This window comes from Candidatus Laterigemmans baculatus, assembly GCF_010367455.1.
Taxonomy (GTDB): domain Bacteria; phylum Planctomycetota; class Planctomycetia; order Pirellulales; family Pirellulaceae; genus Laterigemmans; species Laterigemmans baculatus.
In genome coordinates, this window is sequence record NZ_WRPR01000086.1 from 1 (window position 1) to 40859 (window position 40859).

Annotated in this window: 34 protein-coding genes and 1 pseudogene; 21 read left to right on the top strand and 14 right to left on the bottom strand. The window is 62.6% G+C overall.

Annotated elements, in window-relative coordinates; translation table 11 throughout:
- Positions 1-276: 276 nt before the first annotated feature.
- Positions 277-693: pseudogene (locus GNK13_RS16475) on the bottom strand (peroxidase family protein); the annotation flags it as partial.
- A 316-nt stretch (positions 694-1009) separates the two neighbouring features.
- Between GNK13_RS16475 and GNK13_RS16480 the strand changes: the two are divergent.
- Together GNK13_RS16480 and GNK13_RS16485 are read left to right on the top strand one after the other, a co-directional pair.
- Positions 1010-1336 (top strand): hypothetical protein, encoded by a 327-nt coding sequence (locus GNK13_RS16480; protein ID WP_164103657.1) that lies wholly within the window; start codon positions 1010-1012, stop codon positions 1334-1336.
- A gap of 87 nt (positions 1337-1423) precedes the next feature.
- Entirely contained in the window at positions 1424-1606 is a 183-nt protein-coding gene (locus GNK13_RS16485; protein WP_164103658.1) for a 3-alpha domain-containing protein, read from the top strand.
- 56 nt (positions 1607-1662) lie between these two features.
- On the opposite strand, the gene GNK13_RS16490 is transcribed toward GNK13_RS16485, so the two are convergent.
- Positions 1663-4401 carry a cation-transporting P-type ATPase gene (locus GNK13_RS16490; protein ID WP_164103659.1) on the bottom strand — a complete coding sequence of 913 codons (2739 nt, stop codon included), beginning with the start codon at positions 4399-4401 and terminating at the stop codon, positions 1663-1665.
- Positions 4402-4730: 329 nt separating this feature from the next.
- Between GNK13_RS16490 and GNK13_RS16495 the strand changes: the two genes are divergently transcribed.
- The 8 genes from GNK13_RS16495 (at position 4731) to GNK13_RS16530 (ending at position 13632) form a co-directional block, all read left to right on the top strand.
- On the top strand, positions 4731-5036 hold the full coding sequence (locus GNK13_RS16495) for a hypothetical protein (RefSeq protein WP_164103660.1): 306 nt from the start codon (positions 4731-4733) through the stop codon (positions 5034-5036).
- Between the two features lie 214 nt (positions 5037-5250).
- Positions 5251-6432, top strand: a complete 1182-nt coding sequence (locus tag GNK13_RS16500) for a two-component system sensor histidine kinase NtrB (protein ID WP_164103661.1) — start codon at positions 5251-5253, stop codon at positions 6430-6432.
- Positions 6429-7877, top strand: a complete 1449-nt coding sequence (locus GNK13_RS16505) for a sigma-54-dependent transcriptional regulator (RefSeq protein ID WP_164103662.1) — start codon at positions 6429-6431, stop codon at positions 7875-7877. Before GNK13_RS16500 ends, GNK13_RS16505 begins: the two co-directional genes overlap by 4 nt.
- Before the next feature lie 207 nt (positions 7878-8084).
- Positions 8085-9992, top strand: coding sequence for an AI-2E family transporter (locus tag GNK13_RS16510; protein WP_164103663.1), 1908 nt, complete (start codon positions 8085-8087; stop codon positions 9990-9992).
- Between the two features lie 50 nt (positions 9993-10042).
- A complete protein-coding gene (locus GNK13_RS16515; RefSeq protein ID WP_164103664.1) occupies positions 10043-11194 on the top strand; it encodes a sialidase family protein in 1152 nt (383 codons plus the stop codon).
- Positions 11191-11595: a hypothetical protein gene (locus tag GNK13_RS16520; RefSeq protein ID WP_164103665.1), complete on the top strand. Its 405-nt coding sequence runs from the start codon at positions 11191-11193 to the stop codon at positions 11593-11595. Before GNK13_RS16515 ends, GNK13_RS16520 begins: the two co-directional genes overlap by 4 nt.
- A 528-nt stretch (positions 11596-12123) precedes the next feature.
- Complete coding sequence (locus GNK13_RS16525) at positions 12124-13128, top strand: DUF1559 domain-containing protein (protein WP_164103686.1); 1005 nt, start codon at positions 12124-12126, stop codon at positions 13126-13128.
- Positions 13129-13149: 21 nt separating this feature from the next.
- The gene (locus GNK13_RS16530) at positions 13150-13632 is read left to right on the top strand and encodes an LURP-one-related/scramblase family protein (RefSeq protein WP_164103666.1); all 483 of its coding nucleotides are present in this window, start codon (positions 13150-13152) and stop codon (positions 13630-13632) included.
- Between the two features lie 17 nt (positions 13633-13649).
- Here the strand turns inward: GNK13_RS16530 and GNK13_RS16535 are convergent, their stop codons facing one another.
- A complete protein-coding gene (locus GNK13_RS16535) occupies positions 13650-16778 on the bottom strand; it encodes a trypsin-like peptidase domain-containing protein (protein WP_164103667.1) in 3129 nt (1042 codons plus the stop codon).
- A gap of 521 nt (positions 16779-17299) precedes the next feature.
- Between GNK13_RS16535 and GNK13_RS16540 the strand changes: the two genes are divergently transcribed.
- A complete protein-coding gene (locus tag GNK13_RS16540; RefSeq protein ID WP_164103668.1) occupies positions 17300-17545 on the top strand; it encodes a hypothetical protein in 246 nt (81 codons plus the stop codon).
- A 253-nt stretch (positions 17546-17798) separates the two neighbouring features.
- Here the strand turns inward: GNK13_RS16540 and GNK13_RS16545 are convergent, their stop codons facing one another.
- Positions 17799-19100: a lactonase family protein gene (locus GNK13_RS16545; RefSeq protein ID WP_164103669.1), complete on the bottom strand. Its 1302-nt coding sequence runs from the start codon at positions 19098-19100 to the stop codon at positions 17799-17801.
- 175 nt (positions 19101-19275) lie between these two features.
- On the opposite strand from GNK13_RS16545, the gene GNK13_RS16550 reads away from it, so the two are divergent.
- The 6 genes from GNK13_RS16550 to GNK13_RS16575 all read left to right on the top strand — a co-directional run bounded on the left by GNK13_RS16550 (position 19276) and on the right by GNK13_RS16575 (position 25378).
- A complete protein-coding gene (locus GNK13_RS16550; RefSeq protein ID WP_164103670.1) occupies positions 19276-20382 on the top strand; it encodes a hypothetical protein in 1107 nt (368 codons plus the stop codon).
- Positions 20379-21689, top strand: a complete 1311-nt coding sequence (locus GNK13_RS16555) for an FG-GAP repeat domain-containing protein (protein ID WP_203545374.1) — start codon at positions 20379-20381, stop codon at positions 21687-21689. The genes GNK13_RS16550 and GNK13_RS16555 overlap by 4 nt, the downstream gene beginning before the upstream one ends.
- Positions 21686-23077: a tetratricopeptide repeat protein gene (locus GNK13_RS16560; protein ID WP_164103672.1), complete on the top strand. Its 1392-nt coding sequence runs from the start codon at positions 21686-21688 to the stop codon at positions 23075-23077. The genes GNK13_RS16555 and GNK13_RS16560 overlap by 4 nt, the downstream gene beginning before the upstream one ends.
- Before the next feature lie 141 nt (positions 23078-23218).
- Positions 23219-24007: a hypothetical protein gene (locus GNK13_RS16565; RefSeq protein ID WP_235935271.1), complete on the top strand. Its 789-nt coding sequence runs from the start codon at positions 23219-23221 to the stop codon at positions 24005-24007.
- On the top strand, positions 24004-24387 hold the full coding sequence (locus tag GNK13_RS16570; RefSeq protein WP_203545375.1) for a fluoride efflux transporter FluC: 384 nt from the start codon (positions 24004-24006) through the stop codon (positions 24385-24387). The genes GNK13_RS16565 and GNK13_RS16570 overlap by 4 nt, the downstream gene beginning before the upstream one ends.
- 10 nt (positions 24388-24397) lie before the next feature.
- Entirely contained in the window at positions 24398-25378 is a 981-nt protein-coding gene (locus tag GNK13_RS16575) for an ion transporter (protein WP_235935272.1), read from the top strand.
- 12 nt (positions 25379-25390) lie between these two features.
- On the opposite strand, the gene GNK13_RS16580 is transcribed toward GNK13_RS16575, so the two are convergent.
- The 10 genes from GNK13_RS16580 to GNK13_RS16625 form a co-directional block, all read right to left on the bottom strand.
- A complete protein-coding gene (locus tag GNK13_RS16580) occupies positions 25391-25579 on the bottom strand; it encodes a hypothetical protein (RefSeq protein ID WP_164103673.1) in 189 nt (62 codons plus the stop codon).
- 41 nt (positions 25580-25620) lie between these two features.
- On the bottom strand, positions 25621-26148 hold the full coding sequence (locus GNK13_RS16585; protein WP_164103674.1) for a response regulator: 528 nt from the start codon (positions 26146-26148) through the stop codon (positions 25621-25623).
- Between the two features lie 924 nt (positions 26149-27072).
- Positions 27073-28371 carry an amino acid deaminase gene (locus GNK13_RS16590; RefSeq protein ID WP_164103675.1) on the bottom strand — a complete coding sequence of 433 codons (1299 nt, stop codon included), beginning with the start codon at positions 28369-28371 and terminating at the stop codon, positions 27073-27075.
- The gene (locus tag GNK13_RS16595) at positions 28368-29219 is read right to left on the bottom strand and encodes an amidohydrolase family protein (RefSeq protein ID WP_235935274.1); all 852 of its coding nucleotides are present in this window, start codon (positions 29217-29219) and stop codon (positions 28368-28370) included. Before GNK13_RS16595 ends, GNK13_RS16590 begins: the two co-directional genes overlap by 4 nt.
- Positions 29219-30163, bottom strand: coding sequence for a dihydrodipicolinate synthase family protein (locus tag GNK13_RS16600; RefSeq protein WP_164103677.1), 945 nt, complete (start codon positions 30161-30163; stop codon positions 29219-29221). Before GNK13_RS16600 ends, GNK13_RS16595 begins: the two co-directional genes overlap by 1 nt.
- A 10-nt stretch (positions 30164-30173) precedes the next feature.
- The gene (locus tag GNK13_RS16605) at positions 30174-32789 is read right to left on the bottom strand and encodes a sodium:solute symporter family transporter (RefSeq protein ID WP_164103678.1); all 2616 of its coding nucleotides are present in this window, start codon (positions 32787-32789) and stop codon (positions 30174-30176) included.
- A 52-nt stretch (positions 32790-32841) separates the two neighbouring features.
- Positions 32842-33660 carry an SDR family NAD(P)-dependent oxidoreductase gene (locus tag GNK13_RS16610; protein ID WP_164103679.1) on the bottom strand — a complete coding sequence of 273 codons (819 nt, stop codon included), beginning with the start codon at positions 33658-33660 and terminating at the stop codon, positions 32842-32844.
- Between the two features lie 23 nt (positions 33661-33683).
- Positions 33684-34415, bottom strand: a complete 732-nt coding sequence (locus tag GNK13_RS16615; protein WP_164103680.1) for a phytanoyl-CoA dioxygenase family protein — start codon at positions 34413-34415, stop codon at positions 33684-33686.
- 6 nt (positions 34416-34421) lie between these two features.
- On the bottom strand, positions 34422-34856 hold the full coding sequence (locus GNK13_RS16620; protein WP_164103681.1) for a hypothetical protein: 435 nt from the start codon (positions 34854-34856) through the stop codon (positions 34422-34424).
- Positions 34853-35818 carry a DUF1559 domain-containing protein gene (locus GNK13_RS16625; protein ID WP_164103682.1) on the bottom strand — a complete coding sequence of 322 codons (966 nt, stop codon included), beginning with the start codon at positions 35816-35818 and terminating at the stop codon, positions 34853-34855. Before GNK13_RS16625 ends, GNK13_RS16620 begins: the two co-directional genes overlap by 4 nt.
- 266 nt (positions 35819-36084) lie before the next feature.
- On the opposite strand from GNK13_RS16625, the gene GNK13_RS16630 reads away from it, so the two are divergent.
- From GNK13_RS16630 to GNK13_RS16645, 4 genes are read left to right on the top strand one after another with little or no spacing between them, the layout of a single operon-like run.
- Positions 36085-37548, top strand: coding sequence for a hypothetical protein (locus tag GNK13_RS16630; protein WP_235935276.1), 1464 nt, complete (start codon positions 36085-36087; stop codon positions 37546-37548).
- A gap of 56 nt (positions 37549-37604) precedes the next feature.
- Positions 37605-38603: a sialidase family protein gene (locus tag GNK13_RS16635; protein ID WP_164103683.1), complete on the top strand. Its 999-nt coding sequence runs from the start codon at positions 37605-37607 to the stop codon at positions 38601-38603.
- Positions 38604-38607: 4 nt separating this feature from the next.
- Positions 38608-39639, top strand: a complete 1032-nt coding sequence (locus tag GNK13_RS16640; protein ID WP_164103684.1) for a Gfo/Idh/MocA family protein — start codon at positions 38608-38610, stop codon at positions 39637-39639.
- The gene (locus tag GNK13_RS16645) at positions 39636-40769 is read left to right on the top strand and encodes a M24 family metallopeptidase (protein WP_164103685.1); all 1134 of its coding nucleotides are present in this window, start codon (positions 39636-39638) and stop codon (positions 40767-40769) included. Before GNK13_RS16640 ends, GNK13_RS16645 begins: the two co-directional genes overlap by 4 nt.
- Positions 40770-40859 lie beyond the last annotated feature (90 nt).

A 40859-nucleotide genomic window follows, 5' to 3' on the forward strand; every position in this document is an offset into this window, starting at 1 on the left:
GGAGGGGGCCACGGAAGGACACGGAACAGCACGGAAGGGAGGAGAGGACCGCGGATAGCACGGAGAACGCGGATAGCTGTTGAGGGGTTTGCCGGGAGACAACCACGAATGACACGAATGACACGAATGGGTGCGGGGAGGGGGCCACGGAAGGACACGGAACAGCACGGAAGGGAGGGAGAGGACCGCGGATAACACGGAGAACGCGGATGGAAGGGAGTTCGAAAACTGATGATCCGTGCTATCTGCGATATCCGCGGCCCAATGCCCCGGCGCTCATTTTTTAGTGGTCTGAGCTAGATCGAAGCGGTCGAGGTTCATCACTTTGCTCCACGCGCCGACGAAGTCGTTGACGAACTTCTCTTTTGCGTCTCCGCTGGCGTAGACCTCGGCGATGGCGCGGAGCTGCGAATTGGAGCCAAATACCAGATCGGCCCGCGTCGCCGTCCATTTGACTTCACCTGAGTTGCGATCCCGCCCTTCATAGAAGTGCTCGCAGACCGGCGACTTTTGCCACTGGGTGTTCATGTCGAGCAGGTTCACGAAAAAGTCGTTGCTCAACGTTCCCGGCCGCTCGGTCAAGACGCCCAGATCGGCAAGCGGACCGCTGCCAGCATTGGTCCCCAGCACCCGCAGACCGCCGACGAGCACCGTCATCTCTGGAGCCGAAAGCGTTAGCAGTTGCGCGCGGTCCTGCTCGTCCTTCCGCCATCGCCTGCAGCGCTCCAAGTAGAGGGCGAGCGGTCCGACACTTCATCCGGCTGCGGATTGATACCGGCCAGCGACAGCCACGGCACCTCCGGTCAAACGCGGAGATTTTCAGCGGCACACGCCCGGTTTGCCCGGCCGGGCGGCGGCATTTTGTCCGCGGCTGCCGAAACATTGTCCGCCCGTCGAGCGAGAGGCCCTGCTTGCCTGGAACCGTCGTTTGACTCCCTAGGTAAAGGGATTACACTCCCCCTCTCATGTGGCGCAGGTTGTCGCGGGTTCTTGGGAGTGGAGGCAGGCGATGGCAGAGGACCTTCCGATCTGGATTGAACGATACGCTGAATGTCTCGGATGCGACGCCCAGGCCGCATCGGTGGCCGTGGCGATCGAGGATCTGCTGTCCGAGCGAGAGCGGCAGCGAAAGGCGCTTGGTCAGCTTCGCGGCCAGGGAGCGGAGAGGCAGCGGATCGCCAACAGTGATGACCTCTGCCTGCTCGCCGGTTGGCACGAGGGTCGGTGTCCGGGAGCAGCCGCCCGCAAGAAAGGTGAGTGCGTCTGTTTAGCGCATCCACAGCCAGCGGCGAGGCAACCTGCATCGCATCCCGATCACCGCTATTCTTGCTGCTGAGTCGCCTGTGCCATGCGCGAGCCGGTGTTAGCAGCCATCCAGGTGAGCTTGCCAAAGCACTTTGGTCAGGAGGGAGCGGCGGACCCGATGGACCGTCCTTGGACAACCGGCTTTTATAAGGAACCGGTCCGCGGTAAAGCGGACGCAGCGGCCGCACGGGAACTGGCAGCCGTCCCGCTGCTCGCGGAGAGCTGGCAGACGACCCTCACGCGGCGAGCCCACAAGCAAACGGTCGATTCGCGGCCGCGGCTCACGGGCGAGAACGGCTGAGCGGCGAGAACGGCTGAGCGGCGAGAACGGCTGAGAGGCGAGAACGGGAAGTGGCTCTAACGCGGTACTGCCATCTTCGTCTGGCGGCGCGCTGCCCATTTCCGCCGCAGTAATTTCTCAGCCCCCACGGTCGCATAGGTGGCAGCACCGGTGAGCAGGATTCGCCACCACGCATCCCAACCAATCGGTGCGCTGTTGAACAAGTGGTTCATTAGCGGCAGGTAGGTGAAGGCCAGCTGCAAAGCGATCATGGTCGATACGCCGAGGATGATCCAGCGGTTGGTCCATAGCCCCACCTCGAACATCGATGCGTGCAGCGATCGGCAGTTGAAGAGATAAAAGATCTCCACTGTCACAAAGACATTGACCGCGACGGTCCGGGCCGTCGCATCGCTGAAGCCTTGCCGGAGCGCCCAATTGAAAGATCCGAAGGCGCCCAGCAGCATGATCGTTCCAACGATGCAGATCCGCAGGATGAGCGTGCTGTTGAGGATTGAGCTCTGCGGATCGCGCGGGAGGCGATGCATGAGATCCGACTCATGGGGTTCGAAAGCCAGCATCAGTCCCAGGCATACTGCCGTCGTCATGTTGATCCACAGGATTTGGACGGGAAGCAACGGCAGCGTCACGTTGGCAAGAACCGCTGCCACGACTACCAGTCCTTCGCCCATATTGGTGGGGAGGGTCCAGACGATGAACTTTGTCAGATTATCGAATACTCCGCGGCCTTCTTCGACGGCGGCCTTGATTGTGGCGAAGTTATCATCGGTGAGGACCACGTCGGCCGCTTCCTTGGCGACTTCGGTGCCGCCAGCACCCATTGCCACACCCACGTCGGCCTGTTTGAGCGCCGGTGCGTCATTCACGCCATCGCCTGTCATGGCGACGACCTGTCCGTTGGCTTGCAAGGCTCGCACGAGGCGAAGCTTTTGCTCTGGCGTGGCGCGGGCGAATACCGCGACCTGGTCGGCAATGTCGACCAGTTCTTGATCGCTTTTCTTTGCCAGATCGTCGCTGGTCATCACCAGCGACGGTTGTTCGTCGCCGGAGCTGGAGCGAGCGAGACCAAATTTCTCAGCGATCGCGCGGGCCGTGACGGGATGGTCACCGGTGATCATCTTGATGCGGATTCCGGCATCCTGGCAGGCTCGCACTGCGGCAATCGCCTCGGGCCTTGGCGGGTCGATCATGCCCTGCAGACCCAGGAAAGTGAGATTGGCGACGTCACCATGCTCGAGCGCGTTGGTACCGGCCGGCATTTCTCCGCGCGCCAGCGCCAGCACCCGGAGGCCCTGCGCGCCCATCGCGGAGAGCCGGTCGTGGATGGTGGCGGAATCGATCGCCACCTTTTGTCCATTCGCATCGACCGCCGAATCCGACCTGGACAGTACGACCTCGATCGATCCTTTGACGTACATCCGTCGCGAGCCACCGTTCGGGCAAGCATGCAAGGTCGCCATGTATTGATGTTGGGATTCGAACGGAATCGCATCGATCCGTGGCGACTCGGACAGAATTTTCCGTTCGTCGAATCCCGCCTTGCGGGCGGATACCAGCAGGGCGCCTTCGGTCGGGTCACCGCTCACCTCCCAGCGGCCGTCTTTCTGCATCAGGGTTGAATCGTTGCAGAGCAGGCCCGCCAGGAGACACTCCCGCGCCGCGGCATTCTCCATAAGATTCGATCCGGCAGCCGACTTGATCTCACCCTCGGGCTCATAGCCGCTCCCGAGCACCTCGAACATCTGCCCCGCCGCGTAGAGTTCCCGGACCGTCATCTGGTTGACGGTCAGCGTGCCGGTCTTGTCCGAGCAGATGGTCGTCGTGCTGCCGAGAGTTTCGACGACCGGCAGTTTGCGAATGATGGCGTGCCGCCTCGCCATGCGTGAGACACCGATCGCGAGCGCGATGGTCACCGCGGCTGGCAACCCTTCCGGGATTGCGCCGACCGCCAACGCCACGGCAGCGAGAAACATTTCGAACGCCGCGCGGCTCCGGACGACGCCGACGACGAACGTGAGCGCCGCCAGCATCAAGATGACCACCAGCAGGAGACGGCTGAAGGCGGCGATCTTCCGAGTCAGGGGCGTTTCCAGCACGTCCGCGGTGGAGACCAGCGTGCTGATGCGACCGACTTCGGTGTTGCCTCCCGTGGCGGAGACGACGCCGCGGCCTTGCCCATAGGTGACGAGAGTCGACGAGTATGCCAAGTTCCTCCGTTCGGCGAGCGGCGTGTCTTGAGGAAGGGGGGAGGAGTCTTTTTGGACCGGCACGGATTCGCCGGTCAGCGTCGATTCGTCGATCTGCAAGTCGCGGCAACGAATCAGCCGCAAATCGGCTGGAACCTTATCGCCGGACTGCAGCAACACGATGTCGCCAGGTACGAGCTCGATCGAGGGAATCGGCTGAACAATCCCGCCGCGGAGGACCCGCGCTTCGGTGACGGTCAGTCGTGCCAACGCTTCCAGCGCCTTGGCCGCCTTCGTTTCCTGCAGGAACCCGATTACGGCGTTGATCAGGACGACCGCGAAAATCACCCCCGCATCGACCCATTCCTGCAACGCTGCGGTGACACCCGCCGCAGCCAGCAGGATGTAGATCAGCGGTTGGTGGAATTGCAGCAGGAACGTGAGCAGCGGGCCTTGTCCGCGGAGGGTGGGGACCGAGTTGGGACCAAAGCGCTGCCGCCGCGACTCGACCTCCGGAAGTTCCAGTCCCCGCTGCTCGTCGCCGTCGAGCAGGCGGATCGCTTCGGCAGCCGAAAGCTGGTGCAGATGCTGTTCGGGCAGTTGCTCCATCGCGATTCTCGATGTGTTTCACATCGGGTCGAGTCGTGCTATTCCATCCTGTCTATGGTAGGTGACTCTGTCGCCTCGAAGTGTCGCCCGCCGTGGACAGTGGGCTGCGGTGCGGATTGGGGCCGGGGGATGGTGGGGGGCGCGGTCCGCGAAATTCCAGTCCGTTGGCGCTTTAGGAAAGACCCCGAAAACGAAGCGTTTTGCGGCCTTTTGCCGCCGTGGGTGCGAACGAAATCAGCCGAGGGACGCAGAGCCGGCACGCCGCGTGCGAGTTACACGCGGCTCGGCCAATGGATTGGCGAGTCTGAGTTTCTCTCTCGGAGGAAGTTATGAATAAGCGTTTGCGGACGTTCGTAATGGTGGCCGTCGCAGGAGGCGTGATCGGGTCGGCTGCGGTTGCCGAGGCCGGTCGAGGATACCACCCCGCCGGAAGCCGCCAGCATACCACAGAGGGTGTTTGGAAATCCGGTTATCGGTCGACCGGCTCGCAGGGTTTCTGGCATCCGTTCCGCTTCTGGGACGGCCAGCCCGTTTATCGCGGCACTCCGGCTTCCAAGGGAACGCCCTGGGGCTGGCAACGCGGCAGCCGAGCCGAGCTGCACCACGGGGGACCGCGGAGCACTCGCGGCAATTAGTTGCCGCGTGCCGACGCCGAGCGACCGGAGGGCGGATCGCCCGGTGGTGACAAGCGGCCGCAGAGGGCAGACAATGGGGAGGCAGTGGAGTGGCTGAATGAACCGCCGCTCCCCTGCCTGAGTTGGATTGTGCCGACTCCATGCGCGCTGGCCCCATGCGCGCTGGCCGCACGCGCGCCGGCCCCATTTGCTCCGCCCCTCCTCGCTCCGCCCCGTGCCGTACTCTTACCTCCGCGACGACCGCACCAACGGAGTCTTTTTTCGGACGGTCGCCAACTCCACCTATGACTGGGAGTCGTGGCACGATCCGCAGGGGCGGTTGGTATGGGTCAACGACTCGGTTCTTCGGATGACCGGGTACACTGTCGAGCAATGCTTGGCGATGGCGGATTACCCGCTTCCGATCGTCGCGGAATCGGATCGGCCGCGGATCAAGCAAATGCTGGCCGAGGCGATCGCCGGCAGGTCGCATAACGATTTGGAATTTCAGATCGATACGCGGGAGGGTCAGCGGCGGTGGATGGCCGTTTCGTGGCAGCCGATGTACGACGACGCGGGAGAGCACCAAGGGTTCCGGACCAGCGTTCGCGACATCACCGATCGGCAGGGGCTCAAGGAGCAGTTGCGACTCTACACCGAGCACCTCGAGCAGCTGGTCGAGGAACGTTCGGCGCGGATCGCCCAGCTGGAAAAGCACCGCCGGCAGATGGAGAAGCTCGCCGCGCTCGGTGAATTCGCAGCCGGCGTCGCGCATGAGGTCAACAATCCGCTGGCGGGAATTCGCAACGCATTCGCGCTCTTCAAAAGCGGCCTGGACGAGTCGCACGAGCACTACGAGTTGCTCGATCTGGTCGACAAGGAGATTGAGCGGATCAGCTCCATCATCCATCAGATGTACCAGCTTTATCGCCGCTCTCCAATGTCCGCCACGGACATGACGGTTGAGAGAACGATCAGCGATGTGGCGTGTTTACTCGAGCCGATCGCGCGGCGGTATCAAGTCGCTTTGGCGATTTCGCCTTGCGGATCTCATACCTGGGCCAAGCTCCCTGAAGGTGAGATCAAACAGATCCTCTTCAATTTAGTGCGGAATGCGATCCAAGCTTCCTCGCCGAATCAAGTGGTGAAGGTTGTAATGGAGTCGAGCGAGTCGCAGATCATCCTCCAGGTGAGCGACGAAGGAACCGGTATCTCCGATGAGATTCTGCCCCACATCTTCGAACCCTTCTTTAGTACGAAGAGCCACATCAAAGAGGGAATGGGGCTCGGGTTATCATTGACGCGAAACTTGGTGGAATTGCTCGGCGGCGAGATCTCGGTCAAAACCGATCCGGGTTCTGGAACGATTTTTACGGTGTCGCTGCCGCGCGAGTTTCAACCGGCGGCTGCTCCATGACCCACCGCATCTTGATCGCGGACGACGAACCGCTCTGCTTGCGAACGACCGGCGAATTGCTGCGGAAGCAGGGCTACGACTGCGTCTGTGTAACGGATGCGGTCGAGGCGATGGAGTGTTTGCGGCGCGAGGAGTTCGATCTCGTGCTTTCGGACCTCAACATGCCCGGCAATCTGAAGCTGGAGCTGCTTCACGACCACAGCCGGCATCGCAAGCACATCCCGCTGATCGTGATCACCGGAGTTCCGAGTCTGCCCACGGCGATCGAGAGCATTCGACTCGGGATCGCCGACTACCTGCTCAAGCCGGTCAAGTTCGAGGATTTGCTGTCGAGCGTCCGGCGGGCGATCGAGAACTCACCGCAGCGGCAAGCGGCAGCAGCGGTCCCCCGCCGGACGCTCTCCGAGCTGCAGGCAAGGTTCCCGCAGATCGTCGGCGACAGTCCGCCGATGGCCGAGGTGCTGGACGTCATCGATCGCGTGGCGGGCACCGACACCAACGTCCTGATCACGGGTGAAACTGGGACGGGCAAGGAAGTGGTGGCGCGCGTGCTCCACGATCACAGCCGCCGCTCCACCGGCGCGTTTCAAGTGATCGACTGCACGGCCGTCCCCGAAACGCTGTTTGAGTCGATGCTCTTCGGGCACAAGAGGGGCGCGTTTACCGGCGCGGTGCAGGATGAAGAGGGGCTGCTGAGGCAGTGCGATGGGGGGACGGCGTTCATCGACGAGCTCGGCGAGTTGCCGCTGCCAATGCAAGCGAAGCTGTTGCGGGCTGTCCAGGAGCAAACCTTCACGCCGGTCGGTGGCCACACCCCGGTCACTGTCGACACCCGCTTCATTTGTGCCACCAACCGGGACCTGCAAGCGGAAGTCGAGCGGGGACATTTTCGCCGAGACCTTTTCTATCGGTTGGGCGTGATCCATCTCGAGCTGCCACCGCTGCGAGACCGGGGAGACGATGTCGTGTTGCTCGCGGAGTATTTTTTTCAGACGCTTGCGGGCAACCGCGGGGGTCCGGTTCAGGGGTTCGCTCGCGCGACGCTCGAGTGCTTTCGTCGCTACCGTTGGCCGGGCAACATTCGGGAACTCCGCAATGTGATCGAGCGAACCGTCGCCCTCTGCCGGGGACCCTGGATCGAGCCGAGCGATTTGCCGGAGAGCATCCGCGCTGCGGAACCCCCGTGGGGCGAGACTGCGAGCCGATCGACCGGCGGAGAGGACCCCTCGACTGCTCCCGAGCCCGCTGACTTCGCGGCGATCGGACTCGCGAGTGCTTCGCGTGAGGAAGCGCTCAAGATGGCCGAGCATCGGTACCTTCGGGGCTTAATCGAGCGGCATCGCGGAAACGTCTCGGAGGCTGCCCGGCAGGCTGGGTTATCGAGGCAGGGGCTGCACAAGTTGCTCAAAGAACACAAGATTCGCGCTGCCGATTATCGCCCCTGAACAGTGCGCCTGAGCGGAATCCCTGTGCGGAATCCCTGGGCGGAATCCCTGAGTGGAATCCCTGAGTGGAATCCCTGCGCGGACCGGTCGGTGGGGGCATTGGTGGGATCGTAGACGCCCGGCTACGATAAGATTGGGATCCGGCGAGCGATCCAACTCATTGGCGGCACAGAACGCTTGGCTGTGGCCGAGGAAAGGCACCCCCCCGTGGCAGCAAAAGCGCATCCGACCAGTGGAGAGAAATCGCAGCGACTCCTCGTGGGGCTGGCCACCATTGCGCTGGCCGGAGGGTTGCTCTACGTCGCCAAGGCGGTGTTGGTCCCGATCGCCCTGGCGGTCCTGCTGACGTTCTTGTTAGCCCCGGCAGTGATTCGCTTGCAGCGGCTGGGGCTCCCCAAAGGGGTCGCGGTGCTTGCGGTGGCGACACTGGCCTTCGCCCTGATCGGCGGTGTTGGCTGGCTCGTCTCGCGGCAGCTGTTCGCCCTTGCCCAGGAGTTGCCCGAGTATCGTCCCCGCGTGGAGGCGAAGGTCGAGGGCCTCAAGGAGTCGTGGAGTTCCGAGGGGGGCGTCGTCACGAATATCCGCGGCCTGCTCGAAGGCGTGCAGCGAAAATTTGAAGAGGAGGACGAGGCGAGCGCTGCGTCGGCGGCGGATCGCGTCGCGCCGGAAATTCTCGAGGAAGAGGTTCCGGTTGCGGTCCGCGTCGCGCCGGAGGAGCCGGCATTCGCCGAGACTTTCAACACCGTGATCTCACCGCTGATCGAGCCGTTGGCGATGGTCGGCCTGGTCCTGGTGCTCGTGCTGTTCATGCTGTTCACTCGCGAGGACCTGCGAAACCGGATCGTCAGCCTATCGGGACAGACGAATCTGGCGGTCACGACCAAAGCCCTGGATGAGGCAGGCAAACGGATCGCGCGGTATCTGGTGATGCAGGCCGTGATCAATAGCAGCTATGGCATTGCGGTCACGGTGGGGCTGTTTTTCTTGGACGTCCCCTATGCGCTGCTGTGGGGAGTTGCGGCCGCGGTGCTGCGTTACATCCCTTATGTCGGACCGTGGGTGGCAGCGGTATTGCCGCTCGGGTACAGCGTGCTCACCAGCAGCGGATGGTGGCAGCCGCTCGGCGTGCTCGCCTTGATCGCGGTGCTGGAACTGGTGAGTAACAACGTGATGGAACCGCTGCTCTATGGCCACGGAGTCGGTGTTTCATCGGTGGGCGTGATCCTCGCCGCGGTCTTTTGGGGTTGGCTGTGGGGGCCGGTCGGATTGGTCCTGGCGACGCCGCTGACGATCTGTTTGGTGGTCGCAGGGCGATATTTTCCAGCGCTCAGTTTCTTCAATCGGCTGCTCGGCGATGTCCCCGAAGTGGAACCGCATATCATCTACTACCAGCGGTTGTTGGCGAAGGATGATGATGAGGCGGAGGAGTTGTTCGACGACCGGGCAGAGCGCGAAGGATTGGCGGCTGCTTGCCAGCACGTGCTCGTCCCGGCACTTGAGCTGGCCAAGCGAGACCGGTTGCGAGGGCTGATCGAGCCGGAGCAGTACGAATTCATCCTCGACGCGGCCGAGGAGCATTTGGAAGAAGTTCCCGAGCCGCCGGCGGCCGACGAAGCGACCGCCAGGGAGTCGAGGGAAGCGAAGCGGTTTGGAGCGACGCCCGCGGCGGAGGAACTACCGTTGGTCCTCGGCTACGGTCTTCGCGATCAAGCCGATGAAGCCCTGCTCGCGGTGATGAGCCAGTTGCTCGACACGAACCACTGCCGCTTCGTTCCGCTCTCGAGATCGCTGTTGATCTCCGAGGTCTTGGAGAAGATCCGCAACGAGCCGCCGGCGGGGTTCTGTTTGCTGGGGCTGCCGCCGGGCGGACTCCGTCGTGCGCGGACGTTCGTGAAGCGCCTGCGGACAGCCGCTCCGGAGCTGAAGATTGCGGTGGGACGGTGGGGACCGCCGCTGGCCGAAAAGTACCGCGCCGGGCTGCTCGAGGCCGGGGCCACCTACGTCGGTCACACGCCCGAGGAAACCCGCCGCCACGCGCTCTCGCTGGCCCGCCTGCAACCCGCCGAGCCCGCCCCGGCGCACGCTTCCCAAGCTGCCACCACCGAGCGGCGGTAGGATGGTGAAAACTGCAATGAACGGGCTTTCCTCCCTCGGGTGATTTTTCCATGCGATGGCTGCTCTCCCTCTCGGCGCTCTTGCTCGTTGCTCCACTCGCCGCACCTGCGGCCGACGAGCCCGATCGGCCGGCGGTTCAGCTGCCAGTCGTCGATCTCTCGGGGGACTCCTCGCGGCACGTCGTCATTGCGGGGGGAACGGAGGAAGTTTACCAGGGCCACCCCACCACGTTGCTGATGCCTGACGGCAAGACCCTGTTCTGTGTTTGGTGCATTGACCACGGCGGCGCGGCGGGGCCGATGGCGCGAAGCGACGATGGGGGGCGGAGCTGGACGCGGCTCGACGCGCAACTGCCCCCGGGCTTCAAGGCGCATCAGAACTGTCCGAGCATCTATCGGCTGCTCGACCCGCAGGGGGTCGAACGGCTGTGGGTTTTCTCGGCTGCCCTCGGCAAACGGGGCGGACCGGGAATGCCTTCGATCATGAGCGAGGATCGTGGTAAGGCGTGGCGCGAAATGCCGCCGCTGAATTTCCCCTGCGTGATGACGTTCAGCAGCATCGTCCGGCTGAACGATGGACGCTACCTGGGGCTGTACCATCGCGGCCCCGGCGGAGAGGACCGAGCGCCGCTGGAAGTTCTGCAAACGATCACCGCCGATGGTGGCTTCACGTGGAGCGAGCCCGAGGTGGTCGCCCGCGTCGCAGGCAAGAATCCCTGCGAACCGTTCGCGTTTCGCTCGCCCGACGGTTCGGAGCTGTGCTGTCTGATGCGGGAAAATACCCACCAGGGACGCAGTCTGGTGATGTTCAGCCGGGATGAGGGCCAGAGCTGGAGCACCCCGGTCGACACGTCCTGGGGACTGACTGGCGACCGGCACATGGGCGTCTACGCCGAGGATGGTCGGCTGGTGATCGCTTTCCGTGACCAGGCGATCGACAGCCCAACGAAGGGCCACTTCGTCGCCTGGGTCGGTCGTTATGAAGACATCCGCCAGAACCAACCAGGCCAGTACCGCATCAAACTGTTGCACAGCCACGCGGCCCGAGTCGGCGACTGCGGGTATCCGGGCGTGGAAGGGTTGCCCGATGGGACGATCGTCGCAACAACCTACGTCAAATACCGCCCGGGTCCCGAAAAACACTCGGTCGTCAGCACCCGCTTTACCCTCGCCGAGACCGATGCGATTGCGCCGGCGCCGTGAGTTTGCCGCAGCGTGAGCATTCATTGTTTAACGGCAAGCCGCAGGCGTCGGTGTTTCAAAAAGCAGTCGCCTGCGGCTTGCCGTTAAACAACTTCTCCGGTGTCAGGCTCTGGGGCTTGTTCTTCACCGTCGATGTTTCCGGTCTCATAACCGGGGCACTGGAGGACTGGCTGGGGCGGGTATTTTGGAAACCGCCGGTCGGTTTGAGAGAGTCGGCAGAGCAGGAATCGACTTCCGCGGCCGGAGACGATTTCACGCCGCTGGCGGCACGATTCGCAAAGACTCAAAAACATCGGCGTCGTCGTTCTGCGGAAAGCGGTTGGGGATGCGGCGGCCGTGGGCTCCTCGCCTCGATTGTAGGCTCTCAGCGGGGAGGCAGGCGTTTCTCCTGTTTTGGCTGATTTGCTGACTTGAACGGAATTCATGGACGGATTGGGCCGGGAAAAAACCACGAATGACACGAATCAAACGAATGGATGCGCGGAGGTGGAAGGACCGCGGATCGCACGGAGAACGCGGATGAAAAGGGGAGTTCGAGAATCAGGAATCTGCGTTCTCCGTGCGATCTGCGGTTCGGTTCCCGGCCCCTTCCCTTCGTTTGTGCCCTTCGTGGTTGTTTCCCCCCACTGTCGTGGTCGGGCAGCCACTGGAGGTTTGTCCGGGCAGCGCGGAAACCCGCTCTGGTCCGTCGAGAAGCCCACGCGGCCGTCGGGCGATTGGCCGAGCGGTACTTTTGTGCCCTGGAGACGTGCTTGCCGGGGAAAGGGAACGCCCGCTCCGTCGCCGCCAGAGGCCTCGGGTGGAGGCGATAAGCTCCCGCAAAATTCTCGCGAGAATTTTAGGAACCTGCGAGGGGGGGAGGTGTTCCAATGCGGAGGAATGCACGGCGCGTTCCGCCCTCAAAAACGTCATAGGACACCTGCGTCGCCATGGTCACCAAGAAGTCGGGTTTTACGTTGGTCGAGTTGTTGGTGGTGATCGCCATCATTGGCGTTCTCGTGGGCCTGCTATTGCCAGCGGTTCAGGCCGCTCGGGAGGCGGCGCGGCGGATGTCCTGTTCGAACAACATCAAGCAGATGGCGATCGCCTCGCATAACTACCACGATACCTTCAACGTCTTCCCCCCGGCCCTGCTCGGATCGGGTCGATACAACAACCCGGCTTATCATGCGGCCAATGGGGGCGTGAAGAACACGACCGGATGGGCATTGCTGCTCCCGTTCATGGAGCAAGGCCCGCTGCACTCCACTTACAACTTCAATGTTTGCTCCAGTTCGTCTTCTCCTTACGGGGGTGTCGTCGCCGGGGACGACACGATCAACGACGGCGTCTACAACGTTCGCCTGTCGGTTCTCGAATGCCCCTCGGATCCCGCGGCGGGCGAGGTCAACAACAACCTGCCCGGCTCGACCGACAACTACTCGCGTCGCAATGCGGTGCGGACCAGCTATTTCTTCTCGACCGGCGTATTCTCGGATACTTCAGCACCCTATGAAACCTACGGTGCCGATATCCGCCAAGGCATGTTCGGAAACGATGGGGCTGCTAGGTTCGCCAGTGTGACCGACGGCACCAGCAATTCGCTGAGCTTTGGAGAGGGGGCGGGCGGCAGCAAAAAGACCTCGACCAGCTACGGACCGTGGGGTCTGAACGGCAGCCACACCTGCTGTCACGGCCGCGTCGACGTGTCGAGTTCCGCCAGCCCGTTGGCGCCCACGGCGGTCAATCAGCAGAACTACAGCATCAACGGGGCGTACAACAACGACGCGCTCGGCCGTAGCTACGCCTGGGTCTTCAACAGCCATCATCCGGGCGGCGCCCAGTTCGCCTACGGGGACGGCTCGACGCGGTTCCTCAGCGAGACGCTCGACTACTTGACGCTGGCTCGGTTAGCCTACATCCACGACGGCGAAGTGATCGCGGAAGCCCCGTAACCTGCCTGAGGAAATGTACGTATGCGGTATGTCATGAAGCAAAAGCTGTTCTCCTTTGGGGAAGATTTTGCCATCAAGGATGCGAACGGGGCGGACCGCTTTTTCGTCGACGGCAAAGCGTTTTCTCTCGGCGACAAGCTCGTCTTTGAAGACATGCAAGGTCACGAGCTGGCCAGGATCGAGCAGAAGCTGCTCTCGTTCGGCAAGGCTTACCGCATCCTCCGTGATGGCCGTCCGGTGGCGACGGTCAAGAAAAAGATCTTCACGCTGTTCCGCGACGTGTTCGACGTGGAAGACGCAGCGGCTGGTGATCTCGACGCCACCGGAGATTTTCTCGACCGGGAGTATCAGTTCACTCGGGACGGTCGTCCGGTGGCGACCGTCTCCAAGCGATTCTTCTCCTGGACCGACACGTACGGGGTCGACATCGCGGAAGGCGAAGACGATGTCCTGATCCTGGCTTGCGCGGTGGTCATCGATATGTGCAGCCACGAAGAGGACTAGCAAGCGTTGCGAGCCCATTAAGGCGTCTTGGGGTGCGTCGTCGAGTTCTCGTTGAGAAAGCTTCGCAGCGCGGCGGCTGGGACTGCAAATCCGGCACCCTCGATATTCGCTTTGATGGCGATTAAGCCGACGACCCGCCCATAGGGATCGAACATCGGGCCGCCGCTGTTTCCTGGATTGACGGCGGCCGAAGTTTGTACGTAGCTCCGGCCTTCGAGAACTTGGTTGGCACTGCTGACGACGCCGGTGGTCAGGGTGTGCATGAGCACCTGGCTGCCGACGGCGGGATGTCCGATCACCGTGACCTGCTCGCCCGCCTCGGGTTGGGTGTTGAGTGCGATCATGACCGGTCGCAAAGCGGCGGCCGGCTCGATTTTCAGCAACGCAAGGTCGCGCGGTTCATCGATCGCGGCGAGTTCTGCTCTCGCCGTGATCGTTTTCTTCTCCTTTCCATCCGGTAGGTCATACGTCACCACGATGTCTGCGTCTCCAGGCAGAGCGTGGGCGGAGGTCAGGATGTAGCCCCTCTTGCCGACGACAAATCCTGTGGCCGAGGAATTTCCGCACCGCACTCGCACGACCGATTGCATGAAGTGCCTTGCAATCTGTTTGGGTGTCGCTGGTGCCGCCGGAGGCGTTGGCGGTTGGAGGGAGTCGAGGTGGGATCGCTGAACGGTCACGGTCGATGTGCGACTGGCGACACTGTCGACGCCAGTGCGACGACTCGGGGTAAGCGCACCCTCGTCCTCTTTGCTCAGCCGGAGGTCGACTTTGATCAAGCGTCTTCCTTCCACTCCTCCGACTGCAAAGATCAAGGCTTTGCCGTCGGGCGAAAACCGCAGGTCCTCGATGTCCGCGCCTCTTAGGCCTCCCGCCGGAAGCGCCAGCCGATCGTCGAGCTGTTCTCCCGTTTCTCGGTTGAAGAGGACCGCGGCTCCGTCTCCCGGGGAGGCGACGAGATTCAGCTTCGGGTGGAACGCCACCATGGTGGGGTCGCCGACATCGCCCGTCTCGTAGAGCACCGCTGCCGAGTCCAACTTGGTGGGATCGAAACCGACAAGATTCTTGGAGTGGGGTGGAGAGCCGACCACGGAGAGATAGGTTAGTCGTTCCCCATCCGGTGAGATTCGCAGGCCTCGGCTGTTGCCGCCCGCCTCTTCAATTGCTTGGCGGAATGTTGCGCTGCGGCCGGAAAGGTTGTAGCTGAGCAGCCAATCAATGTTTCCATACTTTGGAGTGATGGTGATCTGCCAATCGGGGCTGATATGGAACGTCGCACCGCGTTCGTAGATGTCGCTGTAGGCTGCGTAGAGATAACGGCCTGCAGGGTCGATCGCCAGGTACTTGCCGAGGAGGTGATCGGGTGCTGCCATTCCACCCGTAGTTTCGTTGACGATGAGGACGCGATAACGCGGCAACTGGATGTCGTGTTTGATCGCGATGTAAGTGATCCGCTCCCGTGGGTGGATGACCAGGTCGTGAACGTCCATGACCTGGATGCCTGCGGGTGCGATAGAAATTTGATCGGTGACCCGCGTCCTGCGTTTATCGATGATGTCCAGGCGATAGGGGTTTTCGCGGAGGGCGATCCAGTTGTCGGCCCGCTCGGCGATCCAGCGGTAGCGATCGGCCAGTGTCCATTCCTCGGTGACGCTTAACCCATCGGCTCCGAGGCGCCGCAGGCGGTTTCCTTGGAGCAGTAACAACGACTGGCCATCCCGGCCCGGGGTTAGATGGTAGTGGTCCGGTTCGAGCGGCAGTTCGGCGAGCGGTCCAGCATCTGCCCAGTCGTTGGCGGAGGGAGAGTCGGGAGCTGTCGGTTGCGGGGAGTTTGGGGAGTCCGTGGATTTCGTGCGGCTGGTGCGCTCCGCGGAATTCGCAGCAGTCGAGCGAGGCGCCGGTTGGGGCGGCGGGGTTGCGAAAGACGCTGTCTTGGCTTTGAGCACCGTGCCCGATTCGTGGTCGAGGATGAAGAGATGGAGGGTGTCGTCGTGCGTGAAACTCAAGCAGTGGTCCAGCAGATATTCACGGCGGCGAAGGACGTGTTTGTTGAGGCGATGGAACTCGCCGTTAAGGTCGGCAGGCAACAGCACACGGCGGTTGTCGATCTCGGATAATCGGACGTCGAGCCGATGCGCGCTCAATTGGTTTGCGCTCAGGATATAGACGACTCGCTGCGCCAGGTCGGGAATCAGCACCTTGTCCTCAATCTCCTTGAGCATTTTGAGCGGTGCACCTCCGAAGACCATGTTGCTGGCCAGCCAGTACGATCCCGAGTGGACCTGGTAGATGTACGGCGTCTGACTGCCCTCGGCGGCAGCACGGAAAAAGGGCTCGGCTTTTTGCGATCCGACGAGATCACGGTAGGCGTAGCCTGCGATGGTCCCGGAAGGACTGAGCCTGAAGGAGGTTTGGCTCAGAGCAATCCGACCGTCGTAGCTCACGCTGACCAAGGACTCTTTCGCAATCTCGCGATCCCGGTCTCGCTCGACGTCGAGATGGAAGACGTGGGGTCCAAGATAAGATCCTTGCACCCCGTCCTCGTGGCAGGTGACGATCAATTCGCCCTTGTAGTGCGGACCCTGAGCTGCTGACAAATGCATGATGTTCGGGTGCTCGACTTCCACCCGCTTCACCAGTCGCCATGAGTCGCTGCGAGAGAAAATGCTAATCGTCCCCTCTCGACTGTTGGCCACGAGGATCTGGTCTCCACGGCAGAGAATGGACCGCGGAGAGGGAGTCTGGATCGAGCCCACAAATTCCTCCTTCCGCACGTCGTAGATGGAAACCATTCCCGCCGCTTGGTGGGAGGTGAGCAGGAACTGACCATCCTCGGTCATGCTCATGAAGGTGATTGGCTCAGGCGTGTTGAGCGTTTCGAAGGCGACTTCATCGCGGCGGGGAGGAGTCGGCTGCGGAGCGTCGGAACCGGGCTGAGCCGAAGGGGAATCCGATTGTGGGGCCGCATCCGGTGGGGACGCGGGAGGCTGCGGAGAGGCGGGAGACTGCGGGGCCGCTGGCTTGGCTTCCGCGGCTCGAGCGGCTGGCTTGGTTGGGGCTGGCTTGGTTGGGGCCGGCTTGGTTGGGGCCGGACTCGGGCGGGCCGGATTTTGGCTGGGGCTGCCGTTGGTGGTGGGCTGGCCCACAGGCGGCTTCTGAGAGGGCGGCTTCGTAGGCGTCTGTTTCGTGGGCGTCTGTTTCGTTGGGGGCTGTTTCGTTGGGGGCTGTTTCGAATCCCGCTGAGTCGTCGCAGGGGTGGAGGCCGGTGCCTGAATTGCGTCGGCGGGCGCGGCGCTTTGTGTTGCAGTTCGAGGAGTTGCCGGGGCGGCTGAAGGAGGGTCCGCTGAAGGAGGGGCGGCGGCGGCCGAGTCGGCTGCGAGGGGGGCCACGGAAGGGGCTGCGCGATGATCGCACCCGAGCACGCTGATCGCCAGAGTGAGGAACCCAGCGAGCGACAACGAAAACACGAAGTCAGCTTTGAAGTGTGGCATGACCCGGTCCCTGGGGGGCGGAAGAATGGGGCTGCGGATTCATCGATAGTGGCGGTTCGGAGGCCCCCCAGGATAGCGGTGCGAAGGGTGGGGATCAAAGTTTTCTTGCCGAACTCGTCGGCGACGGGCGTGGTCTATACTGCTCGCCCCGCTCCCCGTGAGCTAAGGTCCGCGTGATGCCGTTGACGATCACCACCACCCACTCACCCGCGAGCGATCTCGGCTATTTGTTGCACAAGCATCCTGAGCGATTCCAGAGTTTTGAGCTCAGCTTTGGCCGCGCCCATGTCTTTTATCCGGAACTTTCGGAGGCTCGTGCGACGGCCGCGTTGTTGCTCGACGTCGAGCCGCTGCGGCGAGTCCATGGATGCGTTTTCGGGGCGCTTGCGCTAGAGAGCGAACCGGTCGATCCCCGCCTCTAAAGGAGCAGCCGAAGTTGGGCTGTAGGTAGTGGTTGCGGCAGAAAGTTGCGAAGCAGCATGTTAAATCAGCCGCCACGCTTCTTGCGTCCGGTTCTCAGTATGTTGTCGGGAACCGGGGGCTAGCGCCCGGCGGCTGATGCATGGTCCCGGCCAGCCGCGGGTTCTGCAGCGGGACACCCAGGGCTGCGAGGCCCGAGGCTAGCGCCAATGACGTCGAGGGCTGATGCCAGATCGAGAGGCCCGAGGCTAGCGCCTACGGCTCAATGACGTCGAGGGCTGATGCCAGATCGAGGAAGACGATGCTCGAGGGATTCCCGACCGGAGTGTAGTGCTCGGTGAAATCGAGCTTGCCCGTCTCCCGGTTGACCTTGAAAAGGGTGACGTTGTCCGCCCGTTGGTTGCAGCAATAGAAGAACTGGCCGCTCGGGTCGAAGTTAAAGCTGCGGGGATAGTTGCCGCGAGTCCATTCGTTGCTGACCGGCGAAAGTTCACCGTCGGGGCCGACCGCGAAGATCCCAACGCTGTCATGCAATCGATTGCCGGCGTAGACGAACTTGCCATCCGCGGAAACGAGAATCTCCGAGCAAAAGTTGCTTCCGGCAAAGGTCGGTGGCAGGGTGGAGATCGTCTGGCGGGGCTCGAGCCGTCCGTTTTCGGCGTCGTAGTCAAATAGGACGATTGTCGAACCTTCTTCCTGGATCGAGTAGAACCAGCGGCCATTGGGGTGGAAGTCGAAATGCCGCGGGCCGTCTCCCGGGGGAAGCGAAACCGCTGGGGGATCGTTAGCGGTTAGAGTCCCATTCTGGGGATCAAACTTCCAAATAAAAATCTTATCCAAACCAAGGTCCACGTGCAGCACGAAGCGGCCCGCAGGGTCGGCCTCGATCATATGAGCGTGCGTCCGATCGTGTCCGCTGATGGCAAAGCTGCCCGGAGGGGCGTGGGTGGCTCGAGTGGGGCCGATCTCGCCTGCATCGACTTTCACATCCGTGGCTTCACCGAGTCGGCCATCTTCCATGATCGGCAATACCGCGACGGAACCGCCGAAGTAGTTAGCGACCAGCAAAAATTTGCCAGACGGATGGATGCTGACGTAGGTCGGTCCCGCACCGCCGGAGGGGACGGTGTTGAGTAACTCTAACTGTCCGGTCGCCCGGTTCACGGCGAAAGCGCTAACGGTTCCTTCTTGAGCCTCTCCCACGCGGTCCGTCTCATTGGCCGAGTAGAGCCGCGTGCCGGCCGCGTTGAGAACGAGGCAGCTCGGGCTGGTTCCCATCGCATGGATCCCCGCCGGTGAGAGCTCGCCGCTGGAGCGATCGACTTGGAACAGGTGGATCCCGCGGCCGTTGCCTGGAGGAAGATCGACCTGTGTTGGCAGTACATCCTGGAGCGGTGAGCTGAAGGTGCCCACGTAGGCCATCAGCGGTGCATCCTTGGAGCCAGACTGGGCATGCAGCAAGCCGGTTGTCAGGGGACTCAGTGCGAGCGAGGTCGTGCCGGCCAAGGCGACGGAGGTCTGAAGAAACTCGCGGCGGGATGGATGGCGGGGATTCATCGGTGAAACGGATCTTGCGAATGAGCGACGGAATTTACAGGAGGTTCTGTGGGGTGGGGCCATTGTAGTCACTGCGGCCGAGGCATTCCGAGTCGAGGCAAGCGGTTTGCCGCGGCAGCCCTGCTACACTACAGCCACGACCGGAACCCGACGCAACCCGAGGAGATGAGAACCGATGCCCGTAACCGATTGTCGAATCAGCCGGCTCGCAGCGGTATTTCTGTTGATCGCCTGCGTTGCCGGTGGCCCGGTGGTCGCCGAAGAGTTGCCGCAGGTCGAGGTCTCCAATATTCGCCGCGTGTTCCACAACGGCGAACACAATGCGTTCACCGACCTGATTCGCTTCCGAGACCAGCTATTTCTTACCTTTCGCAGTTGTCCCGACGGACATATGGTGCACCCCACGTCTTCGATCCTCGTGTTGTCCAGCAAGGACGGCCAGGATTGGAAGCAAGTGCATCGGTTCAGCGTCGCCAAGCGGGATACGCGCGATCCCCATTTCCTGATTTTCAAAGATCGACTCTTTGTCTACACCGGAACCTGGTACAGCGGCGATACCACGTTGCCGCGCGACCAGTACGACCTGAATATGCACCTCGGTTACGCCGTCCATACCGAGGATGGGACCGATTGGACCGAGCCGATCATGCTCGAGGGAACCTTCGGGCATTACATCTGGCGAGCCGCGGCGGTCGATGGCAAAGCGTATCTTTGTGGGCGGCGCAAACACCAATTCGTCGCCGGTGAGCGAGGCAACCGTGAGCTCATCGAGTCGGCGATGCTTGAAAGCGATGATGGCCTCGTCTGGCGGACCCACAGTTTGTTTCAGGAGACGCAGGGCGACGAGACTGCATTCCAGTTTGATGCGGAGGGAAACGCCTTGGCTGTAGCACGGCGGGGAAGTGCTCCCGCGGAGCTGCTCCGCAGTCAGCCTCCTTACACGCAATGGCAGCGGAAGGATCTGGATCGCTACGTTGGTGGTCCACTGGTTGCGGAGTGGGGCGACCACACGCTCGTCGGCGGCCGCAAATCGCTGGCTGGCGAGGGGCCCAAGACAGCTCTCTACTTTCTTCGCGATGACCGTCTAGTCGAGGTGGCGGAACTGCCCAGCGGCGGCGATAACTCGTATCCTGGTTTCATTGCCCACAGCCCGACCCGCGGTCTCGTTTCGTGGTATTCCTCGCACGAAACGGACGAGGCGGGAAAGCCGATCACGGCGATCTACCTGGCCGATTTGGAGCTGACTTCTGGTCTCCATCCCATCCTTTCCGCCCCAGAGTGAACGAGGTGCGCATGCTCGGCCGGTTGGCGCTTCTGATCGCCTTGGCAATTGGCATTCCCGTGGGCGTTTCTTTGGTAAAGCCCCACGTGCCGTCGTTCCGGCAGCCCGCGGAAATCTACTCCGGAGGCACCACCTATCCCGCTTCCCCAGTGGGATTTGAGTTTCGAGAACTGGGTCCGCCGGTGGCGGGTTTGCCACTGATCACGAACGTCCAGATATTCGATTTCGACGCCGATGGGCAGAACGAGGTGATCGCCTGCGATGCCTTGGGGAGCCGAGTTCTGTTGCTCGAGCGGCAGGAGGATGGAAGCTGGGAGGAATCGGTGTTGATCGCCGATGTTTCGGTTCCCGCGCATGCAACGGTCGTCGATATCGATCAGGACGGAGACCTCGATGTATTGGTTTCCGTGCTCGGAAATATGATGCCTGACGACGGCGTGATCGGGCGGCTGGAGCTGTTCGAACGGCGGGGCGATCAGTTCGTGCGGCATGTGATTCTCGATAATGTGCGGCGTGTGGCCGATGCCCAGCCCGGGGACTTTGACGGGGATGGAGATATCGACCTTGCGGTGGCGGTGTTCGGCTACTCACGTGGCGCCGTCTTGTGGTTGGAAAATCTTGGCGATTTGGTCTTCCGCGACCACGAGCTGCTCAACGCGCCGGGGACGATTCATGTTCCGGTCGGAGACTTCGATCAAGATGGGGACCTCGATATCACGGCGATCGTGACACAGGATGAAGAGGAGCTGTGGGGGTTCGAGAATTTGGGAGACGGAGAGTTCCGAGCGCGGCGAATCTGGATGACCGTCAATCTCGACTTGGGAGGTGCGGGTTTAGTCTCCGCTGATTTGGACAGCGACGGGGACCTCGATCTGATTCTGCCGGCTGGAGACAATTTGGAAGATTTTGATGCCTATCCCCAGCCCTATCACGGCTGTTGCTGGTTTGAAAACCAAGGAGGCTGGGAATTCGAAGAGCATCGGATTAGCGATTTAGGAGGCACGTACGCAGCCGCGGTGGCGGACTTCGACGGCGATGAGGATCAAGACGTGGCTCTGGTGAGTCTGACGAACAATTGGCTGGAGCCTCAGAACGCAAGCGTCGTTTGGCTTGAGAACGATGGACAACAGAACTTTACAACTTGGCAGGTTGCAGCCTCGCCGCTGCATCTGGTCACGGTGGCCGCCGGCGATCTCGATGGCGATGGAAGTGCCGATATCGTCGCCGGGAGTCTGAACGTGCGTCGGCCCCATCGGCGGTTGGGACGGATCTCGGCTTGGATCAACGAAGGAAAGATTGCACCATGAAGGTCACGATCTTGGTTCTGTGGATCGTCGTGATCATCGAGCTTGCTGTCGGCGCAAGTGTGCTGGCACTCGCGTCGATACGGACGGTTCCGCAGCTTCCCGACGTCGAATTGAACGACCCGCTGGTCATGCCACAGTTGCGAGAGCTGGCCCAGGAAGCCGAGGCGAGCGGTTCCGAGGAGTGGGAACGGTTGGGGGCGGCGCTCGTCGGCAAGGGATTTTATGTCCATGCCGAGCCGGCCTATCGCGAGGCGCTGCGGCAAGATCCACAGAATTTCGCGGCGCAGTTCGGGCTCGCGTTCAGCTTGGATCGAAGCGGCCGAATCGAGAAGGCTTCTGCCGAATACCGAAAGCTGCTTCAGCTTCCGACACCGTCGAGGGAGGACCAGGCCATCGTGTACCACGCGCAGTATGCGCTGGGACGCAATGCGCTGCGGACGGAAAATGCCGCGGATGCGGAGTTCTTGTTTCAGCAGAACGCCGGATATCCGCCCGCTGATTATCAGGTTGCAAAATTAAGGATTCGTTCGGGGCGTGCCGAAGAGGCGCTGCCGATCATTGAGAGTAACCTTCGCAGCACTCCCCACTCGCTCGAGTTTCATTTCCTCCACCATCGTGCGCTGTTGGAGCTGGGGCGGCCGCGGGAGGCATTTGAAGCAGCGGCTATGGAAGAGCGGTCGACTCGTCTGCTCGCGTTAAATTTCAATACCGAATACGTCTCTCCGCTCGACGCTTTGACCGGACTCGCTCCCATGCTGCGGGCTTTGGGCATGGCCACTGAGACTGAGGATGTGCGGCGGATCGAGCAAATCGGGACTCGATTCAAATCGCGGCTCGCCGGTCAGCCCGTGTTCGTCGAGCGAATGGTGGATGATGAGTTGCTGAAGGTGGCGGTGCGAAACAAGCAGCCGCGGCGGGTTCTCGAGCTGCTCGAACAGATCCGCAGCACGGGGCGCGAGGATCACGTGACGCTCGAGCGTGAGGGGGATGCCCGCGGTCTCATGGGCCAGGCGGAGGCAGCGGCCGAATTGTGGCAGCGAGCAGCACTCCTCGCTCCTAGCCTCAGGCTCCATGAAAAGCTGGCTGATCACTACAAGACGCGCGACGTGGATGAGCGCGACCGGCACCTCGGGCATGTGGCGCTTCAGCGAGGCATCGCAGAGTATCGCGCGAATCGCCTCGAGGCAGCGATACCACATCTGCAAGAGGCGGCGCGGATGCTCCCGGAAGACCCCGACCCCTGGTACTACTTAGCTGAGATGCAGTTTCATCTTGGGCGGCTCAGTGAGGCTCAGGACGCATACCGTAAAACGTTCGAACTCGATCCCGGTCATGGCCGAGCCGCCGCCATGCTGTCGCACTTGGCCGCAGCGCCGGAGAACTTATAGCAAAGCGTCGCGCAGCAGTGCATTAAATCAGCCGCCACGCGCTTGCGTCCGGTTCTCATGGTGTTTTCGGGAACCCGCGGCTAGCGCCGTCGGCTCAGGTTTTTTTCAGCGTACGAACAAATCTTGAATGGAGGACCGATCGTGTTGAGCAAAGTCATCCTGACCCTTCTGATGCTGTGCGCCCCACCGAGCAGCGGCGAGCGGGAGCGGCAGTACCGCGACGTGGCTTGTGAAGGCACGTACTCGCACCACTTGCAAGGGGTGTGCGTTGATGAGGAATCGATCTACTGGAGTTTCACGACAACGCTGGTGAAGACGAATCTCGCTGGGGAGGTCATCCAGCGGATTCCGGTGGCCAATCATCATGGCGACCTGTGCTACCATGACGGCAAATTGTACGTGGCGGTGAATCTTGGGAAGTTCAATGACCCCGCTGGAAACGCGGACTCCTGGGTCTATGTCTACGACGCGGCGAGCCTGCAGGAAGTCGAGCGGCACGGGGTTCCCGAAGTGTTCCATGGAGCGGGTGGGATCGGATTCCGCGACGGGCGGTTCTTTGTCGTGGGGGGGCTACCCGCCGAGGTGGATGAGAATTATGTCTACGAATACGACGGCGACTTCCAGTTTGTGGGAAAGCACGTGGTGAAGAGCGGCCACACACACCTCGGAATCCAGACAGCCGCGTTTGCCCATGGACGGTGGTGGTTTGGGTGTTACGGATCTCCTCCGGTTCTGCTCGTCACGGGCGCTGATTTCGCGATGCAAGGACGCTATGAGTTCGATGCGTCGTTGGGCGTGGTGGGGCTTCCCGACGGCCGGTTGTTTGCCGCGAGTGGTCGCTGCGAGCAAGGCACCGGCTGCACGGGGCGAGTCCGCGTGGTCGTGCCGGATGAGTCGGCCGGCTTAAAACTCGGCCGCCAGAGGCCATGACCATGTGGGAGAGGATCGTGCTCTTGGCTTTGGCGGGAGCGGCTGGCACATTGGCGCGAGTCGGGATCGCGACGCTCGTGCAGCGGTTGTGTGGGGCTGGATTCCCCTGGGGGACATTAGCCGTCAACTCGCTGGGGTGCTTTTTGTTTGGATTGGTATGGGCTCTGGCCGACGAGCGGATGGCGCTGAGCTACGAAACGCGAGCGATTGTGCTCGGAGGATTCATGGGGGCGTTCACCACTTTTTCCACGTTTGCTTTCGAGACCAGCGGTTTCCTGAGCGAATCGCAGTGGGGATTCGCAGCGGTTAATTTACTGCTCCAAAACACGCTCGGGGTGATGTGCGTGTTTCTTGGATTCGCCGTCACGCGTTTGTGGTGAGGTGCGCAGCGTGGCTTCCTCATCGGGCTTGTCCGCGATTCACCCGCCGCGTTATCCCCAGCGCCCTCGCGAGCCTGGGCTCCGTCGCAAGGTGTACGACATTATCTTTGAGTCGGATACCTTTGCAGGTCGGCTGTTTGACATCGTGTTGTTGATCGCGATTTTCGCAAGCATTATTGCGGTTGCGACAGAGACGCTACCTCACGTGCAGGGCAAGCCGGGATGGCTGTTGGGGTTGAAGATTGCGGAGTTTATCTTCGCTGGACTGTTCTGCATCGAGTATGGATTGCGCGTTTATTGCTCTCGCTACCCTTGGAGATATGTGCTGAGTTTTTGGGGCGTGGTCGACTTGCTGAGTTTCCTGCCAGCCTTGTTATTCGGGTACGGTGCACCTCAGCAACGTTCGTTCGCGATTATCCGAGCCGTGCGGTTGCTCCGGGTGTTTCGGATTCTCAAGCTCTGGAGGATCCTTCGGGGAGCGGATGAGCTGTCGTGGGCTGTCTGGCGGGCACGCGAGAAAATCATTGTGTTTCTCGCGGTGGTGCTGGTCGCGATCACGATCAGTGGAACATTGATGTATCACTTGGAATACATCGAGCCGGAGCCGGGAGAGCTGACGACTCCTTCAAGGTTCAGCTCGATTCCGCAGGCGATGTACTGGGCGATCGTCACCATGACCACGGTAGGGTATGGCGACATCGTGCCCCTCACGACGCCGGGCAAGGTGGTTGCCGCTGCGTTGATTCTGCTCGGCTACAGTCTCATCATCGTCCCGACCGGGTTTGTGAGTGCCGAGATCACTTCCTTCAAGCAGCAGCAGATGGAAGCCGCCCGCGGGCGCGGCCCGTATGGCCCCTATGATCCGCAGGATGTCGAACCCACCGAGGGCGCACCGATCCGCCACTGCTGGCAGTGCAGCAATGAGCACCATGCCCCGGATGCCAACTACTGTGATTTCTGCGGAACCGCCCTGCCCTCGCGGTACGAGTAGACTGCGAAGAACCTACAGTTCTTCCTTGGGGTTGCCGTGCTCGTCGTAACGGACGTGAGCGAAATAGGTGAACACGACCAGCAGCGCCGGCGCCATGAACAAGAACAGGCTGCTGACCGATGCGCTGAGGACCACAATGGCCACGAAGAAGAGGGTCCACAGCCACCAGGTTTCGCGGAGCAACCCTTTGATTCGGTTCATGACTTCAACTCAATTCAATGGTTTTACCAGGAGCCGCGCGCTCAGCTCCGCGCTGCGACTGAGAGCGGTCTCGCGGCCGGTGCTACGCTCCCCGGGGGCGATCCGTTCAACTCGCGGAGCACCCCCTCGACGACGCGTTCCGATCTGCCGCGCGACTCGACCAGCTCGCTCAGTCCGGCGGCGAATTCCCAGTTCCGGTCGGCGTGGCTGAGGCGATCAAAATGCAGGATCACCCCCCGCCACGGCGGTCGGCCGCAGAGCTTCGCCGCACACTGCCAGCCGCTCTGCGAACGGAGGTCTCCGCGGATCACGATCAAGTCGACGTGGCGGTGACGCGCCAACCGCCAAGCGTCGTAAGCCCCGGTGGCGGTGAGCACTTCCACACCCTGCCGCTGCAGTTCGGCAGCGACAGCATAGCGAAAGGGCTCCCGGTCATCGACCAGCAGCACGCAGGCGACTTGGCCGGGTACCGCCAGCCCCACACTGGAGCCCGCGCCCGGGCTCGAGCGGAGCGACGGCGAAATCCATGGCGAGATCGAATCGGATCGATCGGTCCGAGCTGGCTTCATCAGAGCATCCTTTCCCCGCAATGAGGTCCTGGCAACGGTACACAGCAGGCGAGAGTTCAATCGGGCGTGCGGAACCTCCCGCAGCGCGGTGGTCGGCAAGCCAGATTTGTTCGCAAAGAGAGAAACGCGTCAGAGGCGCACTTCAACGGTTGCTTCGATCAACATCGCCAGCGGCAGAGCCGCTTCTCCTGGACGCATCCCGCACCCGCAGACAGCGGCAATGACAGCGCAACGCTGTTCAAAGTTCGCGGCGGTGGTTGGTGGAATGCGAGCAATTCAGACACTCTGGGGTGGTCGAGCAACAACTGGAGAGCCCGAACTGTACGCAGACCGATGGCCCTCAGCAAGTTCGGAATCGGCCGCTCGCCGCCACCGGCAGGCATTCCATCGAGCCGCCTCGCGCCACCGCGGCAGGTTGCCCCAGCCTGACGCCTGCTTGGACACTCGGGAGCGGTCCACCACACGGCCCCCACGTCTTTAGAGCTGAGGGCGAGAATCGCTCCCGAAGCCGAGTCGCAAGGGAGATCGGATCGCCTTGCGCGCTCTGCGGCGCCCCGCATCGCCACTGCCGCAACCTCGCAGCGACGGATCGGTGTGGCCGCGGCGGACCGATCGATTCTCTTTCCGCACCACCCACCCTGGCGGGAGGAGATCGCAGAGAAAATTTTTCGGCGCCCGTCGGGGGCCGGGGGGTCCGACAGCCAGAGGCGATCGCGGTGGATCAGAAATCCGCGTTGACTTCGTCGCCAGCGCGGCTGCGAGCGGAATAGAACGTCACAGCGTCGATCGTCGGCAACCGCCCTGCCCCAATCGCGGCCGGCGAGCAACCTCGTCTTCTTGTTCGATGTCTCGGGGGCGGTGAACCGGCCGAACAAGTTGCCATTGATGCGGCGAGGGTTGCAACTGCGGCTCGAACAGATCCCCTTAGAAGAACGTGCGGATGGCGTCGGTGACGTTGTATTCGTCATCGACCAGATGGATCAGTTGCCACTTATCGAACGTGGTGCAGGGATGGGAGATTCCCGAGGCGACCATGTCGCCGACGCGCAGGGGGGAGTCGGGTGGGAGCTCGACGAGCGCGTGCTGGTCGTTGAGCGCCTCGATCCGGTGTCCGGCGGGAATCGGTTCGGGGAGCTCGTGTTCGCCCGGCCGGAACCACTGGGTCAGCAGAGGGAGATGAATGTCGTAAGAGCAATCGCGGCGGCCCATCGTGAGCACCGCCCGCGTCGGTTCGGGCCGCGATTGCACATGGGCCCAGACCTCCAGGGAGCTGCGGAGACCTTCGCCCAGATCTTCGGCCCGTTCGCAGCGGCTTCGCAGACGCTCGTGCAGGTCTCGGTAGCCGACCGAGTCATGGGTTAAATAGCATCCGCTGCGGAGAATCACCTCCGGCGGAGTCGCAAACCCGTGCCGCTCGCTCGCTTCGACGACCAGATCGAAGAAGGCCGAGCCTCCGGCGCTGACGAGCAACGATTGGGGGTCGATCCAACCTTCGTTGCAGCCTGTCGTGGCGACTTGGCAGAGGAAGTCCAAGTAACTGCGGATCGCGGTCTCCGTCTCTTCGATGGAGCCGCCGGCAATGATTCCCTCAAAGCCCTCGACGCCTCGCAGCTGCAGGCCTTCGCCGGCGCGCTCGACTGCCTGAGCCACCTGCCGTGCATCCTCCAGAGAACGAACGCCGCAGCGACCCCGCGCGGCTCCGACTTCGAGGAGAACCTCGATCGGACGGTTCAAGCCGAACCGCCGTGACGCGCTGGCCAATATCTCGACCGACTCGACCGAATCGACCAGGCAGAGCAATTCGAAATCTTCGTCGATATGCAATTCGCGGGCGATGTAGTCGACCGCCGACGGTGCAATCAGCTGGTTCGCCAGCAGGACGCGGTGGACTCCAAAGCGGCGGGCGACGGCCAACTGATGGGCGGTCGCCAGCGTGATCCCCCGCGCGCCGTCCTCAAGCTGCAGGGCGAACAACTGCGGACTCATCGTGGTTTTGCCGTGGGGATACAGCTGCGCCCCCGTGACTTTCAAAAAGCGTCGCATCCAGGAACGGTTGTGTTCCAAGGCGCTCGTCTTAATGACCGCCACCGGGAGCGGCAGGTCTTCGGCCAACACATTCCATTCGAATTGGCGGATGCGGCCGAGCTCGAACGGACGGACCCCGGGAGGAACTCCTTTGAAAGAGTCGTCAATCCGCGAGGCTTCCAAGGGTTCCAAATTCATGAGTGCTCGAGTCCGAGGAGGCTCAGCGTGTCGCGGTGGATCATCTCGTCAATCGCTTGGGTGCTGAGCCGCGAAGCATCGCTGGTGGCGAACATCGAATTGAGTTCGGCGAGCGTTTTGAGTGTGGCGTTCACCGTGGTGAAGGGATAGTCGGTACCGAAGAGGAGCTTGTGCCAGACTCCATATTCTTGGACCAACATCAGGCTGTGATAGAACTGGAAGGGGCGATAATGCAGGGCACTGATGTCGGCATAGACGTGATCATGCTTGCGGATCACCGCAACGCATTCGCCTTCGTAGGGGTGCCCCAAGTGGGCCATGATGATTTTGACATCGGGAAACCGGCGGGCGACCGCGTCAACGTGTCGCGGCAAGGTGCACTCGAGCGGTGCTTGGGAGACGAACGTGGTCCCGGTGTGAAGCAGGACCGGCAGTTGATGCTCGGTTGCATACTGCCAGAGAGGATCGAGTCGTGACTCATCGGGAAAGAACCCGGCGTACATCGGCAGAAGCTTGATCCCCCGCAGCCCCAACCGTTGGTGGCCGTCGCGCAACTCGTCCTGCCAGCCCTCCTGCGTCGGATCGACCGAGAGAAAGCCGATCAATTGTTCGGGCTCGGTGGCGACATAATCGGCGACGTCTTGATCATCGACCCAGAGCCCACTCAGTTTCGCCTTGCCGCCAAAGACGACCGTGTGGGTGACATCGCTCGGGCAGCTCGCTCGGTACTCTTCAAAGCGGACCGTCAGATCGACTTCGACGCCGGCACGAGCCCGCCGCGCTTGTTCGCGGAAGCCGTCGGTGAAGTGGTCGGGGTAGCGGAAGTAGTGGCTGTGGACATCGATCATCACTGGAGATCCTCAAGGGTTTGCTGGAGTGCGGCGAAGTGGCGATCGACCTCATCGCGGGTCGCGTCGTCCAGCACGAATCCGACCGGTCCGCGGACGCGCGTGTTGCGGAAGATGCCGCGGCGGTGCAGCAGGTGCTTTTCGACAGCCAGATAAGAATCGAGCGAACTTTGCAGCGCGAGCAGGGGGCGGAGCGCCGCGTCGATCCGCTGGGCGGTCGCGGCGTCGCCTCGCTCTAGAGCGTTCCAGAGAGCGACGATGGCATCGATGAGATCGGCTCCTGGCATCGTTCCGACGATGCCACGGCGGTGGCTATCGACCAGCTCGCTGCCGCCGGAGCCTTCGAAGACGCGGCCCTTTCCCCCAGTCGCATTGAGCAACTCGGTCAGCCGCGGGCCAATCGGCGCGGCTTCTGGTTTGTACTGGACGCGCGGCCCAAAATCCTCCCGAAGGCGAGCCTGAAACTCGATGCTCATCGGCTTGCCCACGTACCCGCTGGCATCTTGCACGATGACGGGAATCGCGATCGCCTCGAGAATCCGCTCGTAGTAGATCCGCAGCTGATCTTCCTCAAGGGCGATGCTCAGCGGTGGAATCGCCATCACCGCGGCGGCTCCAACCGCCTCGGCGTGGCGGGCCAATTCGCAGCTGGCAAAGGAGCTCTCGGCACCGACGCTCACGACCACCGGCCGCCCCCCATCGGCCCGCCCCCCATCGCCCGAGCTCCACTGGCTCGCGCGGCGGCAGACGAATTCGGCCAGCTCGCGGCGCTCCGCTTCGGTCAGCCGCAAGACTTCCGAGACCATCGCGATCACCAGCCCATCGACGCCCTCGGCGAACAGCCAATCGATTTCGCGGGCGAGGGTGTCGTAGTCGATCCGTTCGTCATCGTGGTAGGGCGTTTGGAGGACGGGCAGCACGCCGCTGGGATCTGCGAAGGTCATCGAGGCTCTCTTAGTCGGCAAGCAGATCGCTCGGCTTCGTCTCGGGCCGGCGACCGAAGGGCAGCAGGCTGACGATCATACCCACGGCGATCTGGGCCAGGAAAGATAGCGGCATCGACCAGAGGAAGCTGATCCCTGGGGTGCCGGTGATTTCTTGCCAGTAGTTGATTCCACTGGCGACCAACAGACCGACGATCGCACCGGTAATCGTCCCCAGCGGCGTCGCCCAGCGGACGAACATGGCCATAAAGAACAAGCCGAAGAGGGGTGCGACCAACAGGTTGACCACCTTATAAGCGATCTCCAGCATATTTCCCTGGACGATCCCAACGAAGGAGCTGAGCACCACGACGACGACACCGATGATCGCGGAAATCATCCTTGCGCGGCGAACGTGATTGATCTCGCTGCTCGATTTGCGGAACCGATCGATGAAGTCGACCGTCACCACCGAGCAGGAAGAGTTGAGTCCCGAGGAGAGACTCGACATGGCCGCAGCGAGCAGGCCGGCGACGACCAAACCGCTGATTCCCGCCGGTAGCCCCAGCACAATGAACTGGGGAAACAGCTGGTCGGGGTTCGACGAGACCGTCTGCCCGTCGCCGAGGATATAGCGGTGTTCGCGAAAGTAAGCGAACAGAGCGAAGCCGAGGATCGCGAGAAACAGCTGGACCGAACAACTGGTCAGGAGCGAGATGTTGAACATCCGCCGTGCCGAGCGGACGTCGCGAGTCGCGAGATAGCGTTGGATCGCCATCTGGTCGGAACCCGAAGTGCAGACGAACCAGGTGAAGGTGGCGAGCACCGCCCCGAAGAGCGTGACGCGGGCGCTCGGGTCGTACCCGAATTTTGGCTCTTGCCAACTCGGAGCCCATTCGGTCGGCCACCACCCGGTGACGCCTCCCATCTCCGCGGTGATAACGATCAACACCAGGATCGCTCCGCCAAAGAGGATCGCTGTCTGCACGACATCGGTGAATACGACCGCCCGCAAACCGCCGAGCGAAGTGTAGATGACGGTGATCAGGCCGAGCAGCGCACAGAGCCAGGGGGTCGCTGAGGGATCGAGCCCGATCAGCGGTACGAGGACTTTGCTGATGGTCGCATAGATAATAACGGCCATCCACATCAGGCGTAGCGAAAGGAAGAAGATCGAGCCCAGCAGCCGCACGCTCAATCCCAGCCGAAGCTCAAGAATCTCATAAGCGCTGGTGACCTTCATTTTCATGAAATAAGGAATCAGGCCCCAGCCGACGACCCAGGCGATTAACGGAAACGCGAGCAGCGAGCTGAGCATCATCGGACCGTGCATCACGATCTCGCCCGGCCAGGAGAGATAGGTGATCGTGCTCAGCAGCGTGGCGAACAGCGACAGTCCGACCGCCCAGGGTTTCATCGCGCGGCCGCCGAGCATGTAGTCGTCGGTCGTGACCACTTGCCGCGAGTAATACCAACCGACCAGCAGCATCCCCAGCATGTAAAGCCCAATCACGACCCAGTCGAGTCCGACCATCCGGTGCGACTGGCGGCGGTCGATGCGGAGGATCGCGTGCGCAGCGGCCAGGCGAACATCCGCGTCGTCGGATTCGAGCAGCGGCCGCAGCTGGTCGACGTCGCTCCAGTCGCCCCCGTCTCCGATCGCCATCGCGGCGGCGTAGCGGTCGCCCGTCGCCGGCGACGTGAGCTGGGCTCGCACCGCGTCCCCCCAGCCATTCCGCGAGCGGCCCGGCGAAGCCAAGTCAGCTTCCTGCGAAGCCAAATCGGCTTCCTGCGCAGTCGACTCCGCCGCAGGCTCATTTCCTGCGGCAAGCCCGCCCCGCGGCGTGAGCAGCCAGGCGGTGCCGAGCAAATAGACTTTGGCCGGGGAGTCGTTCGGTTCGCTGGCCGCGGCGGCTTCCACTCGGGCGCGTTCCGAGGCGGTCGGCGGCTGTTGGAGATTGCGAATTGCAAAGGCGGCGCGGAGCCGAGCGATTGGATCCTCCGCCTCGAGCAATCCCAGCAGTCGCTCGCGAGCGGCGGTCTCTCCGGCGTCGGCCAAGAGCCACAACGCGTAGGCGGCGACGGCGGGATCGGGCGAGTCGGCCAGCTGCTCGGCCGCTTGGCGGTCCTCCCCCGTCAGCGACGCACCGAGTTTGGCGAGGGCTTCGGCGGCATGCACGCGGTCCGGACCCGCCGGGTCGCGGAGGGCTTGGCGAATCGGCTCCAAGCGCTCCTGGCGCAGTGCCGGCTGATCGGCCAGCTGGGCTCGAATCCGCCACACGCCGATCCGAACCTCCGGCTCGTCGGTGGCCAGCCCCCCCGCCAGGTTGTCGCCCGCTAGGTTGTCGCCCGCTAGGTTGTCGCCGGTTGGGGCGAAGACCTCGGCGACGAGTTCCCGGTCGCCGTGCCAGAGGAGCGCTTCGGCGGCGTGGATCCGCACCCACGGCGAAGCTTCCGCGGGAGGTTCGGTCAGCGCATCGCGGAGGGTTGCGACGAGCCGCTCACGCTCCTGCTCGTCGAGTCGCCGAGCCGGTTCCTCAGCTCTCGCGGTGCCGTTGCCGCCGAGGCAGCCGAGCGCCACGAGGACGAGGGTTACGAGCCGGTAGCAAGCGAGTCGCGGCAGTGGGGGACGCGGAGATACGGGCATGGCAAGTTCCTGGCAGGCGGGTGGTGAGGCCTGATCATAATGCGTCGGCAGGTCACCATGCGGTCCAACCGCCATCGACGATCAGGTTCTGGCCGGTCAGGTAGCTGCTCGCCTCGGAGGCCAGAAACACGATCGCTCCTTTGAGTTCGTGCGGCTGGCCCATTCGTCGCAGGGGACTTTTCTGCGCGAGCCGCTCGACTAATTCAGGCGGAGCTTGGGGATGGGGAAAGGGTCCAGGGCTGAGGCAATTGACGCGGACCCGGTCCTCGGCCCAGTAGGCGGCCAGGTGCCGAGTCATCTGCACCAACCCTCCTTTGAGCGCGTGGTAGGCGACCGGGCTAGCCGGGCAGAGATCGGCATACGCATCGGGGTACGAGCCGACGACACCATACATCGAACCGACCAAGACGATGCTGCCCCCAACCGGTGGCTGGCTTTCGGCTTGCCGCTGCTGGAGGTGGTTCCGCAGCAGGCGGGCCAGCAGGAAATAGCCGGTAGCGTTGGCCAGCTGTCGGGTGAATTGCTCGCCGGTCACGGTCGTCCAGTCATTGGCGAGCGGTTCGTGGCCGTTGTTGACCAGGACGTCGACTTGCTGGGCTCGTTCGACGGCGGTGTGGAAGCCTCGCTCGAGCGACGCTTCCTCCATGTGATCCAGTTCGACGCCGAGATGTTCGCCCGCTGCGACTGGGGGCAGTTCGGCGGCCGCCGCGGCGGCTCGCTGGGGATCGCGGCTGGAGATTACGACCCGTGCTCCGGCCTCGGCGAGCGCTCGCGCCATCGCCGAACCGAGATAGCCGGTTCCTCCGGTGATCAGCGCGACTTTTCCTTGCAAGTCGAACAACTGCTGGATGGTGGGTTCCTCGGCCGGCATGGGCTGTGTGTCTCGTTTCCGGTTCAGGCATTCTGCGGCGTGGCAGCCAAGGCTTGTCGGTAAGCCTGTTGCAGATCGTTGTCGGTCTCGGTGTGCGCGGCCCGGTAGACGATCACCAAACTCAAACGAGGGCTGGCCGAGCGATTCGGCTGGCTCTGATGGATGGTCTGGCAATGATGGACGAGCATGTCGCCGGCGTCGACCGTTCCGAGGAATGAGGGGAAGCGGTCGGCGGCCGATGCGTCGGCCAGTCCGAAGGAATTCCCTTTGACGCCCGAAGGTTTGTGTGGCAGCAGCGTGTGCTGGGAGCCTAAGAAATACTCCACCGCACCGTTCTCTTCGGTCGCCGGATCGAGCGCGATCCAGACGCTCAGCACGTCCGGCGGCCGTTGGCAGAAGTAGGCGTTGTCCTGGTGGGGTGGAACGGGCGAGCCGACGCGGGCCGGTTTGTTGAAGGATTCGACGCCCATCAGCACCGGTTCGCCCTGGACCAGGGGAGCGACGAGCTCGAGTAGTTCGGGACGCTCGGCGAGGCTCTGGAAAAACGGGTCGTGGGCGTTCATCCGCCAGAAATTGCGGACCGTCGTGCGATCACTCTCGAGCGTGTAGTCGGCATCGGGCAATTCCGGCGCGACATCCGACCGGTAGCGTTCAAAGGCGGCGCGAATCTCACTCAGCTGGTCCGCGGAAAACCAACCGCGACAGCGAATCACGCCGTCGCGGTGGTAGGACTCAATCCATTGGGAATCATTCATCGTGCGTCAGTCTTCCAACACCAATTGCACCTCGGTTTCCCCATCTTCCGAGACGGAGACCTTCAGCGGCGTGGTCTCGGGATCGGTGTAGGGTTTGGGGACCGAGTAGGCATCCTCCGGCGAGGTTCCATCGAGCGGCGGGGGGATGTCGATCGTCACCGAATGGGAGCCGACCACGGCCCCGTCGCCGGGTGCGTAGGTGGAAAGCTCGAACTGACCCTGCTCGTCGAGCAGGCCGACGCCAGGGTTGCCGACGCCGTCGGGATGGAAGGTCACCGTCCCCTGATTGACCGGCTGGCCATTGTAGGTGACCTGTCCGCTCACGTATGCCGTCGGCGGCAGGTTGGGATCGCGTGAGGGGCCGCATCCGCTCGTAAAGAGGCTGGAGGATGCGAGTCCCAGCAGCGCGAAGAGGGTGACGGTTCGCTTAGCGACGATCATTGAGGAATACCTCCCATGGGCTGCGCATCTTGAGGGTGGCCGAGTTGTTGATAGGTCACCAAATCGATTGTTTCGGGAAGGAACTGGACGCTCGCGTCGACCATCAAGAAATGGCAACCGCCCGGATGGAAGCTGCTGGCGGTGAAGCCATCGATCCAACCATGCTGGGTGGCGGTTCGCTTGCTGGCCCGGCCGTAGACGCGCATCGAGTGGTTCGGCCCGCGGTGGGTCGACATCGGCGCGTGCCACGACATCCAGCTCGGCCAGGCGTACCATTCGGGCGAAATTTCGCCGATGAACAACACGTTCGTCGTCCCGTCGGTCACATCGCTCATCCGCAGCGCCGCGCCCCGGCGGCGGTCAAACATCCCTTCCGGATAGGGAGACACGGAGAACACGTTGTCGTAGCCGTTGCCGTTGATCCCTTTGTAGCAGGTGACGCCGACCGGTTGGTCGCGGGGACTGGTGTTGGGAAACGCCCAGTTGGACCACAGGTACTGATTGCCGGTCCGAGAAAACTCACCGGTCGGATCGCTCGGGCAGACGTAGGTGGACATCGGCATCCGAGCGATATCCAGGTTCGACGGCGTTCCCACGGTGCTGGTCGACATCAGCTCGAAGTTGATCTGTTCGTGGAGCGCGGGTTGTTCGATGAACGGCAGGATCAGCGCTCGCCAGCTGATGCCGCTGGCCGTGCCGGCCGGGGGTTGTTTCGGGTCGCCGTTGGAGTTTCCGTTCCACCACATCTGGTTTTTGGGGAACGTCTTGAAAGTGTCGTGGTAGTTGTGCGTCGCTATCCCGATCTGCTTCAGTTTGTTCGAGCACTGCATCCGTCGAGCCGCTTCGCGTGCCGCTTGCACAGCTGGCAGGAGGAGCCCCACGAGGACACCGATGATGGCGATAACCACGAGCAGTTCCACGAGTGTGAAACCGGCTCGTCCGCGTTTGGGATCAGACCGCATGATACCTTCCCCTCGCATGGAATGATGAAAAACGAAATGCGTTCCATATATGGCTGGCGGCGGGACGGCTGAGCCCCGAGGCCAGGCTGAATGAGGTCAGGTCAGAGGCCCGTATGCGAGAAGGCTGAGTCTCCTCGATTCGGACCCGAGTGATCCCCCCGATTGTACCGGCTTCAGGTCGAAGTCAAGAAAATTCTTGCCACCCGTCGGAGCGGCACCTATGATCTGCCCGTTCTCCTACCGATCCCCCAGCAGGAGCTATCTCGATGCGGAGTTGGCCGATCGCGGCGCTGGCCGTCGCGTTACTAGGGCTCGTCCCTTGCGAAGCCGTTCAAGCGGAAACGCCCAATCCCATTGCGATCGGTTCGCAGCGCGAGCTGTTTGTCGATCATCATCTCATTGACCGGCTCGAGAGCGTTCGCCTGGTCCTGCATCGGCCGCGGGATGAAGGGCCGGTGCTCGACTTCGACCAGCCCTGGGAGGGGCTGTTTTCGGGATACGCGACGGTCATCCGGGATGGCGATCGATTCCGGCTGTACTACCGCGGGATTCCCACGGCCGGCAGTGACGGGAACAGCCGCGAGGTGACCTGCTACGCCGAGTCGACCGACGGCCTGCACTGGACCAAGCCGAAGCTGCGATTGTTCGAGGTCGAGGGGACCCGAGAGAACAACGTGATCTTGGCCGACGCGGCACCGGTGACGCACAACTTTTGCCCGATGCTCGACCTGAATCCGGCGGCCGACCCCGAGCAACGCTACAAGGCGATCGGTGGGACCGCTCGCAGCGGACTGATCGCCTACGTCTCGGCCGATGGCGTGAACTGGAAAAAGCTGCAGGACAAGCCGGTGTTCCAAGACACGGGCTGGGTTTTCGATTCGCAGAACCTCGCCTTTTGGTCGGAAACCGAGCAGCAGTATGTGCTGTACTATCGCAAGGCTCCCGAAGGCGTCCGGGCGATTGCTCGGGCGACTTCCCCCGATTTTATTCACTGGTCCGAGCCGGTGATGATGACCTACAGCGATACCGACAGCAGCAAGCCGAGCCAGCACCTCTACACGAACCAAACCCAACCCTATTTCCGTGCTCCACAGATCTATGTCTCGACGGCCGCCCGCTTCATGCCGGGCCGCCAAGTGATCTCCGAGGAGCAAGCGGAAGAGATCGATGTCCATCCCCGCTACTTCAAGGACACGTCCGACGCGGTGTTCATGACCTCCCGCGGCGGAACCCGTTACGATCGCACCTTCATGGGCGCATTCATTCGGCCGGGAATCGGCGTCCGCAATTGGGTGTCGCGAACCAACTACCCGGCACTGAACCTAGTTCAAACCGGTCCGGCCGAGATGTCGCTGTATGTCAATCAGGACTACGGCCAACCGACCGCCCACCTCCACCGGTACTCGTTGCGGTTGGACGGATTCGCCTCGGCTCAGGCACCGTACGAAGGGGGCGAGCTGATCACCAAGCCGCTGACGTTCAGCGGTGATCGGCTGCTACTGAATTTCGCCACTTCGGCCGCCGGTGGGATCCGCGTGGAAATTCAGGACGCGAGCGGCAAGCCTCTGCCCGGCTACTCGCTCGACGATGCGGTGGAACTCATCGGCAACGAGATCGAGCGTGAGGTTCGTTGGAATGGCGGCGCTGAAGTGGGTAAGATCGCCGACCAGCCCGTCCGGCTGCGCTTTGTATTCAACGACGCGGATATCTACGCCCTGCGGTTTGAGTGAGTGCCGAGTCCTGCTTCGGTGTGACAATATTTCCTACAGCTAAGTTGAGGCACCTGATGAATCGTTTACACTTCTCATGGCTTTCGGGGCTCTCGCTGGCATTCCTGCTGGCCGCTGGCAGTGCGTTGGGAGCGGATGCGGAGATCGTCGAGGTCCGCAAGATTTGGGACCAGGCGCCGCACAATGCGTTCACCGACTTGATCCGCTTCAAAGATCAGTGGTACTGCGTATTTCGCGAAGGCAAGGGGCACGTCTCTCCCGATGGTGCGCTCCGCGTGTTGCGTTCGAAGGATGGGAAAGAGTGGACTTCGGCCGCGCTGGTCACTTCCGAGAGCGGAGATTTGCGGGATGCCAAGATCACGGTCACGCCCGAGGGGCAGCTGATGCTGTGCGGGGCTTCGGCGCTGCACCAGCCCTCGGAGATCCGGCATCAATCGCTGGTTTGGTTCTCCGACGACGGGGAGAATTGGAGCGAGCCGGTGGAGATTGGCGATCCCGATTTTTGGCTCTGGCGAATCACTTGGCACAAGGGCGTTGCCTATGGAGTCGGGTACGCCACGGCCGGTCCGAAGAAGGCTCGGCTTTATAAGAGTCAAGATGGTCGCAACTTTGAAGTGCTGGTCGAGAACCTGTTCGACGTCGGTTATCCGAACGAGACCGGGATGGTGTTTCTCGAAGACGATACGGCGCTCTGCTTGTTGCGGCGGGACGGCCAGCCGAACGAAGCACTGCTCGGTCGCTCCAAGCCGCCCTACACCGAGTGGAGCTGGGAGGGTCTTGGCAAGCGGGTCGGCGGACCGCAGATGTTGCGGCTCGCCGACGGGCGGATTGTCGCCGCTGGCCGCGATTATGTCGGCGGGGCGACGACCCGGCTGTGGTGGCTCGATCCGGAGGAGGCCTCGCTCGAAGAAATCGCCAAGCTGCCCTCGGGAGGCGACACCAGCTATCCGGGACTGGTTTATCACGAAGGTCAATTGTGGGTCAGCTACTACAGCTCGCATGAGGGCAAGACCAGCATCTATCTAGCCCAGCTCAAGCTGCCGAAGGCGGAGTAGGCTGATGACGTTACGACCGCGATTGTTGGTCATCGGTGGCGGTTCGATCGGCGAGCGGCACGTCCGCTGTTTTCAGCACACCGAGCGGGTGGAGGTCGCCATTTGCGACACCAACGAGGAGCTCTGTGCGACGCTGGCCGAGAGGTATGGATTGCGGGAGCGGTTTTCGAGCTTTGACGCCGCCTGCGCCAGCGAACCCGATCTGGCGGTCCTCTGCACGCCGGCCCATCTGCACGTCGCGATGGCGACGCGGCTGATCCGGGCGGGAGTGCCGGTGCTGATCGAAAAGCCGCTCGGAGTGGGATTGGAAGGAGTCGACGAGCTGCTCTCGGCGGCCGAGACCCAAAGGGTGACGGCGGGCGTCGCGTATGTCTATCGCGCCCACCCGGCACTGGGGGCAATGCGGCAGGCGATCCAGGACGGACGGTTCGGCCAGCCAGTCCAGGTGGTCGCCGTGTTCGGACAGCACTTTCCCTTCTATCGACCCGCCTATCGCGAGATCTACTACCGCGATCGAACCACCGGCGGCGGAGCGATCCAAGACGCGTTGACGCATGTGATCAATGCTGCGGAGTGGTTGGTCGGGCCGGTGACCGAATTGGTGGCCGACGCGGACCATCTGGTGCTCGAAGGGGTGCAGGTCGAGGACACCGTGCACGTGCTCGCCCGGCACCGCCAGGTGATGGCCGCCTATAGCCTCAACCAGCACCAGCCAGCGAACGAAGGCACGCTCACGGTGGTGTGCGAGCGCGGGGTGGTTCGCTTTGAGATCCATCGCGGGCGTTGGATGTGGTGCGAGCAACCCGCAGAACCTTGGCAGGAAGAGCCAGCGGTGACGCTCGAGCGGGACGATCTCTTTCGCTGGCAAGCGGCCGCCTTCCTCGATGCGGTCGAGGGACGCGTGCCGCCGCTGTGCACGCTCGAAGAAGGGCTGCAAACTCTGCGGGTGAATTTGGCGGCGCTCCGCTCGACCGAGTCGCGAGCCTGGGAGGCGGTGGCGGCGCCCGCCCCTTCGCTGGTGGATCGCCGCCGATGAGCACGCACGCGCTCGTCTCGCAGCCGGAACTCGACCCGGAGTGCTCACGCCGTCGGCAGCGGCGGGTTCTGGAGTGCATGCAACAACTGAGGGTGGACCGCGCGGTCGTCGTGGCCCCGGAGCACGTCCAGTATCTGACCGGTTTCGTGCCGCATCGCTTACTTCCCGCAGCGGTTGCTCTCGAAGCCGATGGAACCTGCATCTTGGCAGCGGCGAATCAACAGCCGAAAGGGGCCGCCGTCGATCGCGTCGTGACCTTCGAGGCGCAGTGGCATGCGACGCTGCGGCAGGAACGGACGGCGGTGGCCGCCAGCGCGCTCGGTGCGGCCGTGCGGGGCCGAGCGGCCGCCAGGGTTGCTGTCGAGTTTTCCCGCGGTGGCGTCGCGCTGCTCGAAGCGCTCGGCGTCTCGGAGCTTTCGCGGACGAGCGATCTCGAGCCTACGCTGCGGCGTCTGCGGCGACACAAAGAACCGGACGAGCTGGCGATGATCCGTCACGCGATTGGTTGCACCGACGCGATGTACCGTGCCGCCCGCGAAGCGATCGAACCGGGAATTACCGAGCTGGAGCTGTTCAATATTCTGCAGTCAGCCGCGGTCACGGCGGCGGGCGAGCCGCTGACGGCGCTCGGCAATGACTTTCAGTGCAACGCGCCGGGAGGGCCGCCGCGAAAGCGGGCGGCCGAGGCGGGGGAGCTGTTCATCCTGGATCTGGGCCCAGCCTATCGCGGGTGGTACGCCGATAACTGTCGCACCTTCGCCGTCGATGGCCGCCCCACCGATCGGCAGCTTGAGGCGTGGGAGGCGATCGTGGCGGTCCTGCGGATGGTCGAAGCGACCGTGCGGCCGGGCGTTTCCTGCAGCGAATTGTTCGCCCGCGCTCAGCAGCAACTGGACGAGTTTCAGCGCGGCGGCTTCTGCCATCACCTCGGCCACGGGATTGGGCTGGAGCCGCACGAGGCTCCGCATCTGAATCCCCACTGGGACGAAGTCTTCGAGGAAGGCGATGTGTTTACCGCCGAGCCGGGGCTGTATGCCGACGAGCTCCGCGCCGGCATTCGGCTGGAGGAGAACTATCGAGTCACGGCCGACGGGGTCGAGCGGCTGACGAGCTTTCCGCTCGATCTCTAGCTGGACAGCGCCACTTTCTCACGCTGAATTGCCATAAAGTCAGCAGTGCCCAGCAGTTGGCTATCAAGTCGTTTAACGGCAAGCCGAAGG

Excerpts from the sequence above, each read along its gene's own strand:
- GNK13_RS16505 (WP_164103662.1), top strand. The coding sequence starts at position 6,429 with ATGACCCACCGCATCTTGATCGCGGACGACGAACCGCTCTGCTTGCGA.
- GNK13_RS16560 (WP_164103672.1), top strand. The coding sequence starts at position 21,686 with ATGAAGGTCACGATCTTGGTTCTGTGGATCGTCGTGATCATCGAGCTT.
- GNK13_RS16540 (WP_164103668.1), top strand. The coding sequence starts at position 17,300 with ATGCCGTTGACGATCACCACCACCCACTCACCCGCGAGCGATCTCGGC.
- GNK13_RS16585 (WP_164103674.1), bottom strand. The coding sequence starts at position 26,148 with ATGAAGCCAGCTCGGACCGATCGATCCGATTCGATCTCGCCATGGATT.
- GNK13_RS16515 (WP_164103664.1), top strand. The coding sequence starts at position 10,043 with ATGCGATGGCTGCTCTCCCTCTCGGCGCTCTTGCTCGTTGCTCCACTC.
- GNK13_RS16630 (WP_235935276.1), top strand. The coding sequence starts at position 36,085 with ATGCGGAGTTGGCCGATCGCGGCGCTGGCCGTCGCGTTACTAGGGCTC.
- GNK13_RS16635 (WP_164103683.1), top strand. The coding sequence starts at position 37,605 with ATGAATCGTTTACACTTCTCATGGCTTTCGGGGCTCTCGCTGGCATTC.
- GNK13_RS16545 (WP_164103669.1), bottom strand. The coding sequence starts at position 19,100 with ATGAATCCCCGCCATCCATCCCGCCGCGAGTTTCTTCAGACCTCCGTC.
- GNK13_RS16480 (WP_164103657.1), top strand. The coding sequence starts at position 1,010 with ATGGCAGAGGACCTTCCGATCTGGATTGAACGATACGCTGAATGTCTC.
- GNK13_RS16600 (WP_164103677.1), bottom strand. The coding sequence starts at position 30,163 with ATGACCTTCGCAGATCCCAGCGGCGTGCTGCCCGTCCTCCAAACGCCC.
- GNK13_RS16530 (WP_164103666.1), top strand. The coding sequence starts at position 13,150 with ATGCGGTATGTCATGAAGCAAAAGCTGTTCTCCTTTGGGGAAGATTTT.
- GNK13_RS16610 (WP_164103679.1), bottom strand. The coding sequence starts at position 33,660 with ATGCCGGCCGAGGAACCCACCATCCAGCAGTTGTTCGACTTGCAAGGA.
- GNK13_RS16620 (WP_164103681.1), bottom strand. The coding sequence starts at position 34,856 with ATGATCGTCGCTAAGCGAACCGTCACCCTCTTCGCGCTGCTGGGACTC.
- GNK13_RS16590 (WP_164103675.1), bottom strand. The coding sequence starts at position 28,371 with ATGAATTTGGAACCCTTGGAAGCCTCGCGGATTGACGACTCTTTCAAA.
- GNK13_RS16640 (WP_164103684.1), top strand. The coding sequence starts at position 38,608 with ATGACGTTACGACCGCGATTGTTGGTCATCGGTGGCGGTTCGATCGGC.
- GNK13_RS16645 (WP_164103685.1), top strand. The coding sequence starts at position 39,636 with ATGAGCACGCACGCGCTCGTCTCGCAGCCGGAACTCGACCCGGAGTGC.
- GNK13_RS16550 (WP_164103670.1), top strand. The coding sequence starts at position 19,276 with ATGCCCGTAACCGATTGTCGAATCAGCCGGCTCGCAGCGGTATTTCTG.
- GNK13_RS16605 (WP_164103678.1), bottom strand. The coding sequence starts at position 32,789 with ATGCCCGTATCTCCGCGTCCCCCACTGCCGCGACTCGCTTGCTACCGG.
- GNK13_RS16595 (WP_235935274.1), bottom strand. The coding sequence starts at position 29,219 with ATGATCGATGTCCACAGCCACTACTTCCGCTACCCCGACCACTTCACC.
- GNK13_RS16490 (WP_164103659.1), bottom strand. The coding sequence starts at position 4,401 with ATGGAGCAACTGCCCGAACAGCATCTGCACCAGCTTTCGGCTGCCGAA.
- GNK13_RS16485 (WP_164103658.1), top strand. The coding sequence starts at position 1,424 with ATGGACCGTCCTTGGACAACCGGCTTTTATAAGGAACCGGTCCGCGGT.
- GNK13_RS16580 (WP_164103673.1), bottom strand. The coding sequence starts at position 25,579 with ATGAACCGAATCAAAGGGTTGCTCCGCGAAACCTGGTGGCTGTGGACC.
- GNK13_RS16495 (WP_164103660.1), top strand. The coding sequence starts at position 4,731 with ATGAATAAGCGTTTGCGGACGTTCGTAATGGTGGCCGTCGCAGGAGGC.
- GNK13_RS16525 (WP_164103686.1), top strand. The coding sequence starts at position 12,124 with ATGGTCACCAAGAAGTCGGGTTTTACGTTGGTCGAGTTGTTGGTGGTG.
- GNK13_RS16625 (WP_164103682.1), bottom strand. The coding sequence starts at position 35,818 with ATGCGGTCTGATCCCAAACGCGGACGAGCCGGTTTCACACTCGTGGAA.
- GNK13_RS16615 (WP_164103680.1), bottom strand. The coding sequence starts at position 34,415 with ATGAATGATTCCCAATGGATTGAGTCCTACCACCGCGACGGCGTGATT.
- GNK13_RS16570 (WP_203545375.1), top strand. The coding sequence starts at position 24,004 with ATGACCATGTGGGAGAGGATCGTGCTCTTGGCTTTGGCGGGAGCGGCT.